At 49.5% G+C, this 57,671-nt stretch carries 51 protein-coding genes, 1 tRNA gene and 3 pseudogenes (1 of these 55 running past the window's edge); 10 read left to right on the forward strand and 45 right to left on the reverse strand.

All coding sequences use genetic code 11. From position 1 onward, the window contains the following. Positions 1 to 51 precede the first annotated feature (51 nt). Both BACFIN_RS14295 and BACFIN_RS20590 read left to right on the forward strand, forming a co-directional pair. The gene (locus BACFIN_RS14295; protein WP_007750656.1) at positions 52 to 714 is read left to right on the forward strand and encodes an HAD family hydrolase; all 663 of its coding nucleotides are present in this window, start codon (positions 52 to 54) and stop codon (positions 712 to 714) included. 127 nt (positions 715 to 841) lie between these two features. Then, positions 842 to 1,982: pseudogene (locus BACFIN_RS20590) on the forward strand (glycoside hydrolase family 88/105 protein). A 77-nt stretch (positions 1,983 to 2,059) separates the two neighbouring features. Here the strand turns inward: BACFIN_RS20590 and BACFIN_RS14290 are convergent. The 22 genes and pseudogenes from BACFIN_RS14290 to BACFIN_RS0219650 form a co-directional block, all read right to left on the reverse strand. After that, positions 2,060 to 5,341 carry a glycosyl hydrolase gene (locus BACFIN_RS14290; RefSeq protein ID WP_007750663.1) on the reverse strand — a complete coding sequence of 1,094 codons (3,282 nt, stop codon included), beginning with the start codon at positions 5,339 to 5,341 and terminating at the stop codon, positions 2,060 to 2,062. A gap of 13 nt (positions 5,342 to 5,354) precedes the next feature. Beyond that, positions 5,355 to 9,646 (reverse strand): annotated as a pseudogene (locus BACFIN_RS20595) (hybrid sensor histidine kinase/response regulator transcription factor). Positions 9,647 to 9,746: 100 nt separating this feature from the next. Then, complete coding sequence (locus BACFIN_RS14280; protein ID WP_232281642.1) at positions 9,747 to 11,873, reverse strand: hypothetical protein; 2,127 nt, start codon at positions 11,871 to 11,873, stop codon at positions 9,747 to 9,749. 178 nt (positions 11,874 to 12,051) lie between these two features. Next, a complete protein-coding gene (locus tag BACFIN_RS14275) occupies positions 12,052 to 12,906 on the reverse strand; it encodes a DNA adenine methylase (RefSeq protein ID WP_005943904.1) in 855 nt (284 codons plus the stop codon). 95 nt (positions 12,907 to 13,001) lie between these two features. Continuing rightward, positions 13,002 to 13,646 (reverse strand): thymidylate synthase, encoded by a 645-nt coding sequence (locus BACFIN_RS14270; RefSeq protein WP_004326020.1) that lies wholly within the window; start codon positions 13,644 to 13,646, stop codon positions 13,002 to 13,004. Between the two features lie 72 nt (positions 13,647 to 13,718). Continuing rightward, entirely contained in the window at positions 13,719 to 13,961 is a 243-nt protein-coding gene (locus tag BACFIN_RS14265) for a hypothetical protein (protein WP_004326021.1), read from the reverse strand. A gap of 179 nt (positions 13,962 to 14,140) precedes the next feature. Then, positions 14,141 to 14,626: a DUF4376 domain-containing protein gene (locus tag BACFIN_RS14260; RefSeq protein ID WP_005943907.1), complete on the reverse strand. Its 486-nt coding sequence runs from the start codon at positions 14,624 to 14,626 to the stop codon at positions 14,141 to 14,143. Beyond that, positions 14,623 to 15,927, reverse strand: a complete 1,305-nt coding sequence (locus tag BACFIN_RS0219630; RefSeq protein WP_005943911.1) for a reverse transcriptase domain-containing protein — start codon at positions 15,925 to 15,927, stop codon at positions 14,623 to 14,625. The genes BACFIN_RS14260 and BACFIN_RS0219630 overlap by 4 nt, the downstream gene beginning before the upstream one ends. A gap of 515 nt (positions 15,928 to 16,442) precedes the next feature. Continuing rightward, positions 16,443 to 23,162 (reverse strand): leucine-rich repeat domain-containing protein, encoded by a 6,720-nt coding sequence (locus BACFIN_RS14255; RefSeq protein WP_007750678.1) that lies wholly within the window; start codon positions 23,160 to 23,162, stop codon positions 16,443 to 16,445. 13 nt (positions 23,163 to 23,175) lie between these two features. Beyond that, complete coding sequence (locus tag BACFIN_RS14250) at positions 23,176 to 23,481, reverse strand: hypothetical protein (protein WP_005943920.1); 306 nt, start codon at positions 23,479 to 23,481, stop codon at positions 23,176 to 23,178. Between the two features lie 11 nt (positions 23,482 to 23,492). Continuing rightward, on the reverse strand, positions 23,493 to 27,227 hold the full coding sequence (locus tag BACFIN_RS14245; protein ID WP_005943923.1) for a hypothetical protein: 3,735 nt from the start codon (positions 27,225 to 27,227) through the stop codon (positions 23,493 to 23,495). A gap of 46 nt (positions 27,228 to 27,273) precedes the next feature. Then, positions 27,274 to 27,738, reverse strand: coding sequence for a hypothetical protein (locus tag BACFIN_RS14240; protein ID WP_004326780.1), 465 nt, complete (start codon positions 27,736 to 27,738; stop codon positions 27,274 to 27,276). A 1-nt stretch (position 27,739) separates the two neighbouring features. Next, the gene (locus BACFIN_RS14235; RefSeq protein ID WP_005943926.1) at positions 27,740 to 32,131 is read right to left on the reverse strand and encodes a tape measure protein; all 4,392 of its coding nucleotides are present in this window, start codon (positions 32,129 to 32,131) and stop codon (positions 27,740 to 27,742) included. Beyond that, positions 32,132 to 32,332 carry a hypothetical protein gene (locus BACFIN_RS14230; RefSeq protein ID WP_007750682.1) on the reverse strand — a complete coding sequence of 67 codons (201 nt, stop codon included), beginning with the start codon at positions 32,330 to 32,332 and terminating at the stop codon, positions 32,132 to 32,134. It lies immediately after the preceding gene. A gap of 38 nt (positions 32,333 to 32,370) precedes the next feature. Then, on the reverse strand, positions 32,371 to 32,862 hold the full coding sequence (locus tag BACFIN_RS14225; protein ID WP_004327425.1) for a hypothetical protein: 492 nt from the start codon (positions 32,860 to 32,862) through the stop codon (positions 32,371 to 32,373). A gap of 3 nt (positions 32,863 to 32,865) precedes the next feature. Beyond that, complete coding sequence (locus BACFIN_RS14220; protein ID WP_005943929.1) at positions 32,866 to 33,426, reverse strand: hypothetical protein; 561 nt, start codon at positions 33,424 to 33,426, stop codon at positions 32,866 to 32,868. An 11-nt stretch (positions 33,427 to 33,437) separates the two neighbouring features. Beyond that, complete coding sequence (locus BACFIN_RS0219640) at positions 33,438 to 33,761, reverse strand: hypothetical protein (RefSeq protein WP_025066778.1); 324 nt, start codon at positions 33,759 to 33,761, stop codon at positions 33,438 to 33,440. Beyond that, the gene (locus tag BACFIN_RS14215) at positions 33,727 to 34,206 is read right to left on the reverse strand and encodes a hypothetical protein (protein WP_005846354.1); all 480 of its coding nucleotides are present in this window, start codon (positions 34,204 to 34,206) and stop codon (positions 33,727 to 33,729) included. The genes BACFIN_RS0219640 and BACFIN_RS14215 overlap by 35 nt, the downstream gene beginning before the upstream one ends. A gap of 27 nt (positions 34,207 to 34,233) precedes the next feature. After that, positions 34,234 to 34,620 (reverse strand): hypothetical protein, encoded by a 387-nt coding sequence (locus BACFIN_RS14210; protein ID WP_007750694.1) that lies wholly within the window; start codon positions 34,618 to 34,620, stop codon positions 34,234 to 34,236. A gap of 12 nt (positions 34,621 to 34,632) precedes the next feature. Continuing rightward, a pseudogene (locus tag BACFIN_RS20605) lies at positions 34,633 to 35,098 on the reverse strand (N-acetylmuramoyl-L-alanine amidase). Next, positions 35,098 to 36,321, reverse strand: a complete 1,224-nt coding sequence (locus tag BACFIN_RS14205; protein WP_005943934.1) for a BACON domain-containing protein — start codon at positions 36,319 to 36,321, stop codon at positions 35,098 to 35,100. The pseudogene BACFIN_RS20605 and the gene BACFIN_RS14205 overlap by 1 nt, the downstream one beginning before the upstream one ends. A gap of 10 nt (positions 36,322 to 36,331) precedes the next feature. Beyond that, on the reverse strand, positions 36,332 to 37,369 hold the full coding sequence (locus BACFIN_RS0219650) for a head maturation protease, ClpP-related (RefSeq protein WP_005943936.1): 1,038 nt from the start codon (positions 37,367 to 37,369) through the stop codon (positions 36,332 to 36,334). 198 nt (positions 37,370 to 37,567) lie between these two features. Here BACFIN_RS0219650 and BACFIN_RS14200 point away from each other — a divergent pair, with 198 nt between their 5' ends. The 5 genes from BACFIN_RS14200 to BACFIN_RS14180 are packed head-to-tail and all read left to right on the forward strand — an operon-like array spanning position 37,568 to position 42,851. Continuing rightward, positions 37,568 to 38,014 carry a hypothetical protein gene (locus BACFIN_RS14200; RefSeq protein ID WP_004327418.1) on the forward strand — a complete coding sequence of 149 codons (447 nt, stop codon included), beginning with the start codon at positions 37,568 to 37,570 and terminating at the stop codon, positions 38,012 to 38,014. A gap of 1 nt (position 38,015) precedes the next feature. Continuing rightward, complete coding sequence (locus tag BACFIN_RS14195; protein ID WP_005943938.1) at positions 38,016 to 39,584, forward strand: hypothetical protein; 1,569 nt, start codon at positions 38,016 to 38,018, stop codon at positions 39,582 to 39,584. A gap of 18 nt (positions 39,585 to 39,602) precedes the next feature. Beyond that, the gene (locus tag BACFIN_RS14190; protein ID WP_005943940.1) at positions 39,603 to 40,028 is read left to right on the forward strand and encodes a phage protein Gp36 family protein; all 426 of its coding nucleotides are present in this window, start codon (positions 39,603 to 39,605) and stop codon (positions 40,026 to 40,028) included. A gap of 1 nt (position 40,029) precedes the next feature. Next, positions 40,030 to 41,418 (forward strand): phage portal protein family protein, encoded by a 1,389-nt coding sequence (locus tag BACFIN_RS14185; RefSeq protein WP_005943942.1) that lies wholly within the window; start codon positions 40,030 to 40,032, stop codon positions 41,416 to 41,418. 17 nt (positions 41,419 to 41,435) lie between these two features. After that, the gene (locus tag BACFIN_RS14180; RefSeq protein ID WP_032839411.1) at positions 41,436 to 42,851 is read left to right on the forward strand and encodes a toxin glutamine deamidase domain-containing protein; all 1,416 of its coding nucleotides are present in this window, start codon (positions 41,436 to 41,438) and stop codon (positions 42,849 to 42,851) included. Here the strand turns inward: BACFIN_RS14180 and BACFIN_RS14175 are convergent. Then, on the reverse strand, positions 42,834 to 43,049 hold the full coding sequence (locus tag BACFIN_RS14175; protein ID WP_225683884.1) for a hypothetical protein: 216 nt from the start codon (positions 43,047 to 43,049) through the stop codon (positions 42,834 to 42,836). The two genes, BACFIN_RS14180 and BACFIN_RS14175, sit on opposite strands and share 18 nt — an antisense overlap. 87 nt (positions 43,050 to 43,136) lie before the next feature. On the opposite strand from BACFIN_RS14175, the gene BACFIN_RS14170 reads away from it, so the two are divergent. Both BACFIN_RS14170 and BACFIN_RS14165 read left to right on the forward strand, forming a co-directional pair. Beyond that, positions 43,137 to 43,769 carry a hypothetical protein gene (locus BACFIN_RS14170; protein ID WP_007750721.1) on the forward strand — a complete coding sequence of 211 codons (633 nt, stop codon included), beginning with the start codon at positions 43,137 to 43,139 and terminating at the stop codon, positions 43,767 to 43,769. A gap of 4 nt (positions 43,770 to 43,773) precedes the next feature. Then, positions 43,774 to 44,247 carry a hypothetical protein gene (locus BACFIN_RS14165; RefSeq protein ID WP_005943954.1) on the forward strand — a complete coding sequence of 158 codons (474 nt, stop codon included), beginning with the start codon at positions 43,774 to 43,776 and terminating at the stop codon, positions 44,245 to 44,247. Here BACFIN_RS14165 and BACFIN_RS14160 read toward each other — a convergent pair. The 19 genes from BACFIN_RS14160 to BACFIN_RS14090 all read right to left on the reverse strand — a co-directional run bounded on the left by BACFIN_RS14160 (position 44,234) and on the right by BACFIN_RS14090 (position 53,118). Further along, on the reverse strand, positions 44,234 to 44,503 hold the full coding sequence (locus tag BACFIN_RS14160) for a hypothetical protein (protein ID WP_007750722.1): 270 nt from the start codon (positions 44,501 to 44,503) through the stop codon (positions 44,234 to 44,236). The two genes, BACFIN_RS14165 and BACFIN_RS14160, sit on opposite strands and share 14 nt — an antisense overlap. Before the next feature lie 109 nt (positions 44,504 to 44,612). Then, the gene (locus tag BACFIN_RS22935; RefSeq protein WP_007750723.1) at positions 44,613 to 44,828 is read right to left on the reverse strand and encodes a hypothetical protein; all 216 of its coding nucleotides are present in this window, start codon (positions 44,826 to 44,828) and stop codon (positions 44,613 to 44,615) included. A 2-nt stretch (positions 44,829 to 44,830) separates the two neighbouring features. After that, positions 44,831 to 45,481: a DUF3164 family protein gene (locus BACFIN_RS14150; protein WP_007750724.1), complete on the reverse strand. Its 651-nt coding sequence runs from the start codon at positions 45,479 to 45,481 to the stop codon at positions 44,831 to 44,833. A gap of 21 nt (positions 45,482 to 45,502) precedes the next feature. Beyond that, positions 45,503 to 45,946 carry a hypothetical protein gene (locus BACFIN_RS14145; RefSeq protein ID WP_007750725.1) on the reverse strand — a complete coding sequence of 148 codons (444 nt, stop codon included), beginning with the start codon at positions 45,944 to 45,946 and terminating at the stop codon, positions 45,503 to 45,505. Further along, complete coding sequence (locus tag BACFIN_RS21595) at positions 45,909 to 46,091, reverse strand: hypothetical protein (RefSeq protein ID WP_081449074.1); 183 nt, start codon at positions 46,089 to 46,091, stop codon at positions 45,909 to 45,911. The genes BACFIN_RS14145 and BACFIN_RS21595 overlap by 38 nt, the downstream gene beginning before the upstream one ends. Positions 46,092 to 46,131: 40 nt before the next feature. Then, positions 46,132 to 46,341, reverse strand: a complete 210-nt coding sequence (locus tag BACFIN_RS0219655; RefSeq protein WP_227238811.1) for a hypothetical protein — start codon at positions 46,339 to 46,341, stop codon at positions 46,132 to 46,134. 20 nt (positions 46,342 to 46,361) lie between these two features. Further along, complete coding sequence (locus tag BACFIN_RS14140; protein ID WP_004325654.1) at positions 46,362 to 46,874, reverse strand: hypothetical protein; 513 nt, start codon at positions 46,872 to 46,874, stop codon at positions 46,362 to 46,364. Between the two features lie 20 nt (positions 46,875 to 46,894). Beyond that, the gene (locus BACFIN_RS14135) at positions 46,895 to 47,200 is read right to left on the reverse strand and encodes a hypothetical protein (protein ID WP_007750730.1); all 306 of its coding nucleotides are present in this window, start codon (positions 47,198 to 47,200) and stop codon (positions 46,895 to 46,897) included. Between the two features lie 19 nt (positions 47,201 to 47,219). Then, complete coding sequence (locus BACFIN_RS14130; RefSeq protein WP_232281643.1) at positions 47,220 to 47,741, reverse strand: hypothetical protein; 522 nt, start codon at positions 47,739 to 47,741, stop codon at positions 47,220 to 47,222. A 17-nt stretch (positions 47,742 to 47,758) separates the two neighbouring features. Next, positions 47,759 to 48,124, reverse strand: a complete 366-nt coding sequence (locus BACFIN_RS22940; protein WP_182425343.1) for a hypothetical protein — start codon at positions 48,122 to 48,124, stop codon at positions 47,759 to 47,761. A gap of 3 nt (positions 48,125 to 48,127) precedes the next feature. After that, complete coding sequence (locus BACFIN_RS14125) at positions 48,128 to 48,364, reverse strand: hypothetical protein (protein ID WP_007750737.1); 237 nt, start codon at positions 48,362 to 48,364, stop codon at positions 48,128 to 48,130. Beyond that, on the reverse strand, positions 48,361 to 49,038 hold the full coding sequence (locus BACFIN_RS14120; RefSeq protein ID WP_007750739.1) for a hypothetical protein: 678 nt from the start codon (positions 49,036 to 49,038) through the stop codon (positions 48,361 to 48,363). Before BACFIN_RS14120 ends, BACFIN_RS14125 begins: the two co-directional genes overlap by 4 nt. Positions 49,039 to 49,040: 2 nt before the next feature. Continuing rightward, positions 49,041 to 49,439 (reverse strand): hypothetical protein, encoded by a 399-nt coding sequence (locus tag BACFIN_RS14115; protein ID WP_007750741.1) that lies wholly within the window; start codon positions 49,437 to 49,439, stop codon positions 49,041 to 49,043. After that, entirely contained in the window at positions 49,436 to 50,305 is an 870-nt protein-coding gene (locus BACFIN_RS14110; protein WP_004325643.1) for an AAA family ATPase, read from the reverse strand. The genes BACFIN_RS14115 and BACFIN_RS14110 overlap by 4 nt, the downstream gene beginning before the upstream one ends. Positions 50,306 to 50,340: 35 nt before the next feature. Beyond that, a complete protein-coding gene (locus tag BACFIN_RS14105) occupies positions 50,341 to 52,380 on the reverse strand; it encodes a hypothetical protein (protein WP_007750743.1) in 2,040 nt (679 codons plus the stop codon). A 15-nt stretch (positions 52,381 to 52,395) separates the two neighbouring features. After that, positions 52,396 to 52,617, reverse strand: a complete 222-nt coding sequence (locus BACFIN_RS14100) for a hypothetical protein (protein WP_005932418.1) — start codon at positions 52,615 to 52,617, stop codon at positions 52,396 to 52,398. After that, positions 52,607 to 52,807 carry a hypothetical protein gene (locus BACFIN_RS14095; protein ID WP_004327297.1) on the reverse strand — a complete coding sequence of 67 codons (201 nt, stop codon included), beginning with the start codon at positions 52,805 to 52,807 and terminating at the stop codon, positions 52,607 to 52,609. The genes BACFIN_RS14100 and BACFIN_RS14095 overlap by 11 nt, the downstream gene beginning before the upstream one ends. 26 nt (positions 52,808 to 52,833) lie before the next feature. Then, a tRNA-OTHER gene (locus BACFIN_RS0219660) sits at positions 52,834 to 52,916 on the reverse strand. Positions 52,917 to 52,926: 10 nt separating this feature from the next. Then, the gene (locus BACFIN_RS14090; RefSeq protein ID WP_007750749.1) at positions 52,927 to 53,118 is read right to left on the reverse strand and encodes a hypothetical protein; all 192 of its coding nucleotides are present in this window, start codon (positions 53,116 to 53,118) and stop codon (positions 52,927 to 52,929) included. A gap of 135 nt (positions 53,119 to 53,253) precedes the next feature. Between BACFIN_RS14090 and BACFIN_RS14085 the strand changes: the two genes are divergently transcribed. Beyond that, positions 53,254 to 53,673, forward strand: coding sequence for a helix-turn-helix domain-containing protein (locus tag BACFIN_RS14085; RefSeq protein ID WP_007750751.1), 420 nt, complete (start codon positions 53,254 to 53,256; stop codon positions 53,671 to 53,673). Positions 53,674 to 54,072: 399 nt separating this feature from the next. Here the strand turns inward: BACFIN_RS14085 and BACFIN_RS23220 are convergent, their stop codons facing one another. From BACFIN_RS23220 to BACFIN_RS14070, 3 genes are all read right to left on the reverse strand, one after another. Further along, entirely contained in the window at positions 54,073 to 54,285 is a 213-nt protein-coding gene (locus BACFIN_RS23220; RefSeq protein ID WP_004327294.1) for a hypothetical protein, read from the reverse strand. A 394-nt stretch (positions 54,286 to 54,679) separates the two neighbouring features. Next, positions 54,680 to 54,844, reverse strand: coding sequence for a hypothetical protein (locus tag BACFIN_RS22580; RefSeq protein WP_007750755.1), 165 nt, complete (start codon positions 54,842 to 54,844; stop codon positions 54,680 to 54,682). Between the two features lie 18 nt (positions 54,845 to 54,862). Further along, a protein-coding gene (locus tag BACFIN_RS14070) for a SusC/RagA family TonB-linked outer membrane protein (protein ID WP_004318652.1) crosses the window boundary here: on the reverse strand, positions 54,863 to 57,671 show its 3' portion. The gene runs 350 nt beyond the window's last position; only the last 2,809 of its 3,159 coding nucleotides appear in the window; its start codon lies off the right edge, out of view — the gene reads right to left on this strand; it ends in the stop codon at positions 54,863 to 54,865.

The following is a 57,671-nucleotide window of genomic DNA, read 5'->3' on the forward strand; positions in this document are numbered from 1 at the left end:
TGCTTCGGCAATAGCTTCAGCAAAATTGGCAAACAATAAGATACAGTAAGAATGAAGAAACTAGTTATATTTGACCTGGATGGAACATTGCTGAATACCATCGCTGACCTTGCCCACAGCACCAATTATGCTTTAAATAAATTAGGATACCCCACTCATGAAATAGAAAAGTACAACTTCATGGTAGGCAATGGTATCAATAAACTCTTTGAACGCGCATTGCCCGAAGGTGAAAAGACGGAAGAAAATGTACTTCGTGTACGCAATGAGTTCGTTCCTTATTACGATATTCACAATGCAGATGATAGCCGACCTTATCCGGGCATTCCGGAACTGTTATCCTATCTGCAGTCTGCAGGCATCCAAATTGCCGTAGCATCCAACAAATATCAGGCTGCCACAGAAAAGCTGGTTGCCCACTACTTTCCCGGTATTCACTTTACAGCAGTTTTCGGCCAACGGGAAGGAGTAAATGTCAAACCTGATCCAACAATCGTTTTTGATATATTAAAACTTACCGATGTACGAAAAGAAGATGTTCTTTATGTAGGTGATTCCGGTGTAGACATGCAAACAGCGGCCAATGCCGGTGTAACAGCTTGCGGAGTGACATGGGGATTTCGACCACGTACGGAACTGGAAGAATTTGCGCCTCCATACATCACGGAAACTGCTGAAGAGATAAAACGTCTCATCTCGGCTGATAAAATCTAATATTACATATTTTCCGTACAAATTTCAATATTACTTTCCTTACAATGCATTTTCTTTGCAACAGGTAAGAAAGGCTCACCTTTGTGTGCCTAAATCTAAGAACAATAGTAATCTAATTTATTATAAAATGAAAAAGCATCTTATACTATTTTTTGCAGGAGTAATATTGAGTTACGGGAACATAAAAGCACAGACAGTTCCCGATAAAAAAGAAATTCTGAAAGTAACTCTTCATGTGAACGACTATTTCATGAAGAAATATGCCGACTATCGCACTCCTTCCTTTGTGAAAAAAGTAGTTCGCCCCAGTAATATCTGGACACGAAGCGTATATTACGAAGGCTTAATGGCACTCTACTCCATCTATCCCGCAGACGAATATTATCTTTATGCCAAAGAATGGGCAGATTATCACCAATGGGGATTCCACCGGGGAACAACCACCCGTAATGCTGATAACTACTGCGCCAGCCAAATCTATCTTGATTTATACAACATTTGCCCTGATCCTAGAAAAAATACGGAAAACGAAAGCCAATATGGATATGCTGGTCAATACTCCACAAATAAACGACTGGTGGTGGATAGATGCTATCCAGATGGGGATGCCTATATTTGCCAAAATGGGGAAACTTACAGGCGAACAGAAGTACTTCGACAAGATGTGGGATATGTACGAATATACCCGTAATAAACACGGAGAGAACGGAATGTTCAATGTCAAAGAAGGTTTGTGGTGGAGAGACCATAATTTCGACCCTCCATACAAAGAGCCTAATGGTAAAAACTGTTATTGGAGCCGCGGTAACGGATGGGTATACGCCGCTTTAGTACGGGTAATGAATGAAATTCCATCTGATGAAAAACATCGCCAAGATTACATCAATGATTTTATGGCTATGAGCAAAGCACTGAAACAATGCCAGCGTGAAGATGGCTTTTGGAATGTCAGCCTCCACGATCCGTCAAACTTTGGAGGCAAAGAGACTTCCGGCACAGCTCTTTTCGTATATGGTATGGCTTGGGGCATACGCAACGGATTATTGGATAAAAAGACATACCTGCCTGTAATCATAAAGGCATGGAATGCTATGGTGAAAGATGCAGTCCACCCGAATGGTTTTCTTGGCTATGTACAAGGAACCGGCAAAGAACCCAAAGATAGTCAGCCGGTCACTTATGACAAAATTCCTGATTTTGAAGATTTCGGTACAGGATGTTTCCTTCTTGCCGGAAGTGAAATCTATAAATTAGACCTCCATATATAGCTGATAAACAACTTTATCTTGAATCCGGCCTGTGAGACGTGCAGGCCGGATTCAAGGTTATCACTAAGCCAGTCAGACTAACGAACTACCCAATATACATTCCCAATAATTCCTGATGGAACCAACTCATCCTTTGAAGTTGCAATCTCCGGATAAGCATAAGTAAACCGATCTTTTAATGGTAATGACGCATCACCGATCATTCTGTTCATCAGCGAATTGACCACATGTATCTCTAAAGAATTGTCTCCTTCAACTACCCAATGAGTCAAATCCGCTTCCCAAGGTGAGCACCATAAAGTTGAAATCTCATGCCCATTCAGATAAATCCTAGCCAGCGAACCTACATGATCCAAACGCAACAGCACCTGCTTACCTTTTTCTTTTCTTTCTATATGAATATTCTTTTTATAGACAACCGTCCCCGAATAATAAACAATGCCCGGTTCTTTTGCTTTACTCCAGTCAGTTAATTGCGTAAATACCACTTCGCCCGGTCCACCCCATCTCGGATCAAAATAGACATTCCAATCTCCACTGACAATAAACCTTTTCTCTTTATCTGTTATAAACCTTTTCACAGGTAAAGAATCCTTTTTTCTATCCGAGACAATAATAAACCCGGATTCCTTAGCAGCAAGTGATAATCTCAATGACAAGGAATTTCCTTCCAATACAGCAGGAATTGAATAACACTCTCCGGAAACCGGATCCCAATATTCAGCATATTTCCTACCTGTACGCAAATGGACAAAATCACTGAATACATTCTCACTATGATTATTTATAAAGTAAATATCAATATTCGGCAAATGACGATGGGTAAAATATACTTTATTTTCCGGTTCATTCCCACTTTTCAAAGCAATATCCGGATGAATTCCCTCTTTTTGCAAAGCCTCCTCCAAAGTTATTCCCCAATATACATGCCCCTTCCCCAAAGAGCGGATTCCACGATCCTTTTTTCCGCTTCCCCACAAGGAAGCTACCATCTTATCATATTCATCATCATGCACCCGTTCGGCCAAAGATACAGGATATGCAGGACGTTCGCCATATAACGCAACTCCCTGCTCCACCAAAGTAACAATATGCCGGAGGACAGCCAATGTCATATTACAGTCTTTCTGCAGGACCAACATACGATATTTCATACCATCCGGCAGTACAATATCTCCATTTAAAGCTTTAGTTCTGTTGATCAGAGCATCTGTAGTACACACATCAAAGTTATATCCCTCGGGTATCTCCGGCAAACGATGAGAAAGTAACTTCACAGGCGGATTATCGCCCAAATAAACACATAAATCGATAACAGGAATTCCCTTTCGTAAAAGTCCGGCACATCTTGCCTGATAATCCCAAAACGGACGACTATAATTCCAGTAAGCGTTATTTCTATTCAGGCAATAGTGCCTGCCTCCCCCCGTGTTACCAGGGATTTTATCAGTCCAAGGCTGATAAGCAGATGCACATACAACAAATTCATTACTTCCGAAAGCTAATGCATAATCAGCCAAATTCTTTAAATCAGCTAACGAATGAGAAAATTTAGCGTCCGTAAACGCCTCGGCAGAAGCCACTCTTTTACCGTAAAGATGAGCAGCGGAAGACGCCTCTTTTATATCATAACTTCCTTCAGTTTGATAAGCCCAAAACTCTCCCTGTGGTTTCTGCACCCTACCTTTCGCCTGAATATTATCGCCTACAATATTCAAAGCATTCCCGATAGCCTGTGCTGTAAAATCAAGGCCAGCATCGAGGCATAGGCTATCTAGCGTACCATAATAACGATCAGATATTAAATCGGCAATAGTGCGTCGCATATCATATAGAAAACGGTCTGAAACTTCAGCAGAACCGACAACATATCCCATCAAAGCAGGAAGATAAGGATGGATATCATACCCCTTGCGTTTCATGAATTCCTGCTCGAATCCTGGAGTCCAGTTCTGCGCCCCCGCTTCATGGCTATCCATTATCATTCCGGATGGCGGACAACCTCTGACCGACAATGAATCATAAATGACTTTAAAATAATTTTTCCACTGAACAATAGCCGCTTCCGCAGACATCTTATCACATTCCAAACCTTTTAACCCGGTACGTCCATGCTTGGTATATCCTCCCTGTGATTCGTGGGCAAATCTCATTATCATCCATTCCCCTTGTGGAACATTCCAGTTCAAAACTCCATTTCCATCGACCAGTTTTGTCAAATCAATAACATCAGCCGGATTTATCGCATCTGTCGAAGGTAAAGATGGTCTTTCTTCATTTTCTATAAAGTCCGAATTAAAACCGGCTTTATCTTCCCAATTATTCACTTTTTCTTGTGAAGAAAGCAGTAATCCTCCAATCAATAATTTCGAATATCGATTCTTACTATCTGCCCAATCATGCAGATGAATCCTGAAAAAGCGGCTTTTGACCTCCGGAAAAGTTACCGTATGTTGCCTGCACTTTGTCGACACCCCTTGGTAAACAGGTTTCAACTTACAAACTTTTTTATAATGCAAACCGTCATCCGAAGCCTCCAATTCCCCCATATCGGGCAATACTTCATACATAGCTCCATAAAACTGATCGGATGAATGACCGGGAATATTCATGGCACATGTACGCGCTTTTCCTCTGGGGTTAGCACTATAAGTAAAACTCCGGGCTGAAAAAGGACTCCTAAAATCCATTTTTATATAAACAGATTCTCCCGGAAGTAGTCTGGGCATCTCAACCAACTTCCCATTCTCAACAAATAGAGACTCAAGGGATAATCCTTCCATATTAGAAGACAACTCCGGTTTCCTGCTTATACTCGTTTCCACAGTTCCAGTAACAGGAAAAGCGATGACTGCAAAATCCCAAAATTCAGATTGTGATGTAGGTAAAGGAAGACGACCGGAAAACCGGCAATTTCCACTGACAACTGTATCGCTGGCAACTACCTTTTGCATACTAAGTTTCTTCGTTATCCAAGGGCCTCCGGCTACATAACCGTTAGAGACATTCACCTCAAATGTCAATCCCAACCTTTTAGCCTCGGATGCCGAAAAAATCAGTTGCTCCCACCAGTCTTTCGAAAAAACGGGAGAAGCATCAGCTCCTTTCCCGTGCACCTGATCGTAATACACCACTCCTCCGATTCCGGCCTGCTTAAACGCTTCCAAATCAGCAGTTATTCCTTCCTTTGTGGTCTCCGTTTCACCATGAAACCACCATAATTTAGTGCGGGCTGAATCATTTGGGAATCTAAATTCCTGCCGTAGCAAATCTATATTTCCCTTCTCTTGCTTAACTGAAGAATGCCCGCACAAAACTAAAAGTCCCCCTAACAACAGGGTCCTGTAGAACATCTTCATATTGTATAATAAATTACTTTTTAGAATCGCTTCTCTCCCCTTTCTGGTAAGCAGAAGGAGATACTCCAAACTGTGCCTTAAAACATTTACTGAAATAAAGAGGATCATTAATACCCACTTTATAAGAAACTTCCGCAACAGTCAGATCCCTTTCGGTCAAAAACAATTCGGCAGCCTTCTTCATTCGTACAACACGCAAATATTCATTCGGTGAGTATCCGGTCACGCCCCGTAATTTCTTATAAAACACAGTTCGTCCCATCCCCATCATCTGCGCAAATTCATCAATAGAAATGTTGTATTGAGAATAAATCTTTTCCACCACAGCCACCAACTGATCCGCAAACTCCTTGTCCCGGTCCGTGTTACATAAAGCAGGACGTACTACCCCCGGTTCACTGGAAAACTTCTTCCGTAACTTTTCGCATTGCTCTATCAGCCGAAACACCTGCGCAAGCAAAAGCTTAAAACTAAATGGCTTCGCAACATAAACATCCGCTCCCGCTTCAAGTCCTTCCAGGTGCTTATCCGGTGAAGTCAAGGCAGTCAGCAGAATAATAGGAATATGACTTGTCGCAAATTCAGTTTTCAGTTTCTTTGTCACTTCGAAACCGGTCATCCCGGGCATCAATACATCGCAGATAATCAAGTCTGCGTCATAGTTGCATGCCTTTTCAAATCCGGATATTCCATCCGCAGCCACTTCTACTTCAAAATAAGCACTAAGCTCCTCCTGCAGGAACCCACGAATATCATTATCATCTTCGATGACTAATATTTTATGTTTTCTTGACGTTGTGATTGTCTTTTCATGTTCCTGACATTCCTCTGAAAATTCCTGCAAATGATGAGTCTGCATATTCGCTTCTTCCAGCAGGAGATTGCCGGGAACCAAGAAGTCTTTTTCCGAATAAACAGTTTTATCAGTCGGAATACATACCGTAAATACGGAACCTCCCCCTTCATTATCTTTATATTCAATCGTTCCCTTATGCACCTGCACCAATTCATGGCTCAAATGCAACCCTACTCCAATGCTATCTCCGGAGAAACTACTTTGCATGAAACGTTTAAACAATTCTCCCTGCTTTTCTTTAGGAATACCTACTCCGGTATCCGCTACCTGAATGTATAAACACTTCTTCACCTCATCCACATTCACAGAAAACAGAATTGTCCCACCCGAAGGAGTATACTTAAAAGCATTTGAAAGTAAGTTATACACCACCTTATCCAAATTACCTTTATCAATAAACATTTTATAGGATGGTACAGACGGCAAAAAGCGGAAATCCATATTCTTCTGTTCTGCTACGTCACTGAAACTTAAATATATTTCGTACAGGAAAGCAACTACATCAGTTTCCTGCAGAGAAAGAGCCAACTTGTTGTTCTGCATTTTTCTGAACTCCAGCAACTGATTAATCAGCCTCAACATACGTTGTGTACTTTTATCCATGACTTTCAACGGATGCAATAAGGCTTGTGGAATATCATCCGTCCGATACATTTTCTCCAATGCTCCTTGGATCAATGTAAGCGGAGTACGGAATTCATGAGAGATATTTGTGAAAAATACCAGTTTATACTCTGTCAGTTGTTTTTCAACATTGATGCGGTTGCGCAACCTATTGAAATTAAAAATGATACGATATGTAAAGTACAAAGCTATTAATATCAGGATGAAATATCCGAGCATAGCCCAATTCGTTTTCCAAAACGGAGGCACAATAACAATCTTCAAGGTTGTTTCGGTATCATTCCAAATACCGGCACCATCACAATATTTCACATGGAAAATGTAACTCCCCGGCTCCAGATATTTATAAGTGGCAAAACTTAAAGAAGACGGAACATTCCATCCCTTGTCATAGTTTTCCAGCCAATACATATACTTGATTTGACCATTATCCGAATAATCGAGAGTAGAAAAATCAAGCATAAAAGAATTCTGGAAATATTTCAATGTAATCTTATCCGAATAGGCTAAAGATTCTTGCAAAGGAGAACCCGGCATATTAGGCTTCACCTGAATTCCATTAACGGACAATCCTGTGATAACAATAGGAGAAAGCAATCTCTCTGTTGGAATCTTCTTCGGGTCAATAATCGTCAATCCGTAGTTTGTTCCAAAAATCAGTTTACCGTCTGCACCCATACACGCACTGTTCTCGCTATATACATTTCCTAATGTATAAGATGAGAAGAAATAATTCTCGAAAGAATGGCTGTTGGGATTGAATCTTGAAATTCCATATTCCGTAGCAATCCATAATTGTCCCGAATAATCTTCTAAAATAGATTGCACCATATTATTAACCAGTCCTTCCGCTATTCCATAATGTGTATATTTCAAAGACTGACAGTCGTCTGACAGTTCGCATAGATTCAGCCCGGCACCCGAAGTACCTACCCACATGCGCCCTTTGCTATCACGAAACAGGCAACGAATCTCATTGCTGCAAAAATTGCCATCAGTGTAGCTGAACAAATGATAGTTATCTTCATTAGCAATCAATGAGTCAGGGTGGAATATGCAGATACCTTCACTTGTGCCCATCCATATCATCCCTTTCTCATCTTCTGCCATTACTCTGACTATCCGTAAGCCATACTTCTTTCCTTGAAAGAAACGACGGAACTTATATTGTCCTTTTTCCGTTGATTCTGCCAGATCCAGTCCTCCTCCAAATGTTCCCACCCACATACGATCTTTCTTATCGCGAAGAATGGAATAAATATTAGAATGAGATAAGGCAAAAGGATTAGACGGATCCGTTTTATACCACGTATCTCCTATTTTTAGTCCGTCTCCCCGGGTTCCTATCCATATATTCTCCCGACTATCTTCTGAAATCGCATAAATATTATAGGGCAAATAATGATTATCTATCTTAGTTTTCAGATGAGAATCATAATTATACAATCCACCTCTTCGCGTTCCTACCCATATATCTCCATTCGACATTTTAGTCAGTAACCGGATTGTATTCGAACGGTCAAAAACATCCGGTGATTCTGGATAGACATGTGTAATGCCTTTATTTGAAATGGGAATATGAGACAAACCGGAATATTCGGAGCTTACCCATATTCCTCCTGTTCTGTCTTTCATCAAACATAACAAAAAATCTGACCCTATAGGTCCTGCATTCTTCCCTTCGGAAACAAAGTGTTCCAACCGGTCCTCCTGAATATCGTAGGTGAAAAGTCCGTTTCCATAAGTTGAAATCCACACAATCCCCCGGTCATCACGCACCACATGATAGCGTTCATAATCTATATATTTCATCTTCTCTTCAGGAATCAGTTGAAAATTCTTTATTTCTCCGCTCTTCGAGTTTATATAATAAATTCGTCCAGTGTTATTGTAAGCCCAACAATCTCCATAATTGTCATGAATAACTTTTCCATTATTTATTTTCAATTCCCGGCAAGGAGTTATTTGAAAATTCTGAAAATCAAATTCATATACCCCTTCGCTAGAAGTAAATATAACCCATTTATCTTTTATCAATGAATGTGTACTGACAGATGTATTACCGGCAATAGCAGACAGCGACGCTAAACAGTCTATTTTTTTCGATCCATTTACACAGCGATACACATCTCCACTCTTTGTCAGAAAATACATATCCTCTCCATGAGGGAAAGAAGAAGAAAAATTCAATTTCCTATCGATAAATTCAACTTTCCTTTATAAACAGACGCAAGTCCCTGCATGGTACCAATCCAGATCCTGCCACTAGAATCTTCATTTATAAATTTAATCCGGTCATCGGGCAGGTTCCCAAATTTCGTTCTAAACTTCACAGAGGTCATAGTCCGATCGTCCTCACAAACAATTTGACGCACACCATTCCTTCTATGCCAAAGCCACACATCTCCATTAGAGGACATAAATATTTCCGAATAGTTCTCTCCATCACTTCCGGTACCGGTAAAATCTACAAAACAAGCTTTCTGTAGGTCATAACAGCTGAATAATTCCGGCACTGTTTTTATCCATAGAAAACCGTTCTTATCCTCTGCCACATGTTTTATTCTGTTATCTGCTAAAGAAATCCGATCGTGTTTCCCGCTTTCCAACTGATAAGTAAGAAAAGTATTTCCATCATAACGGGTCAATCCGTCTAAAGTACCCAACCATAAGAATCCTTTACTGTCCTGAAACATGCATCGTACAGAATTACTAGGTAGCCCATCACTGGTTCTCATTTGTTTGGAACTAAGTTCAATATCAGCATACAGATCCGATATAGAAAAACTAAACAAAACGAAAAGGCATAATAATTTATATTTCATATAGTGCTTTGGGTTATTTTGATTGCTGGTTACAAAGATACATCTTTTGCACTGCAACATAGAATGTAACACTATGAAAAAGTAAAATCTCCATATAAATTTATTCTTTAATAATACACTTCCCACGATTTATCCCCTCTGCATTGATCGTCATTTGTCGACAAGTAGCATTATTATAAAAACTAACGTTCACTTTTCCATTATTATCAGTCCTCACATCAGGATTCCAATACAAAGTTCGACGAAAATCGATATCTCCCGGAACACTATTACTATGATTTACCTGATAGAATTCTCTTACAGGAGAAAAGGCTTTGAAAAAAGTATAACGCATTCCCTTCTTATACTTGTCATGCAACACATCGTTATATAAACGGACGATGAATAATACCAGCCTTTGGTTAGCCTGAAAAACAGCATCATGTAAATGTCTCATACTATAAAAATCTGATGTCGGATCACTCGGAGGATAATAGCCATAATTACTATCTATGTTTCTCACTATCCAAGCCCGAAGATTTCCATCATACACTTCTATTGTTTTTATATTCTCTATCGGATGATCGGAAGCACCGATGCCCTTTCGCGGATTAACAGAACCTCCACCATCTAAAATATAACAAATAGCACTATTAGCATACGTATACGCAGTATCTACCATGTTTACCGCAGAAATATTTCTTTCCATATATTCCCCCAATGTTCCTGGATAATCCTTCCCTTGATCCATTAGCCTACTAATATCCTTTTCCACATCACAAACCAGATCCGGAAATATCTCATTCTTTATCTGTTTTTTCTTTATCACCACTTGGGGAAGATTCTGTATCATACCTAAAACATTACTATTGGCCAGACTATCTGAAGTGTCTGCAAAAACAATAACCGTATCCTTCACCTGAAAGTCCGAAATAGAATAACTGCGGGCTTCCGGACTAAAAAGGCGGTCGAACATAATCCTGCAATGTTTCGGTTTGCCTTTCGAAGTCACAGAAAGAGCCAGCTGCCATTCACCGTCTACTGCCGCATGATCCGGCAACAGGAAATGGAAACGCCCTTTTTTGTCAGTTTTGCAATGACCATGGAAAGAAGCACTATCCTTAACAATCCAAAATACAACATCCACATTCGCTTCCACCTTATTCTTGAGTAAAGATTTCACTACACCACTCACTGGTAAACCCTCTTCAGCATAATGTGCCACATGAAAAGGAGATACCCCCGCCATCACCTGCCAATTGTAACGGCGCCACCCCTGTACCATCATCAACAAGTCCAACTTCATACGATTACTACGGTCGTCCGTCCCGAAATATTGCATCGGATGAGCGATGTAACCTCGTATTTCAGAAGAGAGCAACAAGTCTGTCAGGATATTCTCATGATAACCAGTATGAATTTCTGTGCCGGCATCACGCACAGACAATGAAAAACTGCCTGATACAGGATTACCGGACAAATCTTTCACAGCAAGTGATAGTCTCACCTTTTCTAAAGGTTTATAGAAAGGTTTATCCGCCTCCACCGTAACACGGCAATATTCTAACGGAGCACGATTAAAAGCCAAACGGTCTGCCAAAATTTTACCATCCTGATTATAAAGAGTAAATTGAAGGCAACCGGCAGGAAGTTTTCCTTTATCCAATTGATAAATATAAGGTTTATCACCCAAAATTAAAGCTTCTGCTGAATAAACTGTACCACGACATGATACAGAAACGGCTAAAGTATCAGCCGGCAAGTCCGGAGATTTTTGCAGATGTACCTGATAAGTCTCTGCATCCAAATCTGTCACACGCATCACATATCCTGAAGAAATAATGTTTGAAAAAGAAAAGTCATATTTCTTTCCATCATAATCGGCTACAATTTTATATGTAGTCTTATCAGGAATCATTTCAAAAAATCCCATACCTTGGTGATAAGTGGAGAAATATGAAACCAGTTCACCGGAAGAATCATATACCGCACCTGTTATATTCAAATCTTCTCCATTCTCTCCTGTAGCTTTGAAACCGATTCTCGAACGTAACCCAACCACAGCATTTCCTCCTTCAGGATAAAAGGAAAGGTTGACTTTCTTAGCTTTTGTGTTTTTTTTACGTTCGTCTTTCAAGCCAAAACCACTATCCATCTTCCGATCAGTATAATGCCCTTCTATTTCCGGAGAATCATAAACAGGAAATACACGAGTAAATCCGGAAAAACCAGACGTGCCGCTTAACAAAAACGATGCGTTTCAAAAAGTACAAAAACGACACGTACAAGAAAAAAGGTGAGCGCGGTCCTATTCAGCATGATCAAAGCCCACCGTTTTTCTTTCACTTGAACCCTCTTTAAATGGCTTTAAAATATCATTTAAAAGCCATTGCAGATTCAAAATAATTCACTATCTTTATGCAATGTTAGGCTGCTATACCTGACACCTCATCCGGCTTCGTGTACAGCATCATGTCTGTATATTTAGCTTGATAGTTTACGCTTGCACTAAACTCCACTTTCCTGCATTCCTTGAATGGGCTGCCGACAAATGGGTTTCGGTCCATCCAGTCGCACAGTTCTAAAATGGAAGACTTGTTCGAAGTGAAATACACGAACGAATGCCCTTTCAGAACGGTTAGTACATCCAGATAGTCAGCCAGACGCCAGAACATCTTGTAAGTACCCACCTCGGTGGAGAGGTACGGCGGATCAACCAGGAACACCACACCCGGAACATCTTTGTAACGTTTGAATACTTCCTTGTAGTCTTCGCTGGTTATAGTCAGTCCTTCCAGATAATCCTTTGCTTCGGGATAGTCTGTCTGCCGAATCCTATTGTAAATGGCTTCTTTCTTCATTCCTTCCAAACTGGTCACATATTTCATGGCGAACAACAAGGATGCGGAAACCGTGATATAATCCACGTAGCCGTGCTCTTTTTCTTCCCTCTCAATACGGGCAAACATTTTATCGCGAATCTCCCCGGTTATACGTTTGTTTCTGGGTTCCCCTTCAGCTATCCGACGCAAATCGGATAACAGCACATTAGTGGCCGGGATATTTACAAGTCGGCAGCGGTAGTTGTCGAAGTCATTATACACAACGGTGGCATCAGACCTGACACATTTGGTAATATGTGACAGCAGGCCCGAGCCACCAAACAGGTCCACAAACACGGTGCTGTCCGGGAACTGTCCCAGCACCTTGATAAATTCCCTCGCAAACATGCGTTTCTGCCCCACGAAAGGAAGCGGGGCGGACAAATACATCTTTTTCATTTCATTCTGCTTTAAAACGGCCGCAAAGGTCCCCAGAATAAACGAAAAACAGCGGGGAACATGAACTGTTCCCGCTGCAAGACATATACAGCAAACTACACGTTCAACCCGAAGCGGACCGTCTCGTCACCGGCGATCAGCGCACGGGTGCCCGGGATATTATTCTCGTAGATATGTACATTGCCCAGGTAGAGAGTGATCGACTTCAAGGGAAGTTCTATCTGCCGCGCCATCAGGTACAGGTGGTAAATATCGGAAGGCAGCCCGAGGTTCGCGTCACTGCTACGCTGGTAGGCGGATAGAACCAGTTCACCGCCATCTAACTGGAACTGTACCAGACTCAAACAGGGTGCCTGGTTGCTCTCGGCACCGGTTTCGCCCAGGAAAAGCACGTAGTTCTTGCTGTTGCGCCTCTCCCGGTTAATTTTCGCTATCAACGGGGGCAGCTTCTCGAAATAGGTCGGGTAACTGTTCACCAGGATGGAGCCGCAATAGTCCCACCAGTTGATGCCGGCCTCCCGGTACTTCTCCACGTTGCGCTCACCCTGCATAAATAACTGCAACTCGCTGCGGAGCTTCTTACGGGCGATATTATGCCCCTCGAATATGTCGAGCAGGTCCGCCGGTGTCAGCGAGAGCTGCTCGTTCAGAAGGTACTGTATGTTTCCCTTCTTGTTGGTCTGTGTCTTTCCCGTGGCAAGAATCTTGTCCAGGATACGGTAATACTTGTTCATAGCCATTTCCTCCTTCTAAATTTGAAACACCCTAAAGATAAGGGGAAACGGCACTCCCTACGGCATAAAACAACCCGTTCACACTGCAAGCGTCTTGCAGTCGCTCTGGAACCGTTTCACCAAGGCATAAACCTTGCGTTCGCTCACCGAATACTTTTCGGACAATACGGCCACAGCATACGAGACTTTTTCACCTTGATCGAGTAGGCGGGTATAGTCCGCGTACAGGTCGATATACCGGGCATCTTCCAGACGGATGCCGGCCGCCTGAAGCCTTTTCAACAGCTCCCGGTTAAAGTTTAATATCTCAATCACTTTCATACAACAAAAAAATTATATCTTTGCATCGCCAATCATTTTTTAGACAACAAAAAAAACGTCAAACCGTGACAGAGGGTATTTGCCCCCGGTCGCGCGGTTTGGCGTTTCATGTTTATAAAAGTGATTGGCGTTACTTTTTAACAGGCCGGGGGCTTTTTTCTTATCCTCCCCCGAAGGATTTATTCCACCCGGTACTTCTCCGGATCAAAAGCGTCTTTCTTCCTCCAGCCGTCAGACAGCGTGTCCTGAACATGCTTCATGGCTTTCGTGTAGAAATCGGTCAGTTCCTCCAGTGTGACGAACTCCCGATATTGGGGAACCTCATCCGTACCGAACTTGAATGTCACGGGAAGCGTAGCACCACCAGTCTGTACGGCCAGATCATACGCTGCCTTATAATTGAACTGGTTTTCACTTGACAGCCATACCGGCATACCTTCATAGAGAAAACCGGAAAGTATCTCACGGTCAATTTGCTCATTATACCAGTCTGTAATGACGGACTTTATAGTATCCATGTGAGGTCTGCCGACAAAGCTTTCCTCCATATAGGAAGCGGATCCGTCTTCACGTTCCTGCACATCCCAGCGGATGCGCCATCTGTTGCGTGCCGGGCTCACGCACTCGATCAGTCTTATCCCGGATGTTCCTTCTACCCGTTTCATGTAAATATGTATTTAGTTCGACCTTTGCCGAAGGTTTCCGTCTTGATGGTGGTTTCGAACGGGAAGCCGTCCGGCATTTCCTTCACTTGCAAGAGGATGTTCTTCATCTCCTCGCTGTTGGTAAAGAACTTTTTCGGTTCGCCGTTCATCTCAATGGCCACGATACAGCGGTCCTCGCCCTGTTCGGTCTTGATGCCCGTCTCAAAGTCCTTCACAATAATCGGTAAGTTTACCAGTTCCCGGATGCTTACCACCACCCCGGGAAAACGTTTCTTGCCGTCCTCCGGCTTGTAGGAAACGTTCAAGTCTTTAAATGATCTCATGTCTTTGCCTGTTAATTTTTTAAACAACGTATGACAGTCGGCGTGCTTGGCCATCCCGTAGAACGACGCTATCAGCTCACGCCTCCTCCTTCTCGATTTTACCTCGTGCATTTTTCGGGCGAACTTCTGCTTGATGCGCTTGCGAATGCGGACATGGTCCGCACCGAAAGTCACATACCCCAGAAAGTCGATGCCCTCGCCCGGCGGGAACACGCGCTCGTTCCCCTTCACCAGGAGACCGGCACACTCCATGCGCCCGTGGACGGCATCACGAATCTTCCACAGTTCCGCTTTCGTTTTACCCAGTACGACGCCGTCATCACAATAGCGGTAGAAATGACGCACGGCATACCTGTCCTTCAGATAATGGTCCAGATACACAGACAAAAGCAAATTGCCCAGCCCCTGCGAGCTGCGCAGGCCGATACTCAGACCTTCAGGCATCAGGCGGACAAAGCTCTCCAGCATGGTCACGAGCTTTGCGTCCTTGAACACCCGGCTGACGCAATACATCACAAAATCCTGCTTCACGCTCTCGTAGAATTTGGTGATGTCAAACTTGTAACAGTAACGCGTACCATCAGGGTCCTCGGCCATGTCACGGCGGACATACGCCAGGAGGTCGTGCATACCCCGTCTCTTGATACTGGCGGAGGTGGTACGGATGAAACGTTTCCGCAGATGGCGGTCCACCACCGCCATGATGGCATGCACGGCGATGCGGTCCTTCATCGGGATCACCTGGATGCGGCGCAGCTTGCCGCCCTCGATGATCTCGCGTTCACGGTAGTCCTTCACGCGGAAAGTACCGGATGCGATCTGCGCGGCCAGCTCCTCCAACACCTCGGGCTTATGCGCGAGCAGATAGCCCCCCTGGCGGCTGCGTTTACGCTTGCTGCCGCGAAGGACCTGCCGGAAGGAAGCCTCCATGTTGGAAGGCTCCACGATCTCCTCGATGATATACCCAACCCTGCGCATAAATTACTGTTTATTGCTTTTAATACGGGGCCTTCAATCCCCCGGGCCCGGCTTCTTCGAACCGTTTCCGGCCTACCAAACCCTACCCGACACTTTATTTTTCAGTTTTCCGGCCCTTGCGGACCGCTGTTACTGCGGCTTGCCCCCCTCGGCACCACGGTGGGGACAAGTCCCCGGTGTTGTACGCCGATTAAAATTTCCTTTCGATTGTTGTTCAGACGAGAACCGATGTTCGTGTTCGTATTCGAGGAATCGTTGTTCGCATTCGACATCGAAACACCGCCATTCGGGTTCGCGTTGTTGTTGCCACGATAGACCACACGGCCTATGGGGAGGCGCCACCTTTCAAATGCAAAAGTACTATTTTCAAATTATTATTTAACAAACAGATACAAAACCTGACGTCAAAAAATATTTTTCGACGGGCTGACGCCCGTAATGAACGGCGTTCCCCTGCTCGGGGAACACCGGACGTTTTGTCGCTTCGCTCCCGCTTTGACGCTTTACGCGGCCGATCATGCAACCTCGCTTATCGCTTTAAACGCCACGGCGCTCGACGCCTTAACGAGCCGGCCGCGGAAGGCCAGACGAGAACCGATGATCGTGCTCGTATACGAGGAATCGTGGACCGCATTCGACATCGAAACACCGCCATTCGGGTTCGCGTCGCTGTAGCCACGATAGACCACACGGCCGGAGGCAGTGGATATGTAGTAGATGTCGCAGTAATTTGTCGAGGAGGAACCCGAAACGGAACCCACCGGAATCACGTCCATATATTTGCCATGCGCCACGGCGGTAATCCAGATACCGGAGCTCACGGAACCCTTAACCAGGCGGGTACTGCCGTCAGGCATCCAGATGCGCCACTTCCCGGAATTGCCCGTGTCATTAGGGAGGTCCACGCCGTCCATCATGTCATATTTATGACCATAGATGTCCTCGTAGCCAAGGCAGCAAATATTATTCACCTGCGTAACCGTGGCCCCGCCGTAGTCATCCTTCTCACGGTACCACGCATACTGGTGGACGGAGTTTTCTATCAGGCTGTTCGTCACATTAGGGTTGATTGAGGAGGCTTCCTCGTAGCCGATCGTGTCCGTCATCCCGCGGCTGGCAGTACCACCCGTAGTACGGTTGTTCGTGTGAGAGCCCGCGCCGCATTGTTCCTGGCTGTCACGACGACCGTACTTCGCGTAGAAAAGATTCGCGATGCGCGAGTGCATAAGGGCATCAATCTGCTGCATACCGCGCTGGACACTGTAATAGTGAAAATCAGCCCAGGTCATGCTCGCCGTAGTGCTCCCGCCGGTAATGCAGGCGCGAAGTTTGGAACCGACAACACTGCTGCCCACAACGGCACACAAGTGCTCGTCATTAGGCACCCATTCGGGTTCCATATCCTCGATCCTGTCACTGTTAGAAAGGACAACCTTATCGAACTCTGCCGTGTTCAGAATGGAGAAGTGAAGAGCAGTGGCACCCTCCGGAACATCGGCAATCAGGTACATACCGGCCTCGAACTTGTTGCTCAAGGTAGGGACGACGATTGAACTGATGACCGTGCCGGAATCGTCTGTGAAAATGCTTCCGACAAGGCTTGTACCGGGAACGCTCGGGAAACGCACACGCTTGTAACCGTCCACGTTCACCTTGCATACCGAATACGTACTGTCAGTACTGTAGCTGTTCGAAAGCGTATCCTTTCCGCTCATGATCTTACGACCGGAAAGATAACCGCCACTCGTGCCCTTAATGTCGTCAAGCGTAAGGACGTCAGCATCCGGAACGGAAGGCATGTTATCCGAACCGTTACTGCTGTAACAGGAGTAATGCTTGCCGTTCAGGTAATCATTGATACCCTTGCTCCAGAAGAAGGGCTCGTACATCATCCAGTCACCTTCAGTGCCGTCCAGTCTGGCAGCCGTGCCGTCGGCGTACTTGTTGCTGTCCGTGTCGTCCAGCGGGTAGTAGGTCATCTCACCGTCCAGGTTGTTCACCGTGGTATCAACGTTCGCCATGTTCACACCCCGCGTCGTCGCTTTTTTAGTCACTTTAGCAAGTACACGGTGACGCTGCTTCAGGATGGCGGAAATATGACCGCTCACCTCATACGCGTTGTCATACTTGTAGCCGGTACCGTTGTCAAGGTTGCTCACGTTCGCGTCATCCGATACCTCGTCGTCGAACTCGATCATCGTGTATTCCGGCTGCCGGATATTCAGTTCCGGGAAGTGCGCCTTCAGAGCGCTGTACGTATCGTCATCAATGTAGCGCGTGAGCTGTACCGTACCCACCAAAGCGCACGTGTCCGTAGTATTGCCATCGGAATCCACACCGCCCATCCCGACAAACTTATTCAGCCACGTACCGTCATCCTCGCGGTCAATACCGGTTACTCTGATACGTTCCACACCCGTGCAACGGCCCAGCAGGGTTTCCCAGTCAATACCTGGACAACTGTCAAAGATGAAGGTCTTCACCTTGCTGTAGCTTTCCAATGTCAGCCCGCCGGTGGTCAGTCTGCCCAGATATTCCAGACGGAGGCTGGTCAGTGTACCGGGAAGGTGGAGCAGCGTCACGGGAGAACCCTTGGCTAGCACCACGCTCTGCACCTGCGTACCGCGGGTCTCAAGTTCTTCCAGCTTGGTCTGCGCACTCAAATCCAGCTCGGTACTGGTACTTCCCCCGGTTTTCGCCTGTGCCTGGTTACGAAGGTTGAGTTTACGTAGCTGCTTGCAGTTGCCGATGTTCAACCACCAGCCGGTACTGCCGTTGCCGGAACTTTGAAGGTTCAGTTCGCGCAGCACGGTACATTTGCCCAGGTCGAAAGCGTTTTTCAGGTGGTCGGCGGCCCCGCTCATATCCAGCACCTTCATACGGCTCGCGCCATAAACCCTCAAGGGATCGTTCACCGTATAGGCACCGGTGATGGAAAGGCTCGCAGCCGCATCTTTCTTGATGATGCCGGTATTCCCTATATTCGGACTGTTGTTCGTACCGTAGCCGAAAGCATAAACCTCGTTGGCCGTAATCTTCAGCACGTCGGGGGTGTCAGCAGCCGTACGTGCCAGATAGAGGTCGATGTTGTCACTGGTGAAATTGCTCGTGCCGTACTTGGCATCCAGAAGGGCGAAACGATTACGCACGAAATATTCACGGTGCGCACGGTTACTGCCCTGAAGGGCGTAGATGAACGGCCACACCTTGCCGTACATCTCCTGCGTGGCGGGCAGGATGTACTTCAGCTCGCCGCTCTTGTTATAGGCACGGTCGCACCAGTTGCCCGCCTGCTCCACGTTCAGCATGTCCAGGACACGGCTGGTGGTAAGTACACCGCGAAGAGCCTGCGCCTGTGTCTTCAGGTCAGCGTCCAGGTTGGCCAGAACGAGGTTCCAAAGCCAGCTGTCACGGCCTTCAAAGGCATATTTCCCGGCCTCGGCATCATAAGTGTCGCGGTCGGTGGTGTAGTCATACACCAGGAAACAGTCGTTGCGTTTTCCCATCTGGGTATCACCGTCGTAGTAGGTGATGTACCATATCAGGCCGTCCCACGTGCGCAGCATCATGTTCTTCGCACGCTGGTCAACGGCAAGGAAATAGTCCGTCCAGAGGTAATACGTCAGCAGGAAAGCCTTGTCGAAATAGTCACTTATCTCGTCCCTGAACTTCTCGCTCTTAAAAGTGGAGAGGTCGGCGCTCGTCGCACCGTCCGGAACACACGAGCGTATCCATGCGTACAACCGTTTCACGGCCGTACGCTGCGACTCGTCAAGGCCCGCCCATTTCACATCATCCGGAACGTTGGTCTCGGCACCGGCATCAAACACCTCCTCCAGATGAGCGTCACTTGTGGTCTTGAAAAGGCACATGGCCTCGGTATTGTTCAGCATTTCCAGAGTGAGGGGACAGGCAGGATCGTAACCCTCCACGCCACTAAGGCCGAACAGGTCGCCGCTCTTGCTTTTCTCGTTGTTGAAGTTGTACTGCCCCACATAGTCGTTCTCGCCGTCCTCCGCAGCCGCCACAAACATGTCGATAGGCACACCGTCGATAGCGGTACGCACGGTGACCGCGTTCAAATCGCTGCCGCCCGTCTCGTACTGGTAACGCTGCGGAGGGGTGAGAAGCCCCATCTCCTTCAGCACGTCGTTGAACAGTTTGGCACCGCCTGTGTTCAGCGACATGGACGAGTCGGAATAATCACTCTTCAGACAGATCAGGTTCATGGCGATGCCACCGGGACGGACGGGATATTTCTTTTCCGCCTGCTCCTTGCCGCCAACGGTGAAGCTAAGGTTCGTGCCGCCCTTGCTGATATAGATACGGATGTTCTTGCTCGGATATTTCGTGGAACTGGTACCCTGAATACGGATATAACAGTCACGAAGCACGAAGTCGTATTCGGATCCGAAAGGGGAGTAATAGAAGATATCAGCCGAAAAGTCCGTCTTCTTGTTGTTCTCGGCATACACGTCATCGAGCTTGTTCTGGCGCACGATACGCAGCACCCCCTTGCCCTTGGCACGCAGCTTGTCCATATCCACAGTGTCGGTATCACCCAGGATATCGTTCTCTTCGTACAGCGCGATCATCTCCTCACCGTCCACACTGTCCACCATCCGGTTCTCCAGTTCCTCGTCGTCACTCAACCGGCGGGTATAGATACGCACGCTCTTTACCTCCACGTCCGCCCCGGCGCTGTCAATGGTGATATATTTCGGATTGTCCTGGCGGAAGCTGAAGGCGTTGTCGTAGATGTCGGCACCGGTACGGTTGCCGTCCACATAAAGCTCCATCAGACGGCTCTCATTGCGGGTACCCACCATGAGGGCCACCTTGATCCACCGGTCTTCCACATAATTCGTGCCCAGCTTGATCTCACGCTCCACCAGCTCGTCGTCCTCGTTGGTATAGGACACTTTCTCACCGGTCTTGAAACTCGCTTCCGAAGGGGTGATATAAAGCCCCTTGCCACTGTCGAGACAGTCCACAACTGCGGTATCGCTGTCAGTGGGATTGCTTACCCGGAGGGTCAGTTCAATGGTCAGCCCCGTACTTTTCACATCGGTGGCAAAGGGCCGGTAGCCGATGACGGCTTTCGCACCGTTGGTCAGCTTCAGCGCCTCACCCGTCCAGCCGTTGCTGCTCCAGTCAAAACCCTCGAACGTGGTCTCCACGCCGTTCGACTCCCATGTTCCGGGGTTACTCTCCCCGTTGCTGCGACCCGCCGCGTCAAGCTTGACCGCTAGGCCGTAGGTGGCCTCGCTGATATCGATACCGCTCTCACCCACGTCGATGCGCAAAGTGTACCCGGTCGGACCGGCTTTCAGGACAAGCGTCTGCGTGCCTTCCTCGGTAAACCGGTTACTGTAGGTCATCATGCTGCGGGAAGCGCTCACGGTACTGCTCTTGACGCCGTTTTTCCAGAACTCCACTTCAGCGGGCACACGGTCGGGATCATAGGCCACCCAGTCGAAAGTGAGCTTCTCGTAGCGGCCGGCTTCAAGGACCGGCTCCAGATGCTCGTCCCGTCCGAGGACATGCCCGTCGGCATGAATGAGCTTCAAACCGATGAAGGGCGCGCCGGTTCCGGCCTTCAGCAGGTCGATATGGATGCTCTCGCTTTTCAGCGTGAGGTCGTCAGTTTCCATCTCGGCCACCAGCTGGGCGGTATGCCGCCCCACGGACAGGCCGGTCATGGAAACCTCGAAACTGCCGTTCGTCGTGCCGCTGCGGGTGACCGTATGCGCGTTCTGCTGTACACCGTCCACGTACAGGCTGACGGTTTTCGTGCCGGTACCGCTCACGGCGTAGGGTATACTCGCGGAATCATAGGTACCGTAACCGCCGTTCTGGATGGTGGCCGCCAGGTTGTAACCGCAGGAAAGGGACAGGGTGACGCTCTTCACGCTCACGTACGCCTGCTTCTTCTGCGCCTTACCCGTGGTGGGATCGGTAGTCTCGGCAATGACGTAGATATCGCTCGTGCCCACCAGCAGGTATTTGGTCAGGTCAAGGGTATAGGTACCCTTGCTCACTTCCTTCAGCGAGGAGGAATAAGTGGTGGTCGTCCCGCGCTTCACCTGGATGGTGACGGTCGCTTTCTGTCCGGTACTGCTACCCTTGTCATCACCGCCGGCAACCTGGTGGTCATAGGTATAGGTAAGTTTCACCGCTCCGCCTTCCTTCACGGTTTTCTTGTCGGTCTCGGCAAGCAGCACGATCTTGGTGGTGGAGGACTCACCGCCGCCACCGCTGCCGGCCGGGATGTCAACGCTCGCGATCTCCGCCCCGCTCTTGTTGGTCAGCGCAAGGCGGACACTGCTCTCGTCGTCGCTCACTTCCGCGCTCATGCCGAACACGGTACCGGCTTCCACCTCCTGGAATTTGGCGGCGACGGTCTTGTTCTGGACGGGATTGGTACTGTCAGCATCCAGGCTCTCGTCCACTTCCAGCTTGTCGATGGTCAGATCCACGTTGCCCTCGCTGTCGGGAACTTTCTTCTCGCCGTTCACCGTCAGGCTCTTCATCGTTCCGGCACCGCCGAAGTCCTCCCAGCTCGCCTCCTGCTCCCAGCTCGACAGACTTGTCCCCACGAACTGTTTGGTCTCCCATTTGCCCTGCGAGACTTCATAGGTGATGCAACGGCCCTTGTAACGGTATTTCTCATCCACGGCACCGATCGCGGAGGAAAGGACATAATAACCGCTCTCCAAAGGGACTTCCGCCGTCACATTATACGTGTTACCGCCACCACCCGTACCACCGGGAATATCAACGGAGGCAATCTCCGTCCCGGTCTTCCCCAGCAGGGTGAGTTTCACCGTGTCGTTCTCCTCATCAGGGACGGCCGTCATGCCACCGACCAAACCGTCGTTCACACCGGCGGCGGCATCCTCCGCCTGTTTCGCAGCCGCGGATGCCGCTGCCGCGGCGGAATTTGCAGTTTCAGCAGCCTGATTGGCGGTACCGGCCGCATCAGACGCCATACCCGCAGCTTTATTCGCCAAAGCCGCAGCATTATCCGCTTTCGTGGCAGACGCATTCGCCGTGGCAGCGGCATCATCGGCCGGTTTACGCAAAAGGGTAAGCGGAGCACTCACCAGCTCACTGCCGCGAAGGGCGGGGAGACTTTTGATATTGTCAAGGGAGCTGACCTCCACAAGTTCATCAACGCTCTGGCTCTCGGCCTTGATAGCGTTCAGGATCTCCTGTTTTTCCGCATTTGTCATGGCTAATCCTCCATTACCCTTCTATCTGTTTCACTATTTGGGAATAACAGCCCGGAGTAAGACCGGTAACAGCTTCCTTTATCAAAACCGCATCCTCCGATGTCAGATCCACATCCGCATCGGAACCCATAATCCTCATGCAAAGACTGTAAGCATGTAATTTCTTTTCATTATCCGTCTGAATATTACCGCTCGGACGGAAACCGGTACCGTTGAACAGGCACTGGGAGACTATGACTCCCATACACTGGGGTTTCTTATCAATCAACAGCACGCTACCGTCGAAATCCTTAAAATACACATTAAAATTTACTTTCATATCCTTTATTTTTAGATATATGTCATCTTAACGACAATTCCATTAACAACCTCAAGGGTATAGTTATAAGTTATAAAATCACTCTTTACAGCCCACTGGAAGGTACCTGAAACACCCTTTCGGTAACTGTATGTCCCATCGCTGGCCAGGCTCCATCCCGTACCGTAATTGTTCGACAGGATATCACCACAATACACCGCCCCGTTCACATGCACACCACCGTCAAAATAGCCGGCATAAGTATTGGCACTGATAGGATAGCTCTGACCAGAGGACTTGCTGGAGGCATAGATAGCGGCACCACCCAGATTCGAGCCTACGGCCTTGACACCGAACCGTCCCTGCGTGGCGGCATTAAAGGACACATCCACAATACCCTCCATGTCCGTTTGTGAGACACCAAGTTTCAGACTGCGGGAATCATTGCCGAAATAATCACCGGCTTTCCAGTACAACCGTCCGGAATCAATCGTAAAACCGCCGATTTTACCCTCATAGGCATACACTGTACCGTAAATCTTGGCGTTGCGCGTCTCAATACTACCGTCTTCCAGAATCTTGAAATTATCATTAGCCGTAACAAGCCCCTCCAAAGTGATATTATCGCCCTTGATTTTTACGCCGTCACCCCCAACACCTACAAGGGATTTCAAATTTCCATCACCGTCAATGGCATACAACCCGGAATATTTGGAAGTAACCATCAGGCCGGTCTCTTCCAGCAGGTTCTCGTCTTTGTCGAACACCGCCGCCGAAATCTTTACCAGACGCTCCGACTGCTCGAAAAGGGTTTTATAACGGTGTGTCAGGGATTCCACACGGTCGGTGCTCAATATGAGCATATACAGGTAAATATCACCGGTAAAACTCAATTTAAAATCACCTGTACCGTTCCAGAGTCCGCTACAGGTGTACTGTACGTACCCGTCGGTCGCGGACAGTTCTTCCTCCACCTCCATGCTGTTGAAATTGGCAAAGCCTGTCTTATCCACACCCACAAACTCCACACGCAGCGTGCCGGCCTTGGCACAGCGGTAAAAGAAAGTCAGGAACACCGGGACGGCTTCCTTCTCCCCACTGTCATTTTCAGGCATGGAGGGAATACTTTTCAGGTTCTCACGTTTCTGGAGGATGTACTTGTTACGAATCCGGACAACCGTACGGCCGTCATCCTCGGTCACGCTCGCGCTGTCACCCTTCCTCGTCAAGACGTTACCGTTCGCCCAGATCCACCGGTTGCCCACAAGGAAGAACACGGTCTCGTTCTCCGTGTTCCACTTCATAAGGCCGTCATCAAAGGCGGGGTTATTCAGGTAGCCGCGCTCGGTGGCGAAGTCATTCCGCAGGGCGGTGACGGAACTGACGATTTTCCCCTCGACTATCTCGAACTTCGTCTTGATATCCTCGCCCGTTACCAGAAGGAACGTACCACGCAGGTAGGCGTTGTCGCTGTACAGGCCATCACCGTGAGGCTGGTTGTCTGAAGGGAACCAGTCGTCACTGATACCGTCAAGGTTGCCCAGACGGGCACGCAGGCAGCCGGTGAAGTTCTTCGCCTTCACCACGTCCATCACGTCCACACGGGGCTGCCCGTCCTCGGTGGCGGAGATCAGGATCAGGTTCTGGCGCAACGGATTCTCCGTGTTGCCCATCAGCACGCACTCGTCACCAGCCTCCGGAAGGGAAGCGCCGAACTCGTCCTCGCCCACGATGATGGAACCACCCTCCACGCCGGTCACCTCAACCCAATAGCTTTTCAAATTCCCGCCGCTGAAGGTCTGGCAGCGCATGAGGTCATGGGCCACGAAAGTGTTCTCCTGCTCGAAGGTGATCCTCCAGTAACCGCCCTCAAGAACAGCGGTCTTTATTTTCCCGTTGGCGGCACTGACACAAAGCTGGCCGCCGACGCTGCGTACCTTCTCGATAAGCAGCTCCAATACTACCATGACCTGGCGTACCGTCAGCTTGTCGATGGTCAGATGGGACAAAGCGTCCTCCATCCAGAGCCGCCAGCCCTCACCGAAAAGACCGTCCACGAATTTCGGACTGCGAAGAAGCTCACGCACGACAAGGGTCAGCAACTCGGCATTGCCCTTGTCATCAATACCCGCATTATCCTCCTGTCCGAAAGAGGCTCCCGCTTCGAAGGTGATCTTCCCCTTTGCACGGTCATTCTTTTTTTTGCTGATGTGTTCCGCCTGGCTTCTCCGCGCAGAAAAAAGATTGTTGTCCGTAGGCAGTGTCTTGTCCCAGCTACGGATAATGTCAGGAAGCGCGGTACCCTCCGCCTTTGACTTCGTATAGTTTTTCAGTTCCCCGATACTGTCATTCACCCGTTCAAACGCACCACTATGCAGGGCATCGCTGATCTCGATGTCCATCTCCCCGGGTTGGTTCACCTTCCGGGTAATTTTCGTGATACGGCTGCTGCGATAACCGGTTTCGGGGAAATACTCCTCGCTTTCAAGTCTCACACGGCGGCCTACGGACAGGGAAACACCGTTCTCCTCAATCCACACATGGTCAGTCGGGGCCTTGTAAACGGCAAGATCCTGCCAGTGTTCGGTATTGAACTGTTCCACCGCCGTAAGAAACTCCTCCTCGGCAAGCGGGTAATATTCGTCCGGCATACGGATATTCCAGAGAATATAACGGTCACCGGATTTCGGGACAAGTTTGCCGCCGGGGAGTTGCGTGTCATCATCATAGGGCCATATCGTAATAATCTCGAACTCACGGGTGGCACTGTTGAAATTCACCTCGAAACAGTGGTCCTCACCCTGCCCCAGTCCGGAAAGGTCACCGTCCTGGAACGATACACGTTTGGTCTCGTCGGGCAGCTCGTAATCGTTCGGATCGAAGTTCAGGCTGTCGTCCCTGAAATAATAGACCGTGAAAGGGTTGCCGTCGTCATCTTTCACATCTTCGCTGCGCACACTGCTGACAGCCCCGATCCTGCGGGGATAAATGCCGCTGAAGGCGTCTTGCTCGTAACGGTCATAGATGCCGTACTCCTCCGTATGTATCTCGACATATTGCCTGCCCCCCGGAAGCATCAGGCGGCTATGCCCGTATTTTGACGGATCTATGTTCCGCGTGCTGCCTACCGGGAACAACCGGGTATAAAAATTGTCGGTACCCGTCGTGTCGCGTTCGATTCCGGTCAGTCCCTTCCCGTAGCCCAGCGTTATTTCCTCGCCATGCTCACACCGGCACACGTTCACGGTCTGGCCTTCCACCCACCATTCAGCCTGCCCGCCGACCGCTTCGGCTATCTCTTTCAGGGCTTCGTTGCAGTACTTCCCCTCGTAATCGATGACGATAAGGTCCGTACCGTCCACCCGCCCCACTTTCCAGTCGGTGGTGTGGTTCATTCCGTCATTGATACACTTCACGATCATGGCCACGTGTTCACGCGGAGTCGCTGTCAGCGTGAACACAGGCTCGGTGTTCCCGTCGGTGGTCTCCAGCACAAGAAAACGTCTCACCAGGCTCTCGATGCCGTAAAACTTCAAATCATATACCCACTCCTGGCCGCTCTTCTGCTTCGGGGCGTACCGTTCGGTCAGCCAGTAGCGCTCACCCTCAAAGTCCACCCGGTCATTCACGTCCAGGGCGATATATTCGTAATGCGTGAAAGAGAGTGTCAGGACATTGTCACCCTGTACCTCCTTCACCTGGGTGGAGCTGTCACCCGCCTCTATATCGGTCCGTCTGTTGCCGTTGCTGTCATAGATGGTCAGCATGTCTGTATCTTATTTAAACGTCGTTTGAATAGGGTTTGAATCACATTTATATGACCGGGACAGGTTCCCGGAACTTCACCTTGAACTTGCCGGCGTGCACGCCTTCCTTCCAGAGATAGGTCAGAGGCTGGAACTTGCTGCAATCCGTATATTTCACACGGAGAGTCAGGGCAAGTTGGGGAAAGGAAATCTCAAGCCACCCGTCACGGCCTTTCTTCAGGAAATTGATGAACTCGAAATACTTCTTCAGCCAGCCGGCCTGCGTTTTGCCAAACAGGGCGAAATGAAGCGTCACGTCACGGGCCTCATTCCTGGGCGTCAGCACGGAGGAATATTTCTCCCCGTCCTCCTCCCGGATATTCACGGCCGTATCCGTTTTCGTCTTGCTCGGGGTCAGGATGGCGGTCAGGTTATCCATCCCGCCGCGCTTGTCCTCAACGAGGAACACCCCGTATGTGCTCCAGATGTCGGTACCGTTGACAAGTACCAGACCGCCTAATATCTTTTCCATATCATTTGCATTTTACTCCGTCACGATTGATTTTACGAATCTCTTCCTCTATTTTGCCAAGGTGCGACGCGCTCGTGCCGGTGTTCTCCTCGATACGGGCAAGATGCCCCTCGGCGGTGTTCATCTTGTCGATGACGCTCTCCATCTTCTCATCGATGCTCGACCAATGTTGCAACCCGCTGGTGAACATGCCGTCCAGTTTTGTACCCTGGTCCTGTGTCATGGCTGAAAAACCGCCGGTTTTGGCGCTCTGGCTCGTACCGCCCGAGTTATCGTACCCGGTGGCCGCGGCAAGATTGTCACGAAGAGCGACGGCTTCCTCGACATACTTCATGTACTCGTCCTGGAGAGCCTTACGCTCGGCTTCTGTAAGGTCATTGTCTTCCATCGCCTTGCCGAATTTCTCCCACCAGCCTTTCAGCTTGTCGGAATACAGCTCACCGATCTTGTTTGACAGCATCGCACGCATGAAATACTCGGATATGTCCTCCGCCGCGGCTGCGGCATCATACTTCATATCCATCAGGTTATCCACGAAACTGCTGTACATGCTGTCAAAGGAAATACCGGTGAGACCTTCATACAGCTGGTCGGTAAGTTCCTCCAGCTTGCCCGCCTGGTCGATGTAGTCATCCAGCTTCTCGGTCAGACGACCTCCATATCCGCCCTTGCCGGTATCCTGGATCTGCGTCCACATGTCCACGTTACTGCGCAACTTCTTCATCTCCTCCGGACTTAGGTTCCAGATGTCACCGTTCCAGCTACGCCCGATCTGACCGCTCAAACGGTCAATCTGTTCCTGTGAGAAACCGCCCCAGTAATAATTCCAGCTGTGATGCGAACCGTGATAGCCGGCCTGCGACATGGCCATGTCCAGATAGTTCGAGTTCGTCTCCTGCTGGAGCCTGTAGGCATCCCGGTAGGCGGCCACGGACTTTGTACCCTTGCTCGCCTTGATCTCCTCCGTCAGGTCCTCGATAGCCGTCTGCAAGGTCTCGTTACGCTCGGTCAGCCGGTCGATGGTTTCCTGGACCTCTTTGGCATTGCTTGAAGTCGTCCAGGAGGAAAATCCGCCCCAGGTCAATGCGTCGAATATCTTGCCCACACCGGAAAGCAGCGATTTTCCGATAGTCACAAAAAGATCACCGGAAAGCACATCGTCAAGAATACCGCTCACGGCATTGAACACCGCGTCGAGCAGGCCACCGATGACCACACTCAAACCATCCTTGAAAAGGTCTATAATACTTACAATCCAGCCGACAACAGGCACATCCTCAAGTGTTTCGGAAACCTTTCCGAAAGCCTCGCCCAGTTTGCCGTCCACTTCCTTGGCACCTTTGCCGAGTGTGATCAGGCCATTATACGCCCCGCTGATACTGCCGGAGGCAATCTGCTGCAATCCGTCCCTCACATTCTCCATACTGGTCTTCAGACCGGAGGCAGTATTCGAGAGGGACTGCCGGGCACTGTCAGCCGTTTCCTGCAAGGCGTTTATATTCTCACTCGCGGCATCGGCATTAGCCTGCGCCGTTTCCAGGGCTTGCCGGGCGGACTCCTTCTCCTGTTCGGTTCCGGACTGTTGCGCCTCAATGTATGATTTCTGGGCGGCAATGAGCGCCGTATAGGTGTCCGCATACACCGCCTGTGCCTCCTTCAGGTCTGAAAGGGCTTTCTGGTAGGCAGTAACCTCGGCACCCAGTTTCTTGAAACTGACCTTGCCGGAACCGCCCAAAGCCCTCTCCATCTGCTGGACGGCAGAGACAAGCGCGTCCTGACTGGCATGGTCGGCATTTCGGAACTCGTCAGTGAGCATGTATTTTCTGGCATCCGCCAATACAGGCTTTATCATATCGGAAAACATCCCGCCGAATTCACCGAAGACAGTACCCCAGTCAATACGGGCTTTCAGTTCCTGCACTTCGATGCCGGCAAGTTTGCTGTCACGTTCAACACCGAGAGAGAGCTTCTCGCTGCCGGATGTCGTCTTTTGTATCTTTTCCGCATATTCGGTCGCGATGGCGAGTTTCTTCTGCTGGAAGGTGCCGTAGGCCTGCAAATATTCCTGCATCACTCCGAACTCTTCCCGATAAGCTTCCGCTATTTTTTTCTGTCGGCCGGACTCGTTCAACTCACGGGCCTTGTCTATTTCGGACTGCTGATCTTCCGACAGCGAACCGGACTGCCCCGCTTTCGCGTTGTCACGTTTCCAACCGGCTTCCTGCTTGGCTATTTCATCCTTGCGTGCCTGGTATTCATTGTCTATCTGGCGCAGCTTCTTCTCCAGCCCCTCGGTCATCATCTCAATCTCCGCCTCGTCATTCTTCCTTTGCAGCCCGACGAGTTCCTGGCCCAGCTTTTCAGAAACCTGTTTGCGGCGTTGGGCTTCCTTCTCCGCCTTGTCCGCCTTCTTCCGTTCGGCCTCGGAATCCTTATCCTCACCGGGCTTGACCTTGTCGTACTCCTTTTTGGCGGTATCGACGGCATCCTTCAGTTCTTTCGCCTTCTTCTCAAACTCCTCACGGGAAAGGCTGTTGGACGTTTCCTGAAGAAAGGCGTTATAAGCCTTGAGCGCGTCCTGGTATTTCTCTTTTGCCGCAGCCACCCAGTCAGTGCTTGAATCCGTGGGCAGGTTACGCCGGTTTTGTTCCGAAACCAGTTTGTTCAGCTGATACTTCAGTTCGTCACGGGAATAAGTTCCGGTAAGATTTTCGTCACCCTGCGTAATCTTTCCGTATTCCTTCTCCTGGACAGACATCCGGGCAAGCAGGGTTCTACGCTGCTTTATCTGCTGTGCAAGGGTCTCGTTACTCACACCGGTCAGGTTTTCGAAATAGGCATTTACCTCGTCCTTGCGGATTTGTCCGTTCAGGCTCTTGCGTTTTCCGTACAGATTCTGAAGCTCTGCCTCCTCATCCCTTGAACGTGCGGATTTCTGGACATATCGGGCTCTTTGCCGCCCGTAGCTGTCCTGGTAATATTCGGTTGCCAACCGGGTCTTGCCTTCAAGTTCTTTTATCCTGTCATCCACACGTTTCAATTCATTGGCGGGATTGGATATGGACTCACCGGCTTCCAATCGGGCTATCTCTTCCTTGATTTTCTTGATATTCTTCAGTTTCTCATACTCGGTGTCGTATTTGGAGAATATATCCGGATATTTCTGTTCCAGCTTGTTTAGCGCCTCACGCCGGGCATCCGTGGACACGGCTTCATCCCCGGCAATGGAACACAGCTCCTCTATTTTGCGCCTGTGCTCTTCCTCGGCCTCTATGGTTTTCTGCTTCTGCTGCTGATACCTTTCCTCGGATTCCTGCAAACGTTCGGTTTCCGTCTTCATGGAGATCAGTGCCACGGCAACACCGGCAAGCAGGGTCGCAACCAGCACATAGGGATTGGAAAGCATGGTCCGGTTGAGCATCTTCTGCGCTTTCTCAACCAGCAGGAGCCAGTTGTAATGCAACGCCTCCGCAGCCACCGCCCAGCCTTTCACGGCCGTGACTGTCATGACGGCGGTCCGGTACACACCATACGTGCCGACAAGCCCGAGCAGGATACGGCCGAAACGTTCGTAATGCTCCACCATGTAGGAAACACCGGAAAGCGTGGTGTTGATGACACCTTCCGACTGCTGCCCGATTTCATTGAACATCATTGAAACGGCATCCTCTATATTGGAGATCTGTCCGGTTATCGTTTTGGATTGTGCCTCCATCAGACCACCGAATTTTCCGCCCTCGTCCGTCAGGCTCTCTATGACCTTCTGCACTTCGGGAAAACCGACCTTGCCTTCCTCCACAAGCTCCTTCACCTTGCTTTCAGCCACGCCGAACTGCTTGGCCAGTTCGGCGATCATAGGGATGCCCCGGCCGGTGAACTGGTTCAGGTCCTGTGTATAAAGCCGTCCCTGGGACATGGTGGTGCCGTAAAGATAGACCAGATCGTTCAAAGGGATGGAAAGTCCGGCAGCGATGTCACCCAAGCGGATCAGCGTCTCGTTCACTTTCTCCGCTTCAAACCCGTAGGCAAGAAGCTGCTTGGCACCCTGCGCGACATCCTCCAGGCCGAAAGGAGTGGTCGCGGCCGTATGTACCAACTGCTGCATCAGGGTGTCGGCCTTCTCCGCACTGCCGAGCATGGTCTGAAACGACACCTCCAGCTGCTGGAACTCGCCGCGTACCTTGGTGATGTTCGACACCAGCTCCTTGATAGTAAAGGCGGCTGCCAGCTTGCCGACGGTGTTGTTCAACAGGGAACCGCTCCTGTCAAGTTCCCGGATCTGTCTGTTGGCGGACGATGCCTGCTGGGACATCCGCTCGATCTTGCCCACGGCCTTGTCAAGACGGGCGCTCAAATGGTCCACCATAAGGAATTCTATTTGTACCGGTTTCATCTATTTTAGCTTGCTTTGAAAAAATCCTACTATTCCATCCGCTTCATCCTCGGCGCTCCGCTCATCCGCAGGACCGGAAGATCCAGACTTGTCACGGATATACCGGGGAGCGTCACTAAGCATCATGATCAGGGTCTGGTAATTCACCTTGTTCAGTATATAGTCCACGCTCCAGCCGGTGGCACTGGCAATCTGCCACACAAAACCGAAAGGGCTATGGGAGCCTTCATAACGGCTCTTTAACTCCCCTTCTTTCTTTGGCTCAGTCTCAAGCTCATCGGATTCGTCCGCTCGGCTGATCTGATAATAGGTATAAAAGGGTCGGTACCCATCAGGCTGACAAAACGCTTGATCGCACCCACCAGATAACGCTGTTCCATGAAGTTCCTTATGAGCCATGCCACCGGGCGCAAAAGCACGCGGCGGCTGAAAGGACCACGACAAAGGGTATAGGCCACCATACGGCTCACCGCCTTGCCGTGAGAGGCCAGAAACTGCATTTCCTCCTCCTTGCTGAACCCCCACATCTCCTCACTGGTGATCCCCATCGACAAATATGTCCGGGCAAAAAGAATCTGACCGGACATATAAGGCCGCCTCATGGTCACGCGCAGCTCCAGCGGGGATTTCCTGAAAGGGATATGAAACGCTTTCAGCGGGACGCTCACACCGATATCCAGCAGCGCGTCCGCACCCTCACGCTGGATCTGCTTGATGACAGCTTCGTCCATACGCTACTCCTCGGCCGGGTTAGTGGAAGCAGCAGCGGCAGATTCAGCAGAAGGCAGTTTATACTGTTTCCACTCTTCCGGGATAGAATCCGTATTGAATACGCCATAGGGCTGGGAGCCGTCTTCCGGCATGGCCACTTCCAGCGTGCATTCGATTTTCGCCGTTTCTGTCAGGGTCAGCTTGCCGCCGAGATTGGAAAGTAGCGTGCCATTGGGAATCAGGATGCTCTGCCCCGAAACAAGGGCTATTTCCCACGGACCGGTCAGCAACACGGCTGCCGTCGGGGCCGTCCAACCAATCGGGGTTTTCTTTTCCGAGTCCTCTTCCTTGTAGTGCATGGTACCACCCAGCAAGCTATGCAGGTTTTCGTAGTTCAGCTGGATAACGTTGAACGTGGGGGCGATGCTGCCATTCGACTGGGGAATGATAAGCACCGGGGTTCCCGGCACCTGCTCCGCCTCGATTTTGGCGGATTCGGGTTTCTGCCCGCCCATGTCAAACGAATTCTTCTCTATGTAACCCACCACAAAGTCCTTGTATTTCACGGCACCGACGCCGTACATGAAATTCTTATTCATTGTTTCTTGATTTTGAAAGTTAATACTATGCCGGCAACACATCCGGTTATAAAAGCGGCCAGCGCTATTTTAACGGGACTAAAGCGACGTTCAAATTCCGTTTCAACTGTGAATGAGTCCTCATGTGTCTCATTACGGATACGGGTCAGTTCCTCCTCATAACACAGTACCAGCCGCTGGAGGCTGTCGCAGGATGCCTCCGCTATGATATTGCCGGCCGCATCGCTCTTCACCGTCAGGCCCGCCTGCCCGTTCCTGGAATGGTAGGACGAACCGGAGGGAAGTTTACGGAGGCTGTCCGGAGGGATCGTCAGGCTCACCGCCGATTTCGGAATCCCCGCCATCAACAGCCCCCGCCTCACGTTTGACACGTTGTCGGCGCTTGACGACAGGCTGCTGTTCCGGTTCACCTCCGTCCTGCTCTTTCGAGTACTCGCGCATCCCGTAAAGAACAGGACAATCATCATGATGCCTGCAACTGTTGGCAGTATCAATGGCTTTCCGGAGACGTGCCATTTCACGCCGGGTCGCCTGCAAAGCTTTCCTGTTTTCATTCAGTTCCTCTTTTAAGGGTTCTACAATATTCTCGATCAGGATACGGGTGGCATGTTCGGTGTTGTCAATCCGTACCGTCTCGGCTTCGGCGGTAGCCTTCTCCGCTTTCGCCCTCGCTTCCCTGACCGTTGATTTCAGGGTGATGATGGCTATTATCGTGGCTACCAGACCACCGCCCAGCACCAGATTCATGACTGCACTGAAGTCCATACGCACACTGGTCTTTCAGGTCAAAGCCTATTTGCCGACATCCTTACCCGCAAACAGTCCGATGAGCCACTGGACAAAGCCCGTATCGGCAACACCATTGGACACAAGGGACGCACCGAACCCATAACACAACGCGATATACCACGTGGCATCAGCGACAAAGCCCGCATCCAGCCACCATAAAAGCATGGCGGCCACAATGCCCACACACCAGCTGACAATCTGTGTCGCCAAGCCCTGCATTTTTGGAAACAGAGCCTTGATCCCTTCCGTGAGCAACACCACGCCACCGACAAAACCGGCAAAGGTGGTGATCATCGCGCTATAATCGACTTCCGGTACTGTACCGGTCTGGGCAAAAGTTGCTGACACGAATCCGAGTATCAGCACAAAGAATAAAAGAAATCTTTTCATGTTGTTGTTGATTTATTGAGTTATACCTATTTGTTTAAGCCATCTCTGTACATCAAAACTGGGGCAGGCTTTGGCCGCCAGTTCATTGTGACCGACGATTCTCACATCGGGAAAACGACGGTGGAAATCCTTCACGTACTTCTCAAGCGCCTTTTTTTTGCCAGGAGGTACGGGTGTCTGCAGGCGTTTTACCATCCTTTGCACACCCGCCGGCATAGACGATATGGCGGCTCACGGAATTGTAACCGGCCACGCCGTTGGTCACTTCCCACGGGTCCACATTCGCGTCCTCGTTATTGTTCACCAGGCGTTCCACTCCGCCGTTCAGATGGAACAGGTCGGTATATCCGACCTGCTTCCAGCCGCGGCCGCCCTTTGAGACGGGGTTCGTATGCCAGGCGCGAATCTCCGCACCGCTTACCTCACGCCCTTCAGGAGTGGCCGTGCAATGGATGACAAGATACTTCAGCTTTCCCATCACTCACCGCCTTCCTCTTCATCAACGGCCGCCTGGGACAGTGCTATCTCCACCTTCTTCTCCGGATCGGCGTCCAGGCCCAGTACAAGTGTGCCGGATACCGCCTTGCCGCTACTGTTCACACCGGCGGTGACCGTCAGAGAGCCATCGGTACCGACTGCCGTGAAACCGGCAGGAATGGAAACCACGCTGTAATCACCGGAGGCAGTGACCTTCACCTCCTTGCTCTCACCGGCGGCCTTGAAGGAAAGAGCGGCCGGATCGGCAGAAATGCTGCGTTCCACTGCCTTGAACACCGGAGTCTCACGGGTGTCAAGCACCACGAACTCCTCGCCGAAGGCGATTTCCGTGTCGGCCTTCATCAGCAGCTTGAAGAAGTACAGCTCGCTGGAGTTCATCCACTTGTCAATCTGGATCACCTCCTCGTCGTCCTGGAGGTTCACACCGGCAAAAAGGTTGCCGTCAGCGCTCATCGAGCAGAGCGTGGCTACGATAAGGCCATCAGGCCAGGAATTCAGCGTCTCGATGGTGATACCCTTGTAACGCTTCTTGTTGATGTCCGTCTCGCTCGTGTTCTTGTACTCGCGTTCGGTCAGCTCGTCATCGTACTTGTCGAAGTCGTCAATACTCATCAGGATACGCAGGTTCGGATTCTCACGCAGGGCTTTTGGAATAGCCTTGCGGACAGCCTTCAACTTGCCGATCATGGAAGTATCGGAAGGAGCCGGAACCACGATCACATCCGGATCTTTAGCCGCCTGGGTCAGGATACCGTTGAAAAGGTGGTCGTCGTCCGAACCGAACTCGCCGTTCAGGTAATGCCAGCCCAGCTCGAACTTCACACTCTTGCTAAGTTCATCCAGAAGCGTGTTCTGCGCTTCGGGGGGAAGTTCGGCAAACACGAGGTTGCCCTTCGGCTGCCACTTGCGCCAAACATGCTCGAAGGCGCGGGGATTGAAAGTCGTGAACGCCATGAAGTCCTCCGGATCCAGTGATTTCTCCGAGTAATTGAAATTGCCTTTCGAGTCTTCCAAAGTCGGGTTCTCCTTACGCTTCTGGAGCATCTTGCCGGTCTTGATACGCGGCAGGCTGATTTTTTTCTCCACACCGGGGATCACCATGATCAGACCTTTTTCTACAAGGTCATTCCCGGTGGTGGCCAGGACCAGTATTTTCTCCAGTACCTCGCCGTTGTAATTCGTGTTTCTTACTACTATTGCCATGGCAAATGTTTTATTTATGGTTCAACTTGTCCTTAATCTCGCTCATGCGCTTGTTCCAGGGGCTTTCACCCGTCGGATTCACACGAAGGTCAGTCATGACACTACGTTTTGGGAAAAGCTTCTCCAATGCCTTTTCCCCGTTCTCCCGGTCTTTTGCCAGAAGGTTCTCATAGATGGGGCGGGTGGCGGCATCGATACGGCCGTCCTGTTCCGCATCATCAAGCAGTTTCTTACGCGCGGCAGCGTCATCCGCATCCGCCTTGTCCTGGAACACCTTCAGTTCGCCCTTCAGGCGGGTGACCTCGGCATCAAGGGCCGGGACTTTGCCAGCCTCTGTTTCCAGCAGTCCGATTTCACGCAGGAAATCGTCATCCGTCGCACAGTTCTTGAACCGCGGACGTCTCTTGAGTTCGTCTAAATTCATGCTATTCTCGTTTTGTGGCTTGTGCAGCCGGTTATTGAATATTTGAAATACCTGTTCGGGGGTACTGTCCTCCGGTACCGGGTCAGCGTCATAAATACCGTCGATAAGCCCCAGCGCCAGCGCCTCGTCGGCACGCAGCCAGTGATCCTTGCCGTCAAAATACATCGCGCGGATTTCCTCCTTGTCCTTGCCCATACGGGTGGCATACATCTCGCAAAGGGTATCCTCAAGCGCCTCGATCTCACGGATGCAGTCCTTCATCTCATCCTTGTTGCCGTAACAGCCGCCCTGGACACTGTGAAGCATCAGACGGGCATAACGGCTCATCCGGACGGGCTTGCCGCAAAGGGCGATGACGGAGGCCATGCTGGCGGCGATGCCGTCCACGTAGATGGTAATGTCGGCCTTGCTGTTCTTCAAGGCATTGAAAATGGCGATGCCCGAATAAACCTCACCGCCGTTGCTGTTGATACGCACGTCCACCTTCCCGGTCAGGGCTTCCGCTTCCAGAAGTTCACGGGCAATATCACCGCTGCGCACGTTATCATCGTACTCACCGATGTCACCGTAAAGAAGGATGCAACAGGCATCGGTTCCGGGTATCATATTGAAAAATCTACTCATGTCACTATCGTTTTGGCAGGTCCTTCCCTGCAAAAGTTTACGGTGCGAAATTAGGGGGATTAAAGGCCTTTTTCAAACCGCGTTTTCATCATGGAGACTTTAAAGGATTGCCATGACGCTTTAAAATGTCATCATGCGGAGCGCGTTTTTTTTCGCTCCTTTTCCTTATCAATTTTGCACGTAAAAAAAGGAGGTAATATGGCCGAACTTACAAACGAGCAGAAAAAGGCATGGGCGAAAACGCTCTACACCCGCGAGACGCTTACGCAGGCGGAAATAGCCGAGCGTGTGGGGGTTTCACGGGTGACTGTGAACAACTGGATAGGCAAAGGAAACTGGGAGCAGTTGAAGGCTTCCATAACCATCACACGGGAGGAGCAGCTGAAGAACCTGTACCGGCAGCTGGCGGAACTCAACAACGCCATCATGGGAAAACCGGAAGGGGAACGGTTCCCGAACGCCGCGGAAGCGGACACCATTTCCAAACTGTCGAACGCCATCAAGAAACTGGAAACAGAAGTGGGGCTGGCGGACATCATCTCCGTGTTCTCCGACCTGCTCAAATGGGTGCGGACCTACGATTCCACGCAGGCGAAGGAGATCACCCCGCTTCTGGACGCGTTTGTCAAATCAAAATTATCCTGACATGGCAAAGAAAATACTCACAACACAGGACAGGCTCGCGCTGGACAGCTGGAACGAGCTGGTGGCATCCGTCCGAGAACATTCGGACATCAACCCCACGGACACGGAAACGGAAATCAGGCAGAGGCGGGAAAGGCTGGAGAAGAACGACGAGGAGTGGTTCAAATACTACTTCGCCATGTATTGCACCTGCGAGTCCGCCGCCTTCCACAGGAAAGCCACCGGGCGGCTGATGAGGAACAACCGCTGGTACGAGGTAAGGGCCTGGTCACGCGAGCTGGCGAAATCCGCACGCTCCATGATGGAGATATCCAAACTGGCACTGACAAAAAAGATACGCAACGTGCTGCTGATCTCCAACTCGGCTGACAATGCGGAAAGGCTACTGCTGCCGTTCATGGCGAACTTCGAGGAGAACCAGCGGATCATACAGGACTACGGACAGCAGAAAAAACCGGGAGCGTGGGAAACCGGGGAATTCACCTGCATGTGCGGGTGCTCCTTCCGCGCCATTGGAGCCGGGCAGTCACCGCGCGGTACACGTAACAAGAACTTCCGCCCGGACTTCATCCTGGTGGACGATATAGACACCGACGAGGAGTGTCGAAACCCGGAACGCATCAAAACCAAATGGAAATGGCTGGAGGAGGCGCTGATACCGACCATGTCCGTATCGGGAAACTACCGCATCCTGTTCAACGGGAACATCATCGCGCTGGACTGCTGCATCAAAAGGGCCATCGAAAAGGGCACCGAACTGAAGGCGAAAGGAATCGGGCACGTGGATATCATCAACATCCGGGGAAAGGACGGGCTATCCGTATGGCCCGAAAAGAACTCCGAGGAGGATATAGACCTCTTCCTTTCACTGGTGAGCGCGGCGGCGGCACAGAAAGAGTTCTTCAACAACCCGGTGGTGGACGGCGGCGTGTTCGCGGAAATCACCTACGGGAAAGTGCCGGCACTTTCCAGGTTCAAGTTCCTGGTGATATACGGGGACCCCGCACCGGGAGAGAACAAGACGAAAAAAAGTTCCACCAAAACGGTGTGCCTGCTCGGGAAACTCGCGGGAAGGCTCTATCTGATAAAAACGTTCCTGGACAGGGGGCTGAACGCGGAATTTGTAGAGTGGTACATCAAGCTGCTGGAGTTTGTGGGTGGAAAAACCACCGTGTACTGTTACATGGAGAACAACAAATTACAGGATCCTTTTTTCCAGCAGGTATTCCAGCCCATCGTGCGGCGGATACGCAGGGAAAGGAAAATATCACTGTACATCACCGGGGACGAGGAGAAGAAAACCGACAAGGCCACACGTATCGAGGCGAACCTGGAACCGCTCAACCGGGAGGGGAACCTGGTACTCAACGAGGCCGAAAAGGACAACCCGCACATGAAACGGATGGCGGAACAGTTCAAGCTGTTCAACCTCCAACTGACCTATCCGGCAGACGGACCCGACTGCGTGGAGGGGGGAAACAGAATTATAGACCGCAAGGCCAGACAGTCGGAAAAGCCCGTCATTGTCACAAGGAAAAGCACGCGGTCACAAAACAAGTACAGAGTGTAAACTTCAATACCTATCATTATGAGCAAATTTATCGAACTTTCAGACTACGACGCGAGCATACACCGAGAGATTCTGGACGCACTGACAAGGGAGGATGACGCTGTCGTGGAGATATGTGAGGACCGCGCCGTCGCCGAGATGCGCTGCTACCTTTCCAGACGTTACGACTGTGACAAAATATTCACGGCAACCGGTGACAAACGCAACCAGCTTGTCCTGATGATGGCCATCGACATAGCCGTGTACCACATCTTCTGCATACATAACCCGAGGAACCTGTCACCGCTGCGGAAGGAACGCCACGAAAGGGCGGTCGAATGGCTGAAAGCCGTGGCGGCCGAGGAGATATCGGTGGACGGCCTGCCCCTGCTGTCCGAAGAGACGAGGACGGCAAAATCAAATTTCCTTATCAAAAGCAACCGTAAACGTGTAAACCATTGGTAATATGAGCAAAAGAAAGAAAGGGGCCGGAAAGATAACCCAAAGCGGGAACCTGCCGAGGCCCGGGCAGAAAGGACCCGCAACCATCATACTGACACAGCCCAGAAGGTTCGGTATAGACATAGCGGACTACATGCTCGCGGTAAGGGCTTTCGAGAATGTGGACTACTCCAGACGCTTCAGGCTGTACGACCTGTTCAGCGACATACTCATGGACACGCACCTGACAAGTGTCATAGAGAAACGGAAGAATGCCGCACTGGCATCTTCCATAGAATTCCGCAGGAACGGGAAACCGGACGAGAAGGTGAACAAGCAGATCAGGTCCCCATGGTTCCGGAAGTTCATAGGGGACATCCTGGACGCCAAATTCTGGGGGTTCTCACTCGTGCAGTTCTACCGAAAGGGGGAATGGGTGAACTACGACCTGATACCGCGCAAACACGTCGATCCCGTGCGCAGGCTCATACTGCGGCACCAGACGGACACCACCGGGACGTCCTGGGACGAGTACCCGGACCTGTTGTTCATCGGTTCACCCGACGATCCCGGGCTGCTGGTGAAAGCAGCTATCTGGGTGATATACAAACGTAACGACGTGGCGGACTGGGCACAGTTCGCGGAAGTGTTCGGAGCGCCCATCAGGGAGTACACGTATCCCACGGATGACGACGAGGCACGGCAGAGGGCGCTGAACGATGCGGACAGCACCGGAAGCCTGTCGGTTTTCGTGCACGCGGAGGATACGGTGCTCAAGCTCGTGGAAGCCGCGAACAAGACAGGGAGCGCGGACCTCTACGACAAGCTCTGCGAGCGCTGCAACAACGAAATCTCAAAGCTGTTCCTCGGAAACACGCTCACCACCGAAGCCTCCGACAAGGGCACACAGGCACTGGGAACCGTACACAAGGATGTGGAGGAGAAAGTGACGCTCTCCGACAGGCAGGACATCCTCGACGTGCTCAACTATGACATGGCCGACATATTCGCAATGCTCGGAATAGACACCACAGGCGGGGAGTTCTGCTATCCGGAAAAGAAGCTTATCGAACCGGAGAAAAAGATGTCCATCCTCACACAACTGCGCACGAACTTCAACCTGCCGGTGGGTGACGACTATCTCTACGAGGAATTCGGGATCGAGAAACCGGCAAACTATGACGAACTGAAGAAACGCCAGGAGGAGAAAGCGGCGGAAATCGAGGCGGCGAAGGCCCGAGAGACTGAAAAGACGGAAGAGGATAAACCGGATCCGGAAGAAGAACCGGAACTGGAAAAGCACGGTAAAGGAACACCCAAAGAAAAGAAAAATGCCCTTAAAAACGCGTACAACTGGCTGAAACGTTTTTTCGGGAAAGCCCCGGGGAGAGACGGGGCAGCTTTAGAATGGTGATGAACGACCTCTACAGAATGGAGGACAAACAGGTGGAAACTTTATTCTCGTTCGATGAAGAGGTACTGAAGAAAGCCCTGAAGAACATCTATAGTAAAGACTTCCACCCCCTGACGGAAATCGAGGAGAACCTGTTCGAAGCCACATGGAAAACAATAAACGAGGCAGCGGACAAGGGGTTTGGGACACGAAAGCCCGACGATCCGGATTATGACTTCTACCGGGAAATCCGAATGAACAACGCCGTGTTCGCAGCTTTCAAGGTACACAGGGCACAGAACGACATGGCAGCGCTGCTGCTGGACAAAAACGGAAGTTTAAAGCCGTTTGAACAGTGGGTAAAGGAAGCCATGCCCATAGCCGACCATCAGATGGTCCATTGGCTGCGTACAGAATACGACACGGCCGTCATACGGGCACACCAGGCCGCGGACTGGAGGCAGTTCGAAAGGGAAAAGGACGTATTGCCGAATCTCAAATGGATGCCTTCCACATCCATACATCCGGGAAGCGACCACAGGATTTTCTGGGGGACCATACGTCCAATAGATGATCCGTTCTGGAACGTGCACAGGCCCGGGGACAGATGGAACTGCAAGTGCACGCTCTCATCAACGGATGAAGCGCCGACAGCGGTACCGGACGAAAACGGGCAGAACAAGGCACATGACGGTCTGGAAAACAATCCGGGAAAAGACGGCAAACTGTTTTCAGACAAACACCCCTACGTTACTGAAGCGCATCCGGGAGCAAAAAAAGCCGTGGACGCACTGACCAGGCGCATCAACGAAATGATAGCCGAAATGCCGGACAACCTGACGCTGGAGGAAAAAACCGACATCGCCCGCAACAATCTCAAGATAGAAAAGGCACTCGGCGTTACCAAAGGCAAGCCGATGACATACGAACAGGCGAACAAGGGAAAGGAGAACCCGAAATTCGGAAAAGAGGAAGGATACCGCGTGAATTGCCAGACCTGCACCGTGACACACATGCTCAGAAGGTTGGGGTTTGACATCGAGGCAAAACCCAACATCAGACAAAGCGCATACAATGAAATGGCAAAACAAGGTATCACATGGGAAGAACGTTTCCTGAACCGGGACGGAACAAAGCCGGATTATGACTATACCTATAAATGGCAGGTCAGAAAGGGATATCAAGTAATGAATGCAAACCGACTGAAGGAATACTTCAGGGAAAAATTCAGAGAGGATGGAATATACGAGATATATTGTGCCTGGAAAGGCGGCTCCGCACACGTGTTCTGCGCGGAGGTGACTGAAGGAAAGACAAGGTTCTTCGACCCGCAAACCGGAAAGGATGATGCAAGCAATTACATACAGAGCATGAAAGCGGGCCGTGTGGGAGTGATAAGAATAGACAACAAACTGGTAAATCCCAAAATCATGGGACTATTCATCACCAAATAAACGGGAAGAAAGTGCCAGCCCCTCCTCACCGTCCACCAGACGGCAGGACTGGCCGTCGAACAGAATAAAGGCGGGAAGACCGACAGGCAACTCAAAACCATCCCCGTCAACACAGCCCACGGAATAGATGCTTCCTTCAGGGGAACTGGCTGATAAGACAACGGAGTTGTAACCGCTACTGTTTGCTAATTCCGACACTTGTTTAGGTATTTCCATAACGCAAAAAAGGCACATAAAAAACGCCTTGCTGCAAAAGTATAAAATTATTTTTTAATTCAGTCATTCATGGACATAAAAGAATATTCAAAACTGATAAAAGCCAAACGGAAAGAACTGGATGGGCTAATGAAACGGAAGATGCCGGTTATCGCTGGACGAATGGCAAAAGACCATTTCCAGGACAACTTCCGCCGGGAAGGTTTCGTAAACGGAGGATTACACCCGTGGCCGAAAGCGAAAAGGCTGTCCTCGGGACGGACCGATGCGGCAGGGAACTACGGGACGCTGCTCTCCGGAAGGAACCATCTCTTCAGCTCCGTCAAATACATGCCGGGAGAATACCGGGTGAGGGTGGCAAACGAACTCGTCTATGCGCCAGTCAATAACTGGGGAGGAGAAGTTCATCCGACTGTTACGCCCCAAATGCGGCGTTTTGCATGGGCAAAGTATTACCAGGCTTCAGGCAAGGCTAAAAAAGCCGCCACGGGCAAAAGAAAAGGCAAAAAGAAGGGTTCTGCCGCAAACAATGAACCACAGGAAAATCAGGAAGCGCTGAAATGGAAAAGGCTGGCGCTGACCAAAAAGAAAAAGCTCCGGATAAAAATACCGCAACGCCAGTTTATCGGAGAAAGCCGGGAACTGTCCGAAAAGATAGACCGGAAAATGGAGAATGAAATCAGAAATATTTTAAACTTATAACAACATGGAAGAAATTTTTATCGCGATCATGGAACGCATCGCCGAAAAGATGCCTGAACTGTCATACATTGACGAGGACTATGGACAGCTTGAAGCCGGGGCGGAGGAGGACCACTATCCGGTAACCTTCCCCTGCGTGCTCGTCGGGAACGCCGAATCGGACTGGAATGATCTCGGTTACGGGGTACAGAAAAGCGAGTCACTCATCACCATACGACTGGCCATTGACTGCTACGATGACACCCACTACACCTCCGGAACCTATAACAAGGTAAGGGAACGGCAGCTGAAGGCCAAAGAGCTGTACAAGGCCTTGCAGGAGTTCCAGTGCACGGAAGAGACCAGCCCGCTGGTCAGGGTAAAGAGCCGGGACTATTCGCTGCCGGGAAACATCAAGGTGTACGAGACGGTTTATTCCTTCACGCTGCATGACGAGTCGGCCATGCAGGAAGGCGCGGCAAGGTTTATTCTCCCGTAAAGAGCGAGAGCTGGACGGCTGTCAGGCGGGGCTTCTTCACTTTCGGAACGGGCTTCACCTCCAGGTCCTTCAGCTCCCGGCACTTGCGCCGGATAATGGACATGATACGTTCCTCGGAAATGAAAAATTCCTGCCGGGACAACACTTTCAGGGCGTCATCAAAGCGCAGGCGCTGCACCTCCGTCCAGTAATAGTAACGGCGGCACAGGGCTTCATCACGGAGTTCTATCAGGTTCTTGTCTCGTCCTTTGGCCATAATTGTGGGATACTTGCTGCAAAATTAGGCATTTAACCGGTCATTATAGATAAAAAAACGCCGCATCGTATATGAATGCGGCGTTTTTCTGTTTAGAGTGTGAACAAAATCACATGGTCATCAGTTCTGTGTCATCTTCACCCGGGACAAACGGTTCGACGCGGGTGATCACCTTGCTCTGCACCTTCACCCGTCCGCTGCCATTACAGACCGGACATTTTGCGGATAAAGGAGCTCCTCCCTGGTCCAGGTAAAAGATACGTCCCTTGCCTTCACAGCGCTTGCAGGCCATGACGTGCGGCGCGATGTTCTTCGTCTTTTCCATAACTACAACCGGCAGAATGAGGGCTCGATACGGCGCCAGACACCGTTCTCGTCACGTTTATGGAAATAGTAGTTCACCGCGGTCTTGTACACCACGTTGCTCTCACGGAAGAGGTCCATAATCTCCGTGTATTCACTGTCGAAACGGTCCTCCAGCTCGTACAGCTTGCTCACCGACTTGTAGTCCAGATCACCCTGGCGGTTACGCTCGATCATGGTCATACCGAGCTGGTACATCGGATCATCGGTACCGAGTTCCCGGCTCATGGCGTAACGCTTCAGGTAATCCACCAGACGCTCAGCGGCGAGGTTGGCACGCTCGTCGAAGCTCTTCACCTTGTTACTCCTCACTTCCAGCTTCATGTCACCGTCTACGATGGTAAAACTTGCCTGATCATCCTTGCGGAGCTGGCCATAGTCGCGCATCAGGTCGCGGAAAGAGGCGGCTTCCTTCTCCACCCAGTCACGGAAGGCTTTCACGTCATCCACGACTGGAAACAGCTTGTTCTTCACTTCAAGCATGAACTGCGCACGAAGCCCCTCGTAGGCGTCGCGACGGTTGCGCTTGTTTTCCTTCTCTTCCTGCTGGAGCTGTTTCAAAAGCTCCTTTCTGTCCTGGACGGACAGGCTTTTTAATTGTTCTTTCAAGTCCATAACTAAAAAATTAAATGGTTATTACTGTTGTTTATTCTCACGTTTGCGGCGGATGGCGCGCAGCTTCACCTGCAACGTGTCCAACGCCTCACAGTCAAGTTCACGGAACTCCATACCAGCGATACGGCTGTCCAGGCAGAAAGCGTTCACCTTGTCCCAGTCGGCCGTATTGATGCCCAGCAGCTGCATCTGGTGCAGTACCGCGGAACGCTTCTGACGGAGAATCTTCCGGAGTTCTTCCTGGTGAGTGGGCGGCACCAGCTTACGCATCCCGGCTATGGCCGCACTGTATTCCTTCAGTGTCATGTCGCGCAGACTCGTGGTACGTCCGTCCGTGTACTGGGAAACTACGCTTTCCTTCAAAGCATCGCGGTCAGATGTCGGAAGGCGGTTCAAAAGACTATAAAACACCGCATAATTCTCGGGTTTATTTAACTGCTTGCGGCTGTTGATGTCTATCTGCATGGCTATGCTGTTTTTTTTTGTTTATTTTAAGGTCATTAATTTCCTTAATCACTCTCTTTACTCTGATAGTACACAAATAATCAAGAAGATGCTCTTTTTCATTTTTTGTACACTTATACTGGTCGAAAAATTCAAGTATGCCCATTCTATTCAGATTTTCATTAACTCAAACTATTCATACCACATCAGCACAACTCTATTATTTCACCCACGGCAGCCTGCAAAAGGGTACGCAAGACCGAAGGGTTTCCGCTATCATAGATGACTTCCACACAACACTCATGGCGTGCGTTACGTGACACAACCAGCTCGCAAGTCATATTCTCACAGAGCCATTTTTCCACTACTTTACGGACACCAACGGCGGTGACCACAATTACCATTTTTTTACTCATAATATTGACCGTGCTGTATGTTATTCAACTCTTATTCTCCCGGTGTACTGGTTTCCCCGAAACTTCATCCCCTTGGTGAAGCCGCCTGGATATCCCAGTTCCTTGCTTCTCGCGTTTGCCAGCAACAAATGTTCCCGGCTAAGGGAGGCTACAAAACCTTTGTCCTTTTCCAGTCCCATTTCTCGGGCCTTCCGGGTGACGCTGCGTTCGGAAACACCGAGCATTTCAGCCAGCTCCCGGTTGAGGGTATTGTGATAGTGGCGACGCATGATGGAAAGCATATTGCCGTTCCAAAAGATACGGGTGGAATATCCCTTATGCTCGACGAGCCGTCCCAGTGTCCGGTGCATGAAAGTACCGTCAGCAACCTTCCGGTGCTTGCGGTACTGTTCACGCTTGTACGCCAGCACACATTCATGACACCAGGAACTCCGTCCCCCATTCTTCAACGGATAGAACTCACGCATCCACAACTTTCGGCCGCAATGCGGACAGACACGTTTACGTTTCTGCTTGTTGTTATTTTCACTCATAGCTGTTTATGCTGCATTCATCAGTTCATATTCAAATTTTCATCGAACGGAATAGTATTAATGTCAGCCTTTCTCGTATAGGCCTGCATAAGCCCCATGGAAAGCAGTATATAGACATTCTTATTCGCTTTGACAACCCCAGAAATAGAGCCGACAATATGTTCAGTCTTGCCGGTAATGATTGAGCCGGCTATCTGCTCAAGCCCGTCCGGATGGTCCTCACTGGCCGCAACGCTCATAAAGGCACTAAGATTATTTTCCTTACAAAAGTTATCCACGTATTGGCAGAGTTCCTTTACTGCCTCTTTCTGTTTTTCTGTAATCATTTCAGTTAAATTTTAATGGTTAATAATTATATGTTGAAATCGCGAAATCTCTTTTTTGATACTGGCTGTACATAGTTTCCTCCCAATCCGTCTCTTCCTCCTCCGGAAGGTCATCCTCATCAAGTTCTACCTCCTTACGGTAAATCAGATACCGTGCCTCCAGAAAGAAGAGGACCACGCGACGCAGGAACTCACGGGCGGAGGCGATGCCGTGCTTTTCCATGAAGGCGGCGATACGGTCCGAACCGATAGTGTTCGTGCGGATGCTCACCAGACACTGCCGGCGGAAGTCCTTCAGCGTGCTGCCCCTCACCTCGAGCACGCGGTCAGCAATACGGCCGAGACTCTCCGGAATATGGTATCCGGAACCTTCGTCATCCGTTCCCACCAGCAGTTCAGCGGCGGCCGTCAGCATACCCTCCACGCTCATGCGCTGGGCAGCGGCCGTCTCCTTCAGGAACACGTACTGGTAATTGCTCACGTAGGTATGTATGAGATAACCTTCCGGACGGCGGAACACCTCTCCGGCGGCAAGCTCCATCGAAAGGTTGTTCAACGTCACACCGGCACCGCAGCAGAAAGCGCATACCAGGCGGACGGCAAGACGCTGGCGGTTGCCCCAGCCCCCGGAAACGATGGCACGCTGTAGGCTGTCGGCAACGGCCGGATCCATCTCGAAGAACAGCACCGCCTTCTCCTGGCGCGGAAGAAGAACGACATGTCCGGAATACGGTCCATGCAGAGAAGGATACGCCGGGTGGCAGTAGAAACCCTGCCACCGTCCGTCATGCGGATATAGGACTTTACCAGGTGGTTCATCACTACCGTCATGTCGGAAAAATGATAGTCGGCAACTTTCCCGCGGAACAGTTCATGAAGCAGAACGGGCAGCTTCACAACGTAGTTGTAATACTCCTTTCTCATGGCTTACTTGCTTGAAGGTTTCCAGTCCACTGTTATAATCGCATCCAGCTCACCGCTACCGCCACACACCGGGCAGGACACATGCACGTCCTCGCGGCTGCCCTCTTCCGTTCCCCAGAACCAGCCATTACCCTTGCAGTAACCACACTTGTGACCGGTACTGACGAAGTTCTCACGGTTAGGCCCCTTACACATATAGGCGGGAGGACAAATCGCCAGCTGTTTCTTTATCCTGCTCATGCCTGGCCTCCTTTCTGTTTCGGTCCCGTCACATTCCAATAGTCATAGGCACCCTTCTCCCAGATTGTGTATTCACCAGTGGCCCCCTGATAACGTCCCTTACTGAAGGCGACGTAGCCCTCTACCCATATCTTCAGGTCGGCATCATACATCACGCTCGTGGCCGCATCACCTTTAGGATTCTTGCCGCGGGCATGGCTGATGAAAACAAACAGCTTGTCCGGAAACTCCTCCTTCAGCTGGATATAGTCACGATACGTCATCTGCGTGTATTGGAAACTGTCAATGATCACGATGTTGAAACTCTTATGACGCCGGAGCCTGATCTTCAAGGTGGGGATGTCCTCCTTGATGAACGCCAAATGGCGGCTTACCTCGGCCATACCAAAGCGCCGCAGGTTATTTTGGACAGTCAGAGAAGTTCCTTCCTCCAGGGAGTTGAACGCCACACGGTCATACTTGCAAAGTTCCTTACAGAGCTGCATCACGAAAGAGGTCTTGCCGTTACCGCTGTTGCCCCACACGAACCAGCAGCCCCGGACTTCCGGAGTGTCGAAGGCATCCTTCCATTTCCCCTCAAAAGGGAATACGTCATACTTCTTGTTCAGGATGTCCCTGACATTCAAGGCACGTCTCATGCCCGCTTTTTTATTATCCTTTTTCTCTTCTTCCATGGTCAGAACAGTTTTAGTTGTCGGATATTGTCTATTTGATCAAGCACGGCCTGCCGTGCGGCACCCCGCAGTTTCTCGTGGCAGAGCATCCTGCCGAGTGCCCACAGAAGGGCATTCTCACGGGTAGCAAACTGTCCCCATTTACGTCCCGGGTTGAAACCGCCGCCGAAACCGCCCACCTCCATGTGAACGCCAGCAACCCACCAGCCGTCCTGCTGTCCCACAAGGGCGTCCAGATAGTCGCGACCATTCCGGTAAACGGTCACCGTCTCGTATTCCCTCAAGACTGGGTAATCGCTCCAGGGAGCAGGAAGCTGCTCGCGACCGTCGATCTTTAAGTATTCAAATTTGTTTTCCATATCCTTAAAATTACGTTTGAACGGTATTTGAACGGGAGTCATTCCCCCACCATGCGTTTCACCTTGTGAATGGACTTCCTCACACGCCGCAAATCAAAGTCACATGTCGAAGCCTCCTTTATCACCTTATCGATGTCTTTCTTGTCAGTCACACCGTTGGCGGAACAGATCGCAAACACGTCGTTCACGTCCGTAGGCTCTAGCTCATAAAATTTCCGTCCGATACGGCTGTAGAACTCCTTGTAGCCAGGCTTCTGGTATCGCAGACCATTGCTGATGCGTTTGGCAATATAATCGGTACTCAAAAACACGACGCCGCATTTCTCCTCCAGTTTGTTGTACAGGCTGATGAAGTAGTGGAACACCGGTTCGGTCAGCTTGTCCGCCTCGTCGAACACCAGCAGGGGCGCGTCCATCTGGATGATATCATCCAAAATAAGTCCCCACACCTCACGGATATTATACCCTTCAGTCCGGATCCCGACCGTGCGGGCTATCTCGCGGACAAAGTCACCTTTCTTCATGTCCTCGGAGCAGAGAATATAGAAAACCTCCTTATGCTCATGAAGGTAAACACGGGCGGTGGTACTCTTGCCACAACCAGCCTCACCGGTCACCCATGTGACATTGCGCCAGCGCTGCGCATCGGAGAGCACAGCCGTGATCTCCTGGTAAGCGCCGGTCTCCACGATCTGCCAGCCGGTAGCGCTTACACCACCGACCTGCGAGGCGACATTACGGAACATCTCGTCACTGATATTCTCATAACGCCCGTTCAGGATATTGCTCACAGTACCCACACTGACTCCCTTCAGACTACCCGCGGCCTTCGTCTGGCTCGGATACTTCGCCACGTAAGCCCGGAGGCTCTCACTGATGGCGTTCTTCTCTTTCATTGTAATTTCCATAATCAATATTTTTTATCTTGTTATAAATCTGTTCCTTATAATTTCCCGACCACCTTGCGGATGCTCACTTCCTTCTTCTCAAAGCTGTCCCATGTCACGTTGCTGATGACTTTCATGTCACGGCCTATGGAAGGACGGGGCGGCTGGCTGTATTTTCTCGTGCGGCGGTCAATCTGGTGTTGCGCCTCCTTTCCGAGACCTTTCAGGTCAGGAGTACGCAAACCGTTCTGTTCCGGTGCGACACCATGCTCATACTCGATATCTTTGGCGACGACCTGACGGTTTATACGTTCATTGACGACGGCCTCCTGCTGGGTGCGGATGAAACGTTTTTCGGCTTCCGTCTGCTCCTGCTGGGCACGGTGGATCATCAGCGGGAACGAGGCCACACACTCGAAACGCATCGCACCGCCCTTGTCCTTGTAAAGCAACCGTACGCTGCTCATGTCATAGGGATCGTACTGGACATAGAACTTCTTGTAGGTATTACGCCGGCGCCATTCCAGGTCAGGCTCACCGGGAGCGGAGAAAACCTCGTAAGGGTATTTCTTTCCCTGTACCGTGATCTCGATACCGCTGGCGGTGAACAGCGACGGTTTATCGGTTGTGTACCAGAACATCTCCACCATATCAGGAACGCTGACCGGATCGGTGGCCTCGTTCACGCTGGTATTGTACATCTCAATACGGGGGATGCCAGTAGCCGGGTGCTTCATTGAGTTCCACTGCTCACGGGCGGCGGCATACTGTTCCTTCAGTTCCTCCAATGTGGGAAGGGAGTCGATGTTCGCGTTGATGAATTCCAAATTCGGACGGCTTGTATCTCTCTTTGCCGTAATATTCTGCCCGGTGAAACCGAAACGTTTCTTCAATACCTGGCTCTGGAAGCGGTAGAAAATGTTCTCAATCGTCTTAGATTCGCCATTATACGGAGCTGTCGGGCGGTGGATACGGCTGATCTTCGAGAAAAGACCCAGCGCCGCGTTCTTCTTATGACCGCCCTGGTTGTCGCACACGATCTCGTAGGGTTTGTACCGGCTCGTTTGGATAGCCATGCGGAAAGCATGATACTGGGCGATATAGTCCTCATTGTCGCTGATGTAATAACCGAGCAGAACTTCACTATAGGCATCCACCACCTCGTACACGCTTGTAGTACACTTGTTTCCGTTCTCGTCACGATAGTAGAGGTTCAGCTTCGTGCCGTCGCCATACCAAAGGCTGTCACGACGGCTCGGAAGGATGGTCCGGTGCTTGCGGTCATAACGCTGGTGTGCCTTCATTTCCCCATAAACGGCATCGTACCACAGAGGTTCGACACGCGGGCTGTTGAACCATTCGCGGAGGCTGCGGGGACTCTTCAGGGGCTTCCAGCCACGTTCCGGAGCGACACGGTTGTACTCCTCGAAGATCTCCATGTCAGTATAAACCGGAACGCGGCTGCGTTTCAATGCAACAAGGTAACGCCCGCCGTCCTCCTCGATCTTCAGCGTGTTGCTGTTGCCGTATTTACCGCTCACAAGCACACCGTAGTTGTCGGGACGGAACTTGTTTATCAGGGCTTTCAAACGCCCCACACTGCCCGGAAGGCTGTGCCCGTACACCGGACGCCATTCCTCACTCGTGACAAGCAGAAGTTCCCAAAGGTTACGGCGGAAACCGGTCAGCTTGTTATTGGATGAACTCAAGCGTTTGAACTCTTCCATCAGCGCGTTCAGTACCGAAGCATTCCAGGTGTATTCCTTCTTCACATCCACGGGAAGAGCGACTATCTCACCGTTCTTGTCGTAGCGGTACTCCTCAAAAAAGCGCTCGGCCTTCTCGTCTTTCTTCACTATGTTACGAATCATTTCCTGTCTCATTTGCTGTTCAGGTTCTCCTTTGAGAAGAACCCAACGTCGTTTATACTTTTCGGGAAGGGAGGAATAGGCATACAGAGCCGGATTATTTTCACCACCGCCACGGGAAACGACATCCAGTTTTTCTCGGGACAGCTGGCTATTCAAAGTGCCTTTGGGCATTATATCCAGCAACTCTTTGTAAGTTACACACAATATATTATCAAAGTATTCCATCTCCCAGCTTGATTATCAATCCTCTAAATCATTCAAAGGGACATGCTTCTTCAGCAGCCGCACGGAGATCCCGAAATTCAACACTACGAGAAGTTCCAGCAGCGGATTAATAAAAAAAATAGAGAGCAGGATCCCGAAACTCATACAGAAGTAAAGCACGCAAAAGCGCTGTTTTCGTTTCAGACGAGCAAACCAGTGTAGCTGGTCGCTGAACAATGTCATCAAATCATTTTTCATGGCTACTTGTATTTTGAGGATTACCACCTACTTTGGATCCACCGCGCTCAATGGCGAGCTTACGAATGGAACGGGCCAGTTTGCTGTTCTTACGGAAGGCAAGCGCATGACTCACCATCACGTTTGTACAGCCCATCAGTTCGGCAATTTTATTCACCTCACCGTATTCTACAACTATTCGTTCTTTCATACTATCTAATATTTAAATTATCGTAGTGGGCAGTCGCGGATTCGAACCGCGGACCATAACCTCTCCATTATAGGAGTTTAGTTTGTTCTACCAGCTGAACTAACTGCCCGAGAAAATTATTAAAGCTTCTTTATCGCATCCTCCGGAACACATATTACAGTCCAAACCTGACCATTTTTCATATAATCGATATTATATTCCCGCACGAACGTACAAATGTTATAATCCCAGTCACGAACTATACCATCAATGATCTCACCATTTCTCTTGGTGATTCTCACACTTTGTCCCTTTTTAAATTTTGCTTCCATTTTGCTTCTTTTCAAATTCTCATTGTTACCTCAAGCCTTTTTTGTAGCTTTGGGGCGTGTTTAAACTTTAATCACGTGGCAAATATAGTCTAAGTTTCTTAGACAGCAAAGTATTAATCCAAATAATTTAGATTTATGAGTATTTTTTCTAAGAATCTTAGATATTTAAGGGAAAGTAGGGGACTTAAATTAGATGAATTTGAGTTTCTGGGCATCAAAAAAGGTACAATGTCAAACTATGAACTGGGTAATACAGAACCTAAATTGAGTTTGTTATGTGAAATATCTAAGTTTTTTAGAATATCAATCGACGACTTTCTTTTAAAAGATATAGAAGCCGAAAAAATTACACCAGTAGTAACGGAAACAGCTCCTCCAGAAACAGCTAACAATAATTTTAGGGAGCTTCTGGATGTTTTAAGGGAAAAAGACTCCACCATTCGAGAAATGGCAGAGGAAATAGGGATGCTCAAACAGACAATTACACAACTTAAACAGGACAAGTCGGGGCGTGTTTCGGATGCAAGCGATTCTACGGTTGCCAATGCCATCTAAAACGTGTTTTATGGGGAAAGGGAGGTAAAAACAGTTAAATCACTATTTTACAGCAGAATATATAAAAATACAGGGGAGTAAATAAATATTATCTATATACAATTTACCCCCTACAATATTATAAAAACCGATGAATACCAAATAAAAAAAAGATATTTCCCCGTTTTATTAGAATAAAATAGGCACAAAAATGAATAACCAAATGAATAAGCAATCAAAACATTTCGTTTTTGTAATAGCTTAAATGAATAACCAAATGAATAAGCAAGTGAATAACCTTTCCACTTTTTAAGACGTTCAAAGCGTTCAAACGGATAAATACAGCTTTCCATCATAGTTTGACACTTATAAGGGCAAAAAAAGCCGCTTTTGCGGCTTTTAATTGCGTTCTAAGGCATTTTATCCCTTTCTGGTACATGTTATCAAGCGAGACTGAATAATCATTGCACGTTTCGTGTATTTGGCAATGTCATCAACCAGTCCAGCATGTAAAAGACTACTCTTAGTGATTCCGACCTGTTTCTCCGTCAGAGTTTCAAAAATGGCCGATATACTACCAAAGTAGATGTTCTTTTTCTCAAAAATCAAATGTACATGGATAACTTTACTCATGATATACGGTATTTATTTCACTGCAAATATACCAAATATCAGCTATATGGAATAATTTCAATGAATAAAAATAGGAGAGAAGCGAAGCGCTCCCCTACTCCACTTGCATAAATTACACCATTTGGTTATCTTTGTATATGGAAGTATGGCCTGGGCAAAGAATCGGAGTAAAATAATACCATACTGCCTGAATTCTCCCCTACCCCACTCCTAATGTAAAGAGATTCATTTGAACGGCGTTCAAACAAGGTTCAAATGTAAGCTCGATGTAAAGCGATGTAAACGCTTCGTTTTTCCACCCAGCTCACTCCTACCCCGTTCTAACGCTTTGAAAACCAAAGCAATCAGATATTTTCAGACCGACCGAACTTTGACACGCATCGTTTCTCCCCCCTTAATTCGCGTAGCAAGACAGTACCATTCCTTCAGCCTGATATTGTGTCCGGTAGATATCATCCACGGTAGCAGTACCTTGCGGAACCACATCAAGAAAATCACATGATGCCATCATTAAACAGCCGATTGCCGACAGGCATAACTTTGTATATATATTTTTCATAACTTATTCTGTTCTTAATTAATAATGAAACTGAATCCCGATCTTGGCCGTGCGCTGTAGCGGATATTTCAAACCATTCCCACTTCCCATTTCAGGATCCCAGGTACTGAACGGAGAGAATGTCAGCAAATTAGTACCTGCTGCATACACACGCAGCCACGGGAAGAAGGAATAGCCCAGTTCGGCATTCTTCAGGCGCAGGAAAGCTGCGTTACGTAGGTAATAAGTGCTGGTTTGCGCATTGTTCGTGATAAATTCGGGTGATAATCGGGGATAGGCGGCACCGGCTACATTATTGCTTTCCGACCAGTGGTCATCAACGATATACTGTGCAATGTTATATCCTTTATGGCCCGCTTCGCTGAACGGATGAATATCGCTCATCATTAAACTGACTTTGGCCACTCCCTGGAAAAACAGAGACAAATCCCACTTTTTATACTTCAACGTTCCTCCAAAACCATAGATAATCTCCGGAATTTCAGGATTGCCGATAATCGTCCTGTCATAACCATTCACCACGTTATCACCATTCAGATCTTTATATTTAATATCTCCCACCGTATAATTTCCGAACGACTGTTTGGGAGATCTGTCTATTTCCTCCTGAGAAGTAAACAATCCGTCAGACACATATCCCATAATACTGTTTATCGGGTGTCCGATTCTTGAAGAATAGGGTTCTACATTCACCGGTTCGTCTATCTCCGTAATCTCATTATGTGCATAGGTCAGACTACCGTTCAGGCGGAGCACCCAATCTTTGCCAATTACTTTGCTGTATGCTACACTCATATCCACACCCTTATTCTTTACCGAGCCAATGTTGGCATAAGGCAGCATACCTGTCACTCCCATTGTTGAAGGGACGGACGAACGTTGCATAAAAATTCCACTACGGTCTTCCTTGAAATAATCAATGGTTATATCCATAGATTCAAGAAGGGTCATATCGACACCTAAATTCAGCTTTTTCGATTTCTCCCATGTAGCGTTCGCATTACCATAAATATTTACAAGCGGCCCATTCACGCGGGTACCGCTACCAGTCCACCAATCCAAATTATTATTCATACTGACTTCTGTTACATAGGGAAAGCGAGTGGCAAGCGCATCATTTCCGGTCAATCCATAAGTAGCTCGGATTTTCAGAGTGGAAACTGTTTTTTTTAACGGTTGGAAAAACTTTTCATTAGAAATAGTCCATCCTAGGGCAATCGCAGGGAAGAATCCGAAACGATGCCCGCTTCTGAAATTCTCCGAGCCATTATAACCAAAGGTAGCCTCAAGCAGGTAACGCTGACCAAAACTGTAGGTCAGACGTCCGGCCATCCCTTGCTCACGGTAAGGAAGAAGATCTTTTTCAGCTCCGCCGTCCTTCACTTTCTTGGTTTCTTTCATGTGGTAAACAAGGGTAGCTCCCACATCATGTCCACCAAACTGGCGTGAGTAGTCCAGCGCTCCCTGTAAAGACCAGACACTCTCTGTCGGATCACGCCCGGAATTGCTCTTCAGATAAGGTTCTCCCGGCTCACCGATAGTCGAAGTCTTATAAAGGTAGTTTCCCTGATCATCCATCGTATAGTCATCAGATACTTTATAGTAGAAAGGTACAATCCAATGATCCAGCCAGTTAAAACTGTAATTATAGAAAGATGCCAGTCCGGTGAGTTTTAACCCTGGTGTGACAAACTTCAAGTCCTGTTCGAGATTGAAAGCGGTCGTCATATAGACATAATTTCGTTCCGTATAACCTTCACTCAATTTGGCGTAAGGATTCGGCTCTGATTTTCCCACATCCCACGGATCATTGCTACCGTAGCGGATGTATGTATCCCCTGGTTCAGCAGGAAGTGTAGCAGGAAAACGTACGGGATTCCCATGCATGGAATAGGCGAACAAATTCCGGGTACTTGTTTTGGGGGCATGGTGGTAGAACAACTGCGTATTCATATTTAGCCCCACTTTCGTCGTAGAGGTAACACGGGCTGTCACATTACTCTGAAACAGGTATTTCTTGTTGCGCATACCCACATCAAGCTTATCTTCCTTGGGTTGCCGGATGATACCATTTTCATAGAAGATTCCAGCATTCAGGAAGTAATCCACATTTTTGCTTCCGCCCTTGATGGAGATATTCAAATTCTGATTAACGGCGAAGTCTTTGAACAACATACTGTACCAGTCATTGTTTGGGAACAGGTAGGGATTTGCATTGGCACGTGTTTTATCTATCTTATCCCGGCTATAGAAAGGCTCATACTCTTGGTTATTGGCAATAGCCTGATTATAAACGGCTTCATTATACATATCCATGTAAGTCGGGCCATCTGCCATTTTCTGCACATAGGTAGGCATGGAGAAAGTATTATCAAAGCGGATATCTACAGACATTTTCTCGGAAAGCTGTCCTTGCTTGGTAGTAACGATGATAACTCCGTTAGCCCCCCGTGAGCCGTATAGGGACGTTGCCGTAGCATCTTTCAGCACAGAAAACGACGCGATAGATTCTGGAGGAATATTGTTCATCATCGTAGCGTTGATTTCCACACCGTCAAGTATGATCAGCGGTGAGGTATTCGAACCAAAAGTTGATATACCACGTATATAGAATTTCGCCTCATCAGAGCCTGGTTCACCCTGTGTTTGTACGGCGATGATACCTGGAACGTTCCCGGCAAATGAAGTACTAAGATTACTGGATGTCATCTTCAGGTCTTCCGGCTTCACTGCCTGCACAGCTCCCACGAGGGATTCTTTCTTTTGTTTGCCAAAACCGACCACGACCACTTCATCCAGCATCATACTCCTGTCCGGAGTCAAATTA

The organism is Bacteroides finegoldii DSM 17565, from assembly GCF_000156195.1.
Taxonomy (GTDB): domain Bacteria; phylum Bacteroidota; class Bacteroidia; order Bacteroidales; family Bacteroidaceae; genus Bacteroides; species Bacteroides finegoldii.

Coding starts and splice junctions, on each gene's coding strand:
- BACFIN_RS14295 (WP_007750656.1), top strand. CDS start 52: ATGAAGAAACTAGTTATATTTGACCTGGATGGAACATTGCTGAATACC.
- BACFIN_RS14290 (WP_007750663.1), bottom strand. CDS start 5,341: ATGAAGATGTTCTACAGGACCCTGTTGTTAGGGGGACTTTTAGTTTTG.
- BACFIN_RS14275 (WP_005943904.1), bottom strand. CDS start 12,906: ATGAAAAAGATGTATTTGTCCGCCCCGCTTCCTTTCGTGGGGCAGAAA.
- BACFIN_RS14270 (WP_004326020.1), bottom strand. CDS start 13,646: ATGGCTATGAACAAGTATTACCGTATCCTGGACAAGATTCTTGCCACG.
- BACFIN_RS14265 (WP_004326021.1), bottom strand. CDS start 13,961: ATGAAAGTGATTGAGATATTAAACTTTAACCGGGAGCTGTTGAAAAGG.
- BACFIN_RS14260 (WP_005943907.1), bottom strand. CDS start 14,626: ATGAAACGGGTAGAAGGAACATCCGGGATAAGACTGATCGAGTGCGTG.
- BACFIN_RS0219630 (WP_005943911.1), bottom strand. CDS start 15,927: ATGCGCAGGGTTGGGTATATCATCGAGGAGATCGTGGAGCCTTCCAAC.
- BACFIN_RS14255 (WP_007750678.1), bottom strand. CDS start 23,162: ATGACAAATGCGGAAAAACAGGAGATCCTGAACGCTATCAAGGCCGAG.
- BACFIN_RS14250 (WP_005943920.1), bottom strand. CDS start 23,481: ATGAAAGTAAATTTTAATGTGTATTTTAAGGATTTCGACGGTAGCGTG.
- BACFIN_RS14245 (WP_005943923.1), bottom strand. CDS start 27,227: ATGCTGACCATCTATGACAGCAACGGCAACAGACGGACCGATATAGAG.
- BACFIN_RS14240 (WP_004326780.1), bottom strand. CDS start 27,738: ATGGAAAAGATATTAGGCGGTCTGGTACTTGTCAACGGTACCGACATC.
- BACFIN_RS14235 (WP_005943926.1), bottom strand. CDS start 32,131: ATGAAACCGGTACAAATAGAATTCCTTATGGTGGACCATTTGAGCGCC.
- BACFIN_RS14225 (WP_004327425.1), bottom strand. CDS start 32,862: ATGGACGAAGCTGTCATCAAGCAGATCCAGCGTGAGGGTGCGGACGCG.
- BACFIN_RS14220 (WP_005943929.1), bottom strand. CDS start 33,426: ATGTACGGCGTCGGTGCCGTGAAATACAAGGACTTTGTGGTGGGTTAC.
- BACFIN_RS14215 (WP_005846354.1), bottom strand. CDS start 34,206: ATGGACTTCAGTGCAGTCATGAATCTGGTGCTGGGCGGTGGTCTGGTA.
- BACFIN_RS14210 (WP_007750694.1), bottom strand. CDS start 34,620: ATGAAAAGATTTCTTTTATTCTTTGTGCTGATACTCGGATTCGTGTCA.
- BACFIN_RS14205 (WP_005943934.1), bottom strand. CDS start 36,321: ATGGCAATAGTAGTAAGAAACACGAATTACAACGGCGAGGTACTGGAG.
- BACFIN_RS0219650 (WP_005943936.1), bottom strand. CDS start 37,369: ATGAGTAGATTTTTCAATATGATACCCGGAACCGATGCCTGTTGCATC.
- BACFIN_RS14200 (WP_004327418.1), top strand. CDS start 37,568: ATGGCCGAACTTACAAACGAGCAGAAAAAGGCATGGGCGAAAACGCTC.
- BACFIN_RS14195 (WP_005943938.1), top strand. CDS start 38,016: ATGGCAAAGAAAATACTCACAACACAGGACAGGCTCGCGCTGGACAGC.
- BACFIN_RS14190 (WP_005943940.1), top strand. CDS start 39,603: ATGAGCAAATTTATCGAACTTTCAGACTACGACGCGAGCATACACCGA.
- BACFIN_RS14185 (WP_005943942.1), top strand. CDS start 40,030: ATGAGCAAAAGAAAGAAAGGGGCCGGAAAGATAACCCAAAGCGGGAAC.
- BACFIN_RS14180 (WP_032839411.1), top strand. CDS start 41,436: ATGGAGGACAAACAGGTGGAAACTTTATTCTCGTTCGATGAAGAGGTA.
- BACFIN_RS14170 (WP_007750721.1), top strand. CDS start 43,137: ATGGACATAAAAGAATATTCAAAACTGATAAAAGCCAAACGGAAAGAA.
- BACFIN_RS14165 (WP_005943954.1), top strand. CDS start 43,774: ATGGAAGAAATTTTTATCGCGATCATGGAACGCATCGCCGAAAAGATG.
- BACFIN_RS14160 (WP_007750722.1), bottom strand. CDS start 44,503: ATGGCCAAAGGACGAGACAAGAACCTGATAGAACTCCGTGATGAAGCC.
- BACFIN_RS22935 (WP_007750723.1), bottom strand. CDS start 44,828: ATGGAAAAGACGAAGAACATCGCGCCGCACGTCATGGCCTGCAAGCGC.
- BACFIN_RS14150 (WP_007750724.1), bottom strand. CDS start 45,481: ATGGACTTGAAAGAACAATTAAAAAGCCTGTCCGTCCAGGACAGAAAG.
- BACFIN_RS14145 (WP_007750725.1), bottom strand. CDS start 45,946: ATGCAGATAGACATCAACAGCCGCAAGCAGTTAAATAAACCCGAGAAT.
- BACFIN_RS21595 (WP_081449074.1), bottom strand. CDS start 46,091: ATGGGCATACTTGAATTTTTCGACCAGTATAAGTGTACAAAAAATGAA.
- BACFIN_RS0219655 (WP_227238811.1), bottom strand. CDS start 46,341: ATGAGTAAAAAAATGGTAATTGTGGTCACCGCCGTTGGTGTCCGTAAA.
- BACFIN_RS14140 (WP_004325654.1), bottom strand. CDS start 46,874: ATGAGTGAAAATAACAACAAGCAGAAACGTAAACGTGTCTGTCCGCAT.
- BACFIN_RS14135 (WP_007750730.1), bottom strand. CDS start 47,200: ATGATTACAGAAAAACAGAAAGAGGCAGTAAAGGAACTCTGCCAATAC.
- BACFIN_RS14130 (WP_232281643.1), bottom strand. CDS start 47,741: ATGGAGCTTGCCGCCGGAGAGGTGTTCCGCCGTCCGGAAGGTTATCTC.
- BACFIN_RS22940 (WP_182425343.1), bottom strand. CDS start 48,124: ATGAGAAAGGAGTATTACAACTACGTTGTGAAGCTGCCCGTTCTGCTT.
- BACFIN_RS14125 (WP_007750737.1), bottom strand. CDS start 48,364: ATGAGCAGGATAAAGAAACAGCTGGCGATTTGTCCTCCCGCCTATATG.
- BACFIN_RS14120 (WP_007750739.1), bottom strand. CDS start 49,038: ATGGAAGAAGAGAAAAAGGATAATAAAAAAGCGGGCATGAGACGTGCC.
- BACFIN_RS14115 (WP_007750741.1), bottom strand. CDS start 49,439: ATGACTCCCGTTCAAATACCGTTCAAACGTAATTTTAAGGATATGGAA.
- BACFIN_RS14110 (WP_004325643.1), bottom strand. CDS start 50,305: ATGGAAATTACAATGAAAGAGAAGAACGCCATCAGTGAGAGCCTCCGG.
- BACFIN_RS14105 (WP_007750743.1), bottom strand. CDS start 52,380: ATGGAATACTTTGATAATATATTGTGTGTAACTTACAAAGAGTTGCTG.
- BACFIN_RS14100 (WP_005932418.1), bottom strand. CDS start 52,617: ATGAAAAATGATTTGATGACATTGTTCAGCGACCAGCTACACTGGTTT.
- BACFIN_RS14095 (WP_004327297.1), bottom strand. CDS start 52,807: ATGAAAGAACGAATAGTTGTAGAATACGGTGAGGTGAATAAAATTGCC.
- BACFIN_RS14090 (WP_007750749.1), bottom strand. CDS start 53,118: ATGGAAGCAAAATTTAAAAAGGGACAAAGTGTGAGAATCACCAAGAGA.
- BACFIN_RS14085 (WP_007750751.1), top strand. CDS start 53,254: ATGAGTATTTTTTCTAAGAATCTTAGATATTTAAGGGAAAGTAGGGGA.
- BACFIN_RS23220 (WP_004327294.1), bottom strand. CDS start 54,285: ATGAGTAAAGTTATCCATGTACATTTGATTTTTGAGAAAAAGAACATC.
- BACFIN_RS22580 (WP_007750755.1), bottom strand. CDS start 54,844: ATGAAAAATATATATACAAAGTTATGCCTGTCGGCAATCGGCTGTTTA.